This is a genomic window from Paenibacillus sp. SORGH_AS_0306 (genome assembly GCF_030819345.1).
Lineage (GTDB): Bacteria > Bacillota > Bacilli > Paenibacillales > Paenibacillaceae > Saccharibacillus > Saccharibacillus kyungheensis.
This window is the reverse complement of record NZ_JAUTBP010000001.1, coordinates 2,306,859-2,364,529: the sequence shown is the minus strand read 5'-3', so window position 1 is coordinate 2,364,529 and position 57,671 is coordinate 2,306,859. Positions and strand designations below refer to the sequence as shown.

Here is a 57,671-nt window from a genome sequence, read left to right as displayed (position 1 = left end):
AAACCACCTGTTGCCGGAACAAATGGACATTTTGAAATCAAAGTCGATACCAAAACTCGTAAAGTACAACCTAAAATGCGTGAAAATGGAACAATCGATTATCGTGAAATCAAAGAATTCCCTTGTGTAGATGATGGTGATTTGATAGGGATTGTTCATCCCCCTATTTTAGGAATTAACGGATTAAATATTTTTGGAGAATCTATACCTGCTCCGCCTGTCACCGGTGTTATTTTGTTAACAGGGCAGGGTGTTCAAGTATCTCAAGATGGATTAGAAGTGACTGCTACACGTACAGGTATGCCAGAAGTGATTACACAAGGTCGTCATATTAAGCTTGCTATTATTCCTAAGTTGGACCATCGCGGAGATGTTACTTTACAAACAGGCAATATTCATTTTCAAGGCGATGTCGATATTAATGGAACTGTACAAGATACGATGAAAGTCGAAGCAGATGGAAATATTCAGATTAAAGGCAATGTGAATATGGCGGAGATCATAGCGACTCAATCGTTACAAGTAACTGCTAATGTTATCGGAAGCGAAATCGCAGTAGGGCAGTTATTTCTTTTTTACGGTCAAGCTGAACCGATTTTGCAAATGATTTTAGAACAGACTGAATTTTTGACGACAGCGATAGAACAGTTAAACCGCGCAGCAGCTTTTAAAATAACAGATATTGATCAACATGGGCTTGCTCCTCTGCTTGATGTGTTATTTCGTGGACGGTTTAAAGAGTTGCATCAACAATTACAATTATTTATTCGTACCACTGAAGAACACAAATCGTTAATCAATGAAGAATGGCAAAAATATATTAAAGAAATTAAAAATGGTTTTTTGAATGTGGCGATGAGTCATTTTAGAACAGCAAATGATTTGGAACGATTTGTAAAACGAACAGCTTATCTGTTAGATCGAGTCGTTTTGCCTCAATTGGATCATATTTTTGCACAATTTCATTATATTCAGAATAGTCAGATTCTTGCAGGTGGACCGGTACAAGTGAAAAAAGGATGTTATAACACACAATTACGTTGCTCGGGTGTGCTAGAAGTAACCGGATTTCTACGCGGTGGCGATTACTATGCTGCCAAAGGAATGCATATTCAAGAAGCAGGAACGATAGGTAGCAATTCCACCAAATTAACAGTCAAAGAAGATGCAGTTATTCATGTAGATAAGTTACTAGGTGGAACCATTCTACAGATCGGATCTAAAATGCATCATTTTAAAGAAGATACCTTGAATGTCAAAGCACGATTGAATCATGATCGCCAATTCGTATGGTAGGAGAGTGAATAGCATGTTTGCATATAAAATAATCACAGATGAAGTACAGGCCACAATACATTTTGAAGGTGATATTGATATAGATGCTGGAGATGTATTGGAAGATGAGATTGAGCCGGCTGTATCGCCGTATACGAATATTGTATTAAATTTAGAAAAAGTGTTTTTTGTAGACTCTTCAGGGATCGGTCTTATTATTCGTTTGGTACAAGTGTTACAAGAGTTAGGACGTAATGTGTATATTGAACAGACTCAACCGGAGGTTATGGAAGTTTTTGAATTGCTTCAACTGGATGAGATTCTGGGCAAGGAAATTTTTAGATAATGAAAGAAAAGAACGGCTATACCATATTACTCAGCCTGGTAGGATTGGCTAGTATGGTATATATGGTCCGCGAATGGCATTCAATTGTATTATTTACGATTGCGCCTATTTTGTTTCTTATCGTTTTACTCGATCTGTTTCCGGTCAGATTACTAAGCGGTGAGGAATATAGCGGAAGTCTGGTTGGATTTCTTATTCTTGCACTTGCTTTTGGATATAGCCCGGCTATTTTAGGGATCGTAATTAGCACGATTGTATCGTATGCACGTAAAAAGAATTTTGATATTCGGCAAATGAACCTATTTCGAATATGCTCTGCTTTGGGCAAAAGTGTAATTAGTTTGTATTTGTCATATCAGGTCATGGAGTTTTTTGATCCATTTTCAACATATCTACGAGCAGGATTAGGTTCACTGGTATTTAGTCTGGTCTATATGTTGCTAGTGGCAGGAGCTTCAACTACGATTATTGGTACTCCTTTTCTCAACGATATGGTGCTCAAATTAAAAGAATTAATTGTACCTGTTTTATTATGTACGATTATTGTTCCGCACTTTTTGAGACATATTTCATTAGGAAATATAATGTATGAGACGGTCTATATTTTATTGTTTTTATTACTGATTATCTTTTTATCTCATGGCTTTATCCGTCAATTGCAGATTCGTATGAAGTCTTCTGAAGAATTTATTCGCTTGAGTGAATTAAGAATCTCACAGCGAAATGAAGGGCATGGTAAAAACACAGGTATTCTTTGTCAATACATGTTAGAACTACTTGCCTACCCGAAAAAAAGAAGAACAGATCTGATTAATTACACTACATTGCACGATATCGGCAAATCGTTATTGCCCATGGAAATTTTAACAAAACGTGGTGCGCTCTCTTTAACAGAAGAAAAAGAATACCAATCCCATACGACAGAAAGTTTTAATATTATTCTATCGATTAGTGGAGATAAAAAAGCAGCAGAATGGGTACTTCATCATCATGAACGTTATGATGGAAAAGGATTTCCGGCAGGGTTAAAAGGAAACGATATCCCTTATGAATCCCGAATTATCGCATTATGTAATCATCTAGAACATTTGCTTAATCGTTATGCTGAAGATGGGGAAGTGTTACGTCAATTACAACAACTTTCTGGTAAAGTATTAGATCCCAAATTAATTCAAGCAATCACGTTAGAAATGATTACTACAGTACGACAACTGATTATTACCAAACCATTATTGCAAGAAACCGATTTGATTCATGTGGAACTCCAATCGATTGAAGAACATAAAGAAATGAGCGGATTTACAGGTGGTACGGTATTGCTTAAATACAGAGACAACGATAGTTTGCATGATATGGAAGATGCTAATCTCAAAGAACAATTAGCGATATTGGCTGAACATGCACTTCGTGTGTCCGAGAATTTTTATGAAGTCATTCAAAGTAAAAACAAAACATTTGAAGCTCATTTTTATCCTGAAAATAGCTGGGTAGCCATCGTATTAACCGATATTACGCCTGCGCTAGAATACCGTGAACAATTACATCAAAGTACTATGCGGTCGTATAAAGATGTGATCGAAACACTTTCAAAAAGTAAAATTGATATTTGTTTAGAACAACAAGAAATAGAACAGCATTTGGGAATACCTTTAGCTCAAATGGATATTATAACTAAAAGTGACGTATCGTCAGGTCGCTCTTTAGTGATGGAATATATCCCTGAAGAGTTAAAAATAAATCAACCGAAAAAATTGATGCATATTAAGCTGGCTGTATCGGAAGGTGTAACCAATCTGATCAAACACGCAGCCAATGGCAAATTGTCGGTTTATAGCAAGTGTAACGTACTGCAAATTTATATTACCGATCAAGGCTCTGGTATTCCGATTCATGAATTGCCTAAAATGATATTAATTTCTGGTTATAGTAGTAAGCGTTCATTAGGTAAAGGATTTGCTTTGATGTATACGTCAGCCGATCGAATTATGGTGCATACCAGTTCGAAAGGAACTTCAATTTTGTTAGAATTTGATATGCTTTTAGAAGAAGCAAGTTAATGATAGTAGAAAGTAACTATCATTAACTTGCTTCTTATCGATTACGATAGTCTATATTGCATAGACACAATAGAAGATACAGAAATAAGAGTATCTACAATGCAGGGATAAAGAAATGAAAAGGGAATATTATAAAATGATAACGTGTGCATTTGAAAAGGAGGAATACTTATGAATAGATGGCAAGGAGATCAATTACTACAACAATGGTATACAGAACTGATATCTAATCATCCAGACCGTTCTTCTTATTTGAATATCATCGAGCAACAGACTCAATTACGCAACATATTACCACAATTAATCGGTACATTTGCTACTCAGGATGATCATTCGATCACACTTCTGGAAACAGTAGATTGCGGGACTTATATTCGCAGACGGATAGAATGTTCTGCTTCACCTTATAGTTATTTTGCAGCATATGTGTTAATTCCCAAACAGATTACAGCTCCTGCTCCAGCAGTGATTGCTGTGCATGGTCATGGCTATGGAAGTCGTGAAATTGTAGGATTGTTACCTGATGGCGAGCCAGATCTGGATACACCGGGTATTCATCAGCATTATGCTATTCAGTTAGTGAATCGGGGATTAATTACTATTGCTCCTGATGTAATCGGATTTGGCGAAAGACGATTGGCAGAAGATATGGCTAATAATGCGGATATCGCTAATTCGTGTGATTCGCTTTCCAGTCGAATGTTGTTAATGGGTAAAACATTAGCTGGATTTAGAGTACACGAAATGCTCAAAGTGATTGATATTGTTAGCGATATGCCAGAAGTAAATTCAGAGCGGATCGGGATTATGGGATTTTCAGGCGGAGCGTTGATCGCTTATCTTACAGCGGCATTAGATCAGCGTATACGTGCCACTGTTTTAACCGGATTTCCCAATACATATCAGAATAGTATTCTTCATATTCATCATTGTATCTGTAACTATATTCCGGGCCAGGCATTATATGCAGACTTACCACAATGGATCGGTCTGATTGCGCCACGACCTTTATTTGTAGAAGCAGGGAGACATGATCGTATTTTCCCGATACAAGGTGTTCAGAAAGCTATAGCACAACTACAACAGATCTATCAACAACATGATGCTGAACAACAATTTGCAAGTGATATCTTTGAAGGTACTCATGAGATCAGTGGAAGATATGCTTATGATTGGATACAAAAAAAGCTTGCGATTATAGACTGAACAAATAGTCTGTCTCGCAAGCTTTACAAAATAGAACTTATACGATGAATAGTGTAGGCATTAGTTATCGTGAATGATCGCTTGAATTTCTTCTTCGTCATCATTGATAACTAATTCTACTTGTTCTTTAAATACTCGTGCATTATACTCACTGAACATATAACGTAAAATCGCTTCGTTCAGATTACTTTCGACTAAATATTGGCTTCGTCCTTCTGTCCATACTTCTGCGGTATAACCAGTATCTTCTTCCCAGGAAAGTTGAACCGTTACATCAGTAGGTTTCAGTCCTTTGCGTTCAGCGATATTCAAGCATACTGCATTGGTGATTTCATCCATACTGAGTCGCATAGGCATTAACGTCTATTGTACGGGTCAGCAGATTTTTTACGTTGACGAATCATACGGTAAATTCCACGAGCCGCTATAAATAGAATATAAATGGCGAATAAGTTAATGACTAATCCTAACAAGTCTCCGAACATTCCCATATTACCGAACATTCCGCCGAATAACATACCGGCAAGACCACCAATCATTAATCCTTTGAAAAAGCTACCACCGCTAAAAAATCCACGATTTGCTGTTGAACCTGCTGTAGTATTTTTTGTACGGTTTGTGCTGTTCATCGTACTGCTATTACTATCTGTTGATTTTTTAGGTGTTGTTGTGTATGACTTCGGTGAAGATTTGAATCCGCCACCACGTCTTGCATCGGCATCATTAGCAAAGCCGCTAAATAAAGTGAAGAATAATGTGAATGCTACAAAAACCATCAGCATTTTTTTCATTGTGTTCATGATCCTCCTAGTAGTTGTCTTCAATGACAGTATAGTTAATATACGCATGACATCTGCTTCGGTTTCAAAATGTTTTAATATTGATTCTCTTGATTTTGAACCATTAGCCTCGTATCAACTGTTCATTGGTGTTGAGGTTGTGAGGAACTTTCAGTTGTAGAATTTTTGAGCATGTCGATAACCCATGTCGTCCATTCCAAATTTGCTTTAGCTGTTGATAAAGCTTTTTGACGCAAAATGTACAATCCAAAATCACGTGTACCAAATTGACGAACTTCTTCAGGCATTTTGTGAAGCGCTTGCTCAAAGTAATGAATACGTTCTTGGTAATAAATTGATCTTGTACCAAACAATGAGATAGCGTTTTCGCGATCAGTTGTCCATAAGCAAAAAGCTTTGAGAACTAATTCATCACGACTGACTGGTTCGCCTGCAGGAAGTTGCATCCATTCTTTCAGACGTTGTTCTCCTAGTGGAGTAATTGCGTAAATCTTTTTATCCGGTTTATCAGTTTGTTGAATCCATTCTGCGGATAACAAATGTTGCTCTTCCATACGTGACAACAGTGGATAAATTTGACTATGTTTTGCTTGCCAAAACGGTTGAATCTTGAGCATCAGGTCGTAACCTGACGAATTATTGCGTGCAAGCAAAGCGAGTAAACCATAAGATAGCGTGTTCATAGGGCATTCTCTCCTATCTTTTAAAACAGCCATTTGGCCGATTTAAGATAAAGTGTACACTACAACTGTATGCTTTCGCAAGGAAGCCAGAAGCGATTTGATATAAAGTTATTGAAATATAAAAAAGATAGACAAAGAATGTTCAAATTTAATAAAAGAGCGATATTTACATCATTTCACAAAAAATAAACAGCAAAAAGACGTGGAGCAATCGCATCCACGTCCACACTTATCTACAGTTGATTATGTCATTCTTTCAAGCTAATATGGTGTACTGATTATGAGTTAGAAGGAACCTCAACTTGATCATAACCATTCACAAGTAACTCCAATTGTCCTGTTGCTGGATCAATAATCATACCGTGTACAGGTACGCTAGCAGGAAGTAGAGGGTGGTTTTTGATAATATCTACACTGCGCATAACGCCTTCTTTTTCATTATCAAAACCTTGAAGCCATCTTTTAAGTTTAATCCCTGAATTTTCAAGCGTAGTTAGCACTTCTGGTGCAATTCCACGTTCATGAATTTTTTCGATCATATGATCCGAATTCAGTGATGCCATACCACATCCATGATGACCAACTACGATCACTTCTTCTGCTTTTAATTCATAAATAGCGACAAGAATACTACGCATTACACTACCAAAAGGCTGTGAAATAATAGCACCTGCGTTTTTTAGAATTTTGGCATCACCGTTACGAATATTCATTGCTTTAGGCAATAATTCGGTTAAACGGGTATCCATACAAGTCAAAATAACCAACTTTTTCTCAGGGAAAGGACTGGAAAGATAAGCTTCGTATTCTTTGCTAGTCACAAATTCCTGATTGTGTTGCATAATCGTTGTGATCGAGTTCATTGAGTATCCTCCTGGTCATCTTACAGATTAATAATATAAAATTAGGCTAGTGCTTTGCGTCCGTCAAGAACGCGTATGCTTCGACTATAATACTGAGAAGCACTACTAAGTCTGAGCGAAGAACCCAAATCATCTGTCGATAAAGTAAGTTCATCATCATCAAAATAAGATTCGCCACTTTGATGCATAGTTAAAGACAATGCGTTACTTTCAACAACAGTATCTCTTTTACCTGGCTCGTCAATTAAACGAAGTGCCGGAATACCGCCTGTACATCCGCAATCTTCATTATCTACGAAAATACGAATGACCGCTTTTTTATCACCAATTTTTCGTGATAAATATTGTTCTGCTTGAGGGGTTACATTTACTTTTACCATCGATATTCACTCCTTAGAAGTTATCTATATTATGACATGAGCAAAAATGGTTAAATGTATTCTTATAGACAATCGGTCAGTGCATATAGCACAATACAATCAAATATGTCTATAATATTTAATTGTGTACCATTGATTATACGACTAGAAGAACGTATCATCAAGAGGTGTATTTTTACAAAAATAACAATATTGCATGCCATAACCAAGTGTTGTGTATGTAAGCAGAGAGGTGAACCTTATTATGGAACAATATGTACAAGAGACATTAACACAATTTCGGCAATTGGTTCGCAAAATTAGCAGTTATGGTGAAGCGCTTGCACTAATGGGATGGGACTTGCGCACAGGAGCTCCACGTAAAGGAGCAGAGCTACGTGCCGATACGATTGGGGTACTAGCGACAGAACACTTCAAACTGTCTGTATCGAAAGAAATGGGCGGTTATATCGAAATGCTGTCACGTCCAGATGTTTTTGAACAGTTAGAAGACAATGACAAGCGTATTGTACAAGATGTACGCAAAGAGTATGAATTGAATGAAAAAATTCCACCTGAAAAAATTCAAAAATACTCCAGCTTAACGACTCATGCACAAACGGTATGGGAAGAAGCCAAACATAATGATGATTTTGAAGGCTTTGAGCCATTACTTAGTGAAATTGTAGCAATGAAACGTGATTTTATCGATTATTGGGGTGTTAAAGACACACGTTATGATACATTGCTCGATATGTATGAGCCTGATTTAACAGTAGCCAAATTAGATGTTGTATTTGATCGTTTAAAATCACGTCTTGTACCTTTACTTGAAAAAATCAAACAATCAGAGCATCAACCAGATAATGATTTCTTGAAGCAACAATATGATATCGGTCAACAAGAAAAGATCGGTCATTTATTGCTAAAAGAAATGGGCTTTGATTTTGATGCAGGACGTTTGGACGAAAGTGTACATCCTTTCGCTACAGGTCTAAACCCAGGGGATGTGCGTATCACCACGCATTATATGCCTGAAGATGTGATGAGTGCGATTTTCAGTTCTCTTCATGAAGGTGGACACGCATTATACGAACAAAACATTTCACATGCTTTAGCAGGAACTCCACTTGCTACAGGAACATCGATGGGGATTCATGAATCTCAATCTCGTTTTTGGGAAAATGTAGTAGGACGTAGCCGTTCATTCTGGGATCGTTATTATAGTGATCTACAAGCTCTATTCCCTGAACAGCTCAAGGAGGTATCGTTAGATATGTTCTATCGTGCTGCCAATCGCGTAGAAAATACATTGATCCGTATTGAAGCAGATGAGTTAACGTATAATTTACACATCATTATTCGTTATGAAATTGAAAAAATGTTATTTAACGAAGATCTAGATGTCAAAGATCTGCCTAAAGTATGGAATAGCAAATATCAAGAATATCTTGGGATTACGCCTCCAAACGATTCATTAGGAGTATTGCAAGATGTGCACTGGTCTGGTGGAGACTTCGGATACTTTGCTTCATACTCTTTAGGAAATATGTATGCTGCGCAAATGACACATACGATGCGTAAAGAATTACCTGATTTTGAACAATGGATAGCTGAAGGAAATCTGTTACCGATCAAAGAATGGTTAACAGATAAGATTTATAAATATGGTAAAAGCCGTACTCCTTCCGAGTTGATTCAGAATATTACCGGTGAAGAGTTGAACCCGGACTATCTTGCTGATTATTTGGAAGAAAAGTATAACGAGATTTACCGTCTACAATCTACGAATTCATAACACAAAAAGCTTTCATCTGTGGTCACTACGAAACAGGTGAAAGCTTTTATTTTGTTAAACAATTGTACGATATAGCACCAAATCGATATTGTCGAATACTTATAAATCAAGTAGGATAAAACCTATACTCCAAAAGAGTAATAAATATTATAAAATACAGATAGAGAAAAAGAAGTGGAGTAAGGAGAGACAGACGCATGGGTTTTCGCGTGATCAAAACAGCTATTGCAGCATTACTAGCAGTGGTTGTAGCTAGTACGCTAGGCGTTCCAAGTGCGATGTCAGCAGCTTTGTTAGCTATACTGGGAGTCGATGTTACACGTAAACGAAGTCTTAAAACAATTGCAGCTCGATTTTTTGCTTCGTTGATTGGAATGATTTGTGCTTTTGTATTGTTTTCGTTATTTGGTTTTCATCACTGGGTATTTGCACTTTATATTTTGGTAGCTTTCCCATTGATTACACGAGCAGGTTTTAGTGCAGGAATCGTGACCAGTTCTGTAGTGGTTGTGCATATTTTTAACGGAGCAACTTTGACAGCTCATACGATGTTAGTAGAGATTGAATTGCTACTGATTGGTCTGGGTGCAGCAGCTATTGTCAATCTGGTCTATATGCCTAATCCTCATCAACGTCTTGATGCGATTCGCAGTGAAGTCAATGAACTGTTATCTCAAATGTGTGAGCAGATTGCCAAAACGCTACGGAGTCCTTCTTTTGCCTGGGATGGTAAAGAAGTGATCGAAGCCTATGCCAAAGTAGAGCAGGGACTAATAGAATCAAAGCGTGAACTGGAAAATCAGATGTTGTATACAGATGAATCATGGACAGTATATTTTTATATGCGAAAACAACATTTAGATTCGATTCAGAATATGATGCAGCTAGTCGCGCAAGTGTATCGTAAAATGCCTCAAGCGGATGCAGCAGCAGAAATGTTTGAACAATTATCTAGAGATGTGAAGACGCCATATTATACAGGCAAGACGGAAAGCCTATTATTAGCACTGGAAGAAGATTTTAAAAATATGGATTTACCAGTAACTCGTGAAGAATTTGAAATGCGTTCCGCTATATTGCAATTATGCAGAGAATTGGGTCAATACCTAAAAATATCCAAACGTGATAAATTGCGTAACCCCTTGCTAGGTATGGATAATAAGGTAAAATAGAATATAAGTTTAATCATAGAAGCTATCTATATCGTCACACGTTATGATAGCTTTTATGCTAAATTCTTTTCACCATTTTGGAAAAAAGTTAAATTTTATTGACCTTTGGAAGATTATAAATATAAAATGATAACAATTAACAAGAAATGTTTACATTGCGTTAAAGTTTGAAGCGAGGAGGCAACCCAAATTTTGAACACAGAATCGGTATTGGAAATCAGAGACCTGACAGTAGCTTTTCGTATCAAAGATGAGTATTATCCTGCTGTCGATCAACTGAACTTAACGATCAACAAAAACGAAGTTTTGGCTATTGTAGGTGAATCGGGTTGTGGTAAAAGTGCCTTGGCACTTTCTCTGACACGACTTCATGATAGCAAAAATACGCACATCGAAGGTGAACTGCTTTTTAAAGGGCAGGATTTGAACAAATTGTCACCTGGACAAATGAACAAAATTCGTGGTTCCGAAATCGGTATGATTTTTCAGGACCCATTAACAGCATTGAATCCTTTGATGACCATCGGCAAACAAATCGAAGAAAATCTCGATTATCATACGTCGTTATCTCGAAAAGAAAAAACAAAGCGTGTTATCGAATTATTGGAAAATGTAAACATTGTTGATCCAACGAGGGTATATGCCCAATATCCACATGAGTTATCTGGTGGGATGAGACAGCGGATTATGATAGCGATCGCGATTGCATGTCGCCCTTCATTGATTATCGCTGACGAACCAACAACAGCTCTAGATGTAACGATTCAATCTCAAATTTTGGATTTATTGAAGCAACTGCAAGCCGAAAACGACGCTGGTATTGTTCTGATCACTCATGATCTTGGCGTTGTTGCTGAAATGGCAGATCGTGTTGTCGTCATGTATGCTGGCGAAATTGTAGAAATTGCTGATGTAAATGAGTTATTCAACAATCCCAAACATCCGTACACTCGCTCATTACTGGCTTCGATGGCCGGGAGCAAATGTAGGGCAGGAGAGCTTACATGTAATTGATGGTCGTGTACCTTCATTACAGAATATTCCTCGTGGTTCCTGTCGCTTCTCAGAACGTATTCCATGGATTCCACAGACTGCTCATGCAGAACACCCTGAGCTGAATGAAGTGACTCCAAAGCATTGGGTACGTTGTACATGCTACCAGAATTTTCATTTTGAAGATGAAGTAGAAGATGGAAAGGAGATTGTGTTGAATGGCATTGCTGGAACTCAATAACTTAAAAGTACATTATCCGATTCGTGGTGGCTTTTTCCAGCGTGTTGTCAGTCATGTCAAAGCAGTAGATGGTCTATCGATTCAGATCGAAGCAGGTAAAACTTACGGGCTTGTCGGTGAATCCGGATGTGGCAAAACAACAACAGGACGCGCAATTATCGGACTTAATAAAATAACAGATGGAAATGTCACATTTGAAGGGCAAGATTTAACCAAAATTGCTCACAAAAATCAACATTCATTACGTCGTGATATTCAAATGATTTTCCAAGATCCGTATTCTTCGCTTAATGGTAGAAAACGCGTATTGGATATTATTGCAGAACCATTGCGTAATTTTGAGAATTTGACCAAAGAAGAAGAGCGTAGACGGGTGCAGGATTTACTTGAAAAAGTAGGACTAAATCCAGAAGCGGCATTTAAATATCCGCATGAATTTTCAGGTGGACAGCGTCAACGGATAGGGATTGCGAGAGCATTAACACTGAATCCGAAGCTGATTATTGCAGATGAACCTGTATCTGCGCTTGATGTATCGGTGCAAGCACAAGTGCTTAACTTTATGAAAGAAATTCAAAAAGAGTTTAACCTCACCTATTTATTTATCAGTCATGACTTAGGGATTGTGCGTCATATGTGTGATGAGATTGGCATTATGTATCGTGGTCGCTTAGTCGAGCAAGGGAATACAGAAGATATTTATGAGAATCCACAGCACATTTATACCAAGCGATTAATATCGGCTATTCCGAATATCGATCCTGCTCAGCGTCAAGCAAGCACACAAGCACGTCAACAGATTCTATCTTCATATCAACAAGATCTGAATAATCTATTAGACCCAGAGGGCAAGCCATTGGCATTGAAGTCGATCAGCTCGTCACATCAAGTCGCATTACCATAGGGGGGAAATTAAATTATGTGGAAATTTACGCTTCGCCGCATTCTGATCATGATTCCCCAATTGTTCGTACTGAGCGTGCTGATCTTCCTCTTAGCGAAAGCAATGCCGGGCGACGCTTTAACGGGTGCTATGCAAGCGAATCCGAATGTCAGTCCACAAGTATTAGCAGAACAACGGGAGAAATTAGGTCTAAATGATCCAGCATGGCAACAATATGGACGTTGGATAGGAAATTTAGTACAAGGGGATCTGGGAAAGTCATATGTACATAAAATAGGCGTTGCTGATTTAATTGGCAGTCGCTTGGCGAATACCTTTTACCTCGGTGTAGCAATTCTAGTATTAACGTATCTGATTTCGATCCCGTTGGGGATTTTGAGTGGACGTTATCAGAATAGTTTGTTAGACAAAACGATTACAGGGTACACGTATCTCAGTTTTGCGACACCGTTATTTATTTTTGCATTGTTAATTCTATTCGTTTTTGGATTCCAATTAGGATGGTTTCCAACAAGTGGTAGTGTAGATGTAGGGATAGAGCCAGGATCTGGTTCCTATTATGCGAATAAGTTTTATCACTTGATTTTACCTGCTATTGCAGGGGCACTAGTGAGTACTACAGCAACGATTCAATACCTTCGTAATGAAGTTATCGATACTAGACTTAAAGATTTTGTCAAAACAGCTCGTTCTAAAGGTGTTCCAGAATCCAAAGTGTATTCAAAACACATTTTGCGTAACTCTTTACTTCCTATTGCCGCATTTCTTGGTTATGACTTAACAGGAGTATTGGCTGGAAACTTATTTATTGAATCTATTTTTGGTTATCCAGGATTAGGGCAGCTATTTTTGCAATCCATTACACAGCGTGATTATTCTGTAGTCACCATATTGGTTATGCTTTCCGGCTTACTTGCTCTTATCGGTACATTGTTGTCGGATATCATTTTGAGTTGGGTTGATCCACGTATTCGGATTGGCTAAGCTAATGCAAAACAATACATCTGGCATGTACTATCAGAATAAGAACGGAGGAAGCCTGTAATGGGAATGAGAGCTCAAACATTTGCGCCTGAAGAAACGATTCAAAAATCGCCTTCAAGTTGGTCAATTTTAGGTAAAGAATTAATCAAAGATAAAATGGCTATGCTTTCATTAATCTTTTTAGCTTTATTTTTGATCGTTATTTATGGTTCTGTATTTTTTATCGACCAAGAAGCTGTAACTAAAGTGGATCTAACTTCTATTAAAGCTCCACCTAGTGCAGATCACTGGTTAGGTACAGACCGCGCTGGTAGTGATATTTTTGGACAGGTCGTTATAGGAGCACGTAATTCAATTACGATTGCTTTTGCAATTACGATTTTTGCTGCTGTTATTGGTCTGAGTATTGGCTTAATTGCAGGTTTCTTTGGCGGAATCGTAGATAATATTATTATGCGTTTTATCGACTTTATTCTTGTACTTCCTTTTTTAATGTTAGTTATCGTATTTGTAACGATTGTACCTAAATATAATATATGGTCATTTATTTTCATTATGACCGCCTTTCTCTGGGTAGGTAAAGCTCGTCTAATTCGAGCCAAAGTCCTTGCTGAACGAGAATTGGATTATGTACAAGCTTCCAAAACATTAGGTACACCCAACTGGAAGATTATCGCTTTTGGTATACTTCCTAACCTGAGTTCAATCGTTATTGTAAATATGACATTGAATCTTGCTGGTAATATCGGGATTGAGACAGGTTTATCTTTTCTAGGATTTGGATTGCCACAGAGTACACCGAGTCTGGGTACGATTGTAAGTAATGCAACAGATCCTGATATTTTGCAGAACTATTGGTGGATGTGGTTACCAGCATCGCTGCTGATTTTGGTACTTATTCTAGCGATTAACTTTGTCGGTCAAGCGCTCAAACGTGCGACAGATGCTAGACAGCGATTAGGATAATAAATTTACAGTACGATCATCAAAAAGGAGGAAGATTTATGTTGGGAAATACAAAGAAGAAAATCGTATCTATTCTGTTCATTGCATTTGTGTTGGTGCTATCTGCTTGTACAAGTGGAAAGTCAACACCAACGGCTCAAGAAACACCAGCAACAAGCGAAAGTGTAAAGGAATCAGGTAAGTTTCCAAAAGCAACAACGAACACTGCTGCTGCTATTGCAGGCGGAACAATGAATTACGGTTTGATTTCGGATACTCCATTTGAAGGTATTTTGAATCCTATTTTCTACAGTGGTAACCCGGATTTTGAAGTTATTCAATTCTTCTATCCTTCTTTATTTGCTACAGATGAGAACTTTGATGTGAAAGACGGTGGAGCTGCTAATATTAGCTTTTCCAACGATAACAAAACTGTAAATGTAAAAATTGACGACAAATTAAACTGGACTGATGGTAACCCTGTTACAGCAGAAGATTATGTTTTTGCTTTTGAAGTCATTGGTAACAAAGATTATGACGGCGTACGTTATGATACAAGCTTTATGAATATTGTAGGTATGGAAGATTACCATGCTGGCAAAGCGAAAACAATCTCAGGTATCAAAGTCATAAACGATAAAGAAGTACAAATCGACTTTAAAGAAGCAGATCCTTCTGTAAAATCGGGTCTTTGGTCTTATCCTTTAGAGAAAAAAGTATTTGGAGATATTCCAGTAGCAGACATGTCTTCTTCTGATCCAGTACGTAAAAATCCTATCGGTTATGGTCCTTACAAAATCAAAGCGATGGTTACAGGTGAATCTGTACAATTTGAAGCGAACAAAGACTATTTCCACGGCGCACCTAAATTAGCTGGTGTAAATCTTAAAGTAGTTAACCCTAATGTAGTCATTGAATCTTTGAAAAAAGGTGATATTGATTTAGCTGCATTCCCTAACAGTCTATATGATGGTAAAAATGTACCAACTAACGTAGAGTTCTTGGGTAGACAAGAAATGTCTTATGATTATATTGGCTTCAAACTAGGTAAATTCGATAAAGCTAAAGGTGAAAGTGTAATGAACCCGGATGCTAAAATGGCGAACAAAGAGTTACGTCAAGCAATGGGTTATGCATTGAATAATGAACAAGTAGGTACACAGTTGTATCACGGTCTGCGTACACCTGCAACTTCATTAATTATTCCTGCATTTGCACAATATCACGATGATAGCATCAAAGGATATAACTATGATCCTGAAAAAGCGAAACAATTGCTGGATCAAGCTGGTTATGTAGATAAAGATGGAGACGGATTGCGTGAAGATCCTAAAGGAAACAAATTAACGATTAACTATGCTGCAATGAGTGGAGATACCATCTCAGAAGCTCGTGCTCAATTCTATCTTCAAAACTGGAAAGATATTGGTCTAAACGTTCAATTACTAGATGGTCGTCTACAAGAGTTCAACTCTTTCTATGATCGTATTGAAAAAGATGATCCAGACATCGATGTATATGGCGCAGCATGGGGAACAGGTACAGATATTAACCCTGCTGGATTGTACGGTAGCAAAGCATCATTCAACTATTCTCGCTTTGTAAGTGAAGAAAATGATAAATTGCTTGCAGAAGGTGTATCTCCTAAAGCATTTGATATGACATATCGTAAAGATATTTACAATCAATGGCAGCAGTTGATGATCGATCAAGCACCAGTTATTCCTACTTTGTATCGTTACGAAGTACAAGCTGTAAACAAACGTGTTAAAAATTATGACATTACGTATGGTGGAAGCTACGATTCACTAGCTGAAATCGAGTTGACTTCAGACAAACCAGAAGTACAACAATAAAATATTCACTACAAGGACAACCAAAGAAGTGCAAACCGGTAACATTAGGTTTGCACTTCTTTTTTGATCCGTAGCACTTTTCAAGCTCTTTCGTTATAATAAAGAGACGAACAGGTATTTGCATTTCGAAAAAAGATTGCATATCGCAATAAGTATGAGTACGATAATATTTCGATAAAAACAAGCATGTTATATCTATGCTTAACGATATTCTGGAATGCTTTTTTGGAGGGGAAACATGACTACGTATACACCGATGATGATGCAATATCTCAAAATAAAAGAACAAGCACAAGATGCATTTTTATTTTTTCGATTGGGGGATTTTTACGAATTATTTTTTGACGATGCGATTCTAGCATCTAAAGAATTAGAGATCACGTTGACAGGCAAAGCTGCTGGTGTGCCCGAGCGGATTCCGATGTGCGGCGTACCTTATCATTCAGCAGAGAACTATATTCATCGCTTGATTGAAAAAGGATACAAAGTCGCTATCTGTGAACAGGTAGAGGATGCAGGCGCAAGCAAAGGAATTGTCAAACGTGAAATTATCCGCGTCGTTACACCGGGTACGATGATGGAAAGCAAAGGGTTAACCGACAAAGCGAACAACTACATGATCTGTTTGACAGAACGTGAAGGGAAAATGGCTTTAGCGGCTTGTGATTTGTCTACAGGTGAACTGCATGTGACATCTGCTTTATCTTCACAACAATGGTTACGTGATGAACTAGGACTGTATGAACCGTCTGAAATCATTGGACAAGTTGATCTGATTGATGAATCTTATCGTCAAGCGCTACAACTAGGACGCAAAGTACTCTATACACCATGGGACAAAGCACGTGAGGAATTAGCACGTCGTCAATTTGGTGAAGCAGCGTGGGCAAGACTGGATGAAGAACGTCAGTTGTGTATTTCTATACTCATTGGCTATTTAAGTGAAACGCAAAAGCGTTCGCTTGGACAATTAACACATATCAGTGCTTATGAGCCTGAACATTATATGATTCTCGATCCATTTACACGTCGTAATCTAGAATTGATAGAGACGGTACGTGAGCGTTCTCGTAAAGGTTCTTTGCTATGGTTGCTTGATCGTACAGAGACTCCGATGGGTGGACGATTGCTTCGTCGCTGGATCGATAAGCCGTTGTTATCTTGTAAATTAGTAGAAGAGCGTTTAGAAGCGGTAGAGAAGCTTCATCAAGGATTGATTTTGCGGGAAGATTTGCGATCTCAATTGAAAGGGATCTATGATCTAGAACGCTTGGTGGGACGGATTGCTTTTGGAACAGCAAATGGACGGGATATGTTAGCTTTACGTGACTCGCTTGCTCAAATTCCAGAATTGCGTCGTCAATGTACAGATTCTTCTTCATCTACATTGCAACAAATTGCGCAGTTAATGGATGAATGTACAGACTTAACGGATGCAATCAGTACAGCGATTGTAGATGATCCGCCGGTATCGGTAAAAGATGGAGGATTGATTCGCGAAGGCTATCATTCTCATCTGGATGAACTACGTGAAGCTAGCGTCAACGGTAAGCGTTGGATTGCTGAACTTGAAGCAGCAGAGCGCTTAGCAACAGGTATCAAGTCGCTCAAAATCGGTTATAACAAAATTTTCGGCTATTATATAGAAGTAACTCGTTCTAACTTAAATGCTTTACCAGAAGGCAGATATGAGCGTAAGCAGACGTTAGCAAATGCAGAGCGTTATGTTACACCTGAACTGAAAGCCAAAGAAGCACTTATTTTGGAAGCTCAAGAAAAAATGGTCGATATTGAATATGAGTTGTTTGCTGATCTGCGAACTCAAGTCGCTAACGAAATTCCACGACTCAAACAGTTAGCAGAAAAAGTAGCAGAGATCGACGTTTATCAGTCTTTTGCCGCGATTAGTGCAGAGCGTGCTTTTGTCAAACCTGTATTGACAGATCGTTATGATCTGATCGTCAAAGAAGGTCGTCATCCTGTAGTAGAGGCAGTAATGAATAATACATCGTTTATATCGAACAGTACAGAAATCACAGAAGATAAAGCTAATATTTTACTGATTACAGGTCCAAATATGGCTGGTAAAAGTACGTATATGCGTCAAGTGGCTTTGGTATCTATTATGGCGCAAATTGGATGTTTTGTACCTGCAAGTCAAGCAGAAATTCCAATGATCGATCGCATTTTTACCCGTATTGGAGCCGCAGATGATCTGATCGGTGGACAAAGTACCTTTATGGTAGAAATGGCAGATATTCAAGTAATGACCGAGCGTGCAACACCTCGAAGTCTTATCATTATTGATGAATTAGGCCGAGGGACATCAACCAGTGAAGGAATGTCTATAGCTCAAGCAGTGATTGAATATGTGCATCATGAGATCGGCTGTAAAGCATTGGTGTCTACCCATTTTCATGAATTAGCACATCTGGAAGAAACGTTAGAACATCTACAAAACTTTTCAATGGCTGTAAAAGAAAGCGGAGATAAAGTTCATTTTCTACGCAAATTAGTTCCGGGTGCAGCTAGTACCAGTTATGGTATTTATTGCGCGCAACTGGCAGGCTTACCAGAAAGTATTATTGATCGCGCGAATGGTATACTTAGCCGGATGGAGCAGGCGAGTAGCACTGTTGTAGCAGATCAATCGGCTGTAGCGGTATCTGCTAAATCAGAAGAGCAACAACATAATGATACACAATCTCAACTGTTATCCAATGAACAAACACAAACATCGTTTTCTGCTGAAAATAACAATCATTCTTCTGTCCAGATTGCTGAAAAAGGTTCTATACTTTCTGTTGATCATAAGCAAGAGTCAGCCAATCAACCATCTGATATAGAAATAAATACGCTGAATAAACAGTCTGTCTCACCAAGCAGACATTCTGCTAATTCAGCTACATCCAAAGCTCAAGATGTTGTACAGTTGTCTATTTTCGGAGATGAAGAAGAAGTTACTCAGACGATAATCAAAGAAGATCCGATAGCCAAACAAATCGTAGAATTGATTCAAAATACAGATATTATGAATATGACTCCTTTACAGGCTATGCAGTTGTTGAACGATCTCAAAGTGAAAGCAACGTATTCATAATAACGGTTGATGGTATAGATCGATACCCTATTTATTTTGCTAAATATTACGAAATGAAATGATGGAAGGAGGAATTATAGATGGGTCAAATTCGTGTGTTAGATGAACATATTGCTAATCAGATTGCTGCAGGGGAAGTTGTAGAACGCCCAGCTTCTGTTGTAAAAGAATTGGTTGAGAACGCCATAGATGCTAAGTCTAGTCGTATTGATGTTCATATTGGCGAAGGTGGACTTGAATATATTCGTGTGCAAGATAATGGGCAAGGGATCGCCGCAGATGATTGTGAGACTGCCTTTTATCGTCATGCCACAAGTAAATTAACCGATGACCGTGATCTATATCAAATTACAAGTCTAGGCTTTCGTGGTGAAGCTTTACCGAGTATTGCCGCTGTATCCAAAGTAGAATTGCTATCCAGTGCTACAGATGATGGTGCAGGAAGACGGTTAGTGATTGAAGGTGGCACACTCAAAGTCAATGAAGATGAAGCGGCGCCGCGTGGTACAGATTTTCGTGTAAATTCATTATTTTATAACACACCGGCACGATTGAAATATATGAAAACAGTGCAAACCGAACTTGGACATATCTCTGATGTTATGTACCGGATGTCGCTGGCTCATCCTGAAATTGCTTTTACGTTTCGGCACAATGGTAATCTGTTGCTTCAGACGCCGGGCACAGGCGATATGCTACAAGTAATTGCGGCAGTCTATGGTACTTCTGCTGCCAAAATGGTATTGCCATTAGAAGGTGAAAATCTGGATTATCAGATTGGTGGTTATATAGGACGACCTGAAATTGCCAAATCTAGTCGCAATGCGATGTCTATTGTAGTGAATGGTCGGTATATTCGCAATTATGCAGTCAATCAAGCGATTTTGCGTGCATATCATACATTATTGCCTATTAATCGGTATCCATTAGCTGTATTACAATTAACGATGCATCCTTCATTAGTAGATGTGAATGTACATCCATCCAAAATGGAAGTGCGTTTTAGTAAAGAAGCCGAATTAATGTTGTTTGTAGAAGAAGCGATTCGTCAGACATTGCGTAAAGAGATTTTGATTCCACATGCAACCAAGCAGACGATTAAGCGTGGCAATAGTGAATCGATTATACAAGAGCAATTTAATTTTACCAAAGCACCTGTGGAATACTTGGAGCCGCAAAAAAATACTCATAATCCAAGCCATAGTTCAAGCGAATTGGGTGATCTGGATGCACCGTATATTCCGCCATTTACAGATGCAGATCTACCACCAGAATCTAAAATTCAGTCTCCTTCTGTTTCAAATGAAGAAGATATAACGTATAAGAAAAAGGAACAACCTATTGCACCACATGTGCAGGAAGACAGAAAAGAGTTACCACCTGTTCAAGCTACATCATCTAATAAAGCCAGTTCGTCTGTTTTAGATCAGCCGTCTTATGCGCCGCCTGCTTATACGGCTCCGATCCAGAAACAGCCTGCTGAGCAAATTCAAGAACACAGTCACACAGGGCAATATCAGAAACAGAATGCAACAGCTTCCAAAAGTACGGCTAGTTCATCTGCAAGACAAGCACCACAACGACCCAATTATAACAATAATAACAATCGTAATTTTAGTGCGGAATTGTTATATGGCACTGCTGAAGAACCAGAAATTCCGCAATTTCCAGATATGACTTTGATCGGTCAGCATCATGGTACGTATCTGGTTGCTCAAAATAACGAAGGATTATTTCTGATTGATCAGCATGCTGCCCATGAACGAATTAATTACGAATTTTATTATGAAAAATTCGGTCGCCCTGAAGAAGTATCGCAAGAATTGTTGTTGCCAATTACGCTTGAATTTACTTTAGCAGAAGCCAATAAGCTGAAAGACCGATTGCATTGGTTTGAGCGGGTAGGGGTGTATTTAGAGCATTTTGGTGGTCAGACATTTCGAGTAACCGCTTATCCATACTGGCTTCCTAAAGGCGAAGAACAACAAGTTATAGAAGAGATGGCAGAATGGGTGCTTAGTGAACGAGCGATTGATCTAGCGAAGTTACGGGAGCAAGCTTCTACATTGTGTTCTTGCAAAGCTTCGATCAAAGCCAATCAAAAGCTAACCGAGGCTGAAGCACAATCGTTACTAGATCGTCTGGCGACTTGTCGTCAGCCATATACATGTCCTCATGGACGTCCAATAGTGGTTTCTTTTTCTTCGTATGATCTGGAAAAAATGTTCAAACGTGTGATGTAATGCAGAGTTATGGTATTATGGCATACAATAACTAGAATGATTTGTATGATGCATATACTCATACTGAACAATCTGGAAGTGCATTCGAAAGTGAATGCAGATTTGTATTTTTAAATGCTGGAATGGAGAAAAACAGAATGATGATTACAACTGGCGATGATGCCGCAACTTATACAATCCAGCGTGCACAAAAGCTGGCGGCTGAATTTGCTGTTCCTTATATTAAGCGTGCAGGGCGCTCTATCCCCAAGCTAGCCTCTACCTATAATGAGACTGATTTTATTGTACTGGTCGAGCAAGAAGTGCGAATTATGCGTCCAGGGGAGCCTATTATGCAGTTTCACCCTAGCATGGCGTACGTCAGAGCCAAGCGCTTGCTCAAAGGGGAAGCAGACCCGATGATCACTCACTCGCTGATAGAGCCTGGAGATCATGTGATCGATTGTACAGCAGGACTAGGATCAGATTCTCTTGTATTTTCACTTTATACAGGTGAGCAGGGAAAAGTAGTAGCGTTAGAAAGTTCGATGCCGCTTGCAGCTTTGCTGACTGAAGGACTTCGAAGTCATGTAACGGCTCTCGAAGCTGTTAATGAAGCGATGCGTAGAATCAAAGTGATTCAGCAAGATCATGTGACGTATTTAAGCAACCAACCCGATAAAAGTGTAGATGTGATTTATTTCGATCCGATGTTTCGTGAAGCGGTACATCAGTCGGCTGCCATCGCACCTTTACGAGGATTTTCCAATCATAATGCGTTAACAGAAGAAGCGGTTAAGCAAGCGATTCGAGTCGCTCGTAAGTCTGTTCTGCTCAAAGAAAAATGGGATAGTCCAGAATATGAACGACTTGGATTTAAGCGAATACAGCGCAAAACATCAAAAATTGAATACGGAGTGATTTATCCATGACCCAAACGGTTAAAAAACCAAGGCTACTGGTCCTAATGGGTCCAACAGCTGTTGGTAAAACTGGAATCAGTATAGAAATTGCCAAAACATTTGGCTGCGAAATTATTTCAGGTGATTCCATGCAGGTCTACCGTGGTATGGATATTGGGACAGCCAAAATCAAACCGGAAGAAATGCAAGGAATTCCTCATCACTTGATCAATATTCATGATCCTCAAGAATCCTTTTCAGTTGCTGAATTTCAACAGCGTTGTCGCAAATTGATTCCAGAGATAACAGCTAGAGGGAATCTTCCTTTTATTGTAGGAGGAACCGGGTTGTATATCGAATCAGTATGTTTCGAATTTGAATTTAGCGAAAATGGAGCTGATGAAGCATTTCGTCAGGAACAGGCGGCGTATGCGGAGGAGCATGGCGCTCAAGCGCTCCATGACCGCCTAGCAGAGATTGATCCACCTTCTGCCAAACGATTGCATCCTAATGACCAAAGACGCGTAATTCGCGCTCTGGAAGTGTATCATATGACAGGAGTCAAACTTTCCGATCAATTATCGGGGCAAAATAAGCAATCTCCTTATGAGTTATGTTTTGTAGGTTTGACAATGGATAGGGAAATGCTATATAAACGTATTGAAGCCCGTATAGACCAGATGCTAGAAGAAGGGCTGGTTGAAGAGGTAAGAAACCTTTTGAATCAAGGGTATACCCCCGGAATGGTCGCAATGCAGGGGCTAGGATACAAAGAGATTGCTGCTCATCTTGCAGGTCATGTATCGCTTCAAGAAGCAGTAGTGCTGCTGAAAAGAGATACACGTCGTTTTGCAAAAAGACAGCTTTCCTGGTTCCGTCATATGAATAATATTCATTGGGTTGATGTTAGCGATGTGGACAGAAGCGACGAACATACCCGTGAAGTTCATAATATCATAGCAGGAACATTCCCTGCGGATATGGAATATACATCAACAACCTAAAAACATTGATTACACTGAGATTACATTCTTACATGAATTGAGCATTTTCAATGCTGAATTAATAATCACTTGGGGGTACGGCTAATGAATAAGTCTATTAATATTCAAGATACGTTTCTAAATCAATTGCGTAAGGAAAATATTCCAGTGACTGTTTATCTGGTCAACGGTTTTCAAATTCGTGGTACGATCAAAGCTTTTGATAACTTTACCATTATGGTGGATAGCGATGGACGTCAGCAAATGATCTACAAACATGCTGTATCTACATTTACACCATCACGTAACGTATCCCTAATGCAGGATAATCAAAGCGACAACTAATATTAAAATGAAACTTTTTATGCTTCAACATCGTCTAACTATAGGACAAAGAATCGGACAACCTGTTCTATAGGTTGTTCTTTTCTTTCTAGCGTTAGGCATCACAGAACGATATCTATGCTTCAAAATCATTTGCTGTATAAATGATGTAAATTGTTTTACTGAAAGGGAGTCAGAACGAAAAATGCCAAGACAGCAGCTATCCCGCAGTGACAAAAGTAAGCCGGAAACAAGAACAAGACCGGGACAGTCCAAGCCAACACCAAAAAAGAAAAAGAAAAAAATAACAGGTAAACGTGTATTTTGGACATTGTTTATTGTCGCTGCTTTGGGCGTATTTTGTGCACTAGCCGGTTACATGTTTATTATGGTAAGTGGAGAAAAAATCTATCAACAAAACATTAATAAATTAGCGATTAACGGCCCTACACAAATCTTTGATCGCAACGGCACATTGATTCAAGAACGCTCTGTAAGGACAGGTGACCCTGTACAATACGATGAAATTCCGAAGTTGCTTGTCGATGCTTTTGTAGCAACAGAAGATCGTCGCTTTTTTGAACATCAGGGTGTAGATATTTGGTCAATCGGTCGTGCAGCTGTTCGTGACGTTGTAGCACGTTCTGCTGTAGAAGGCGGAAGTACGATTACACAGCAGTTAGCGAAAAACGTATTTTTGAATGATGACAAAACGTTTTTCCGTAAAGCAACAGAATTATCGATTGCTTTAGCGATAGAACGCAAAATGACCAAAGAAGAAATTATTACAACGTATTTAAACCGTATTTTCTTCGGTAAAGGTGCTTACGGAATCAAAGAAGCATCAGAAACGTACTTTGGTGTAACAGACTTGAACAAATTAAAAGTATGGCAAATTGCTACACTTGCAGGTCTACCTAAAGCTCCATCACGTTACAATCCACAATCGAATCCTGATCTATCGAAAGAACGTCGTGGTGTTGTACTGCAATTGATGGCAGATCAAGGGTATATTACACAAGCAGAAGCTAAAGAAGCAGCCGCAGTGGATTATAAATACAATTCTTCTGCGAATGATAAAGATAAAAACTATGAAGCATTTATAGAATATGCTATGCAAGAAGCAGAAGATGTAACAGGTTTAACATCGGATGATTTGAACCGTGGTGGATATAAAATTTACACGACCATGGATGCCAAAGCTCAACAGAACTTGGAGACTTCGTTTAAAAATAACGATCTCTTTGAAAAAAGTTCAGATGATGTACCTGTTCAAGGATCAATGGTTATCGTCAATAATGATACCGCAGGTATTGTAGCTTTACTTGGTGGACGTAACTACAACACAGGTAATTTCAGCCGTGTGACCAGCCGTAGACAGCCAGGTTCAGCATTCAAACCTATTATTTCTTATGCACCTGCATTGGAATCAGGTAAATTCAATCCTAATTCATTATTAAGTAATGAAAAACAATGTTTTGGCAATTACTGTCCAACGAACTTGCATGGATATTCATCTACAGTAACGATGGATGAAGCAATTCAAGATTCAATTAATATTCCAGCAGTATGGACACTGAATCAGATTGGTATTGATTCAGGGCTTGCTTTTGCTAAATCGGTAGGATTCTCGTTAACAGATCAAGATCGCAATTTAGCGCTTGCGCTAGGTGGATTAAGCACAGGAACCAATACGTTAGAGATGGCACAAGCGTATCGTACATTTGCAGATGGAGGAACGTATACTCCTGCTTATGCTGTGAAAAGTATTGTCGATAGCGGTGGCGATGAAATTTACAAAAATAAAGCAGATACTTCGCAAGTCATGAGCAAACAAACAGCGAATGAAATGACTCAAATGTTGCAAGATGTTGTTAATGATGGTACAGGTAAACGTGCTCAAATTAACCGTCCTGTAGCAGGTAAAACAGGTACAACTCAGCATGGTATCGAAGGATTCAGAAGTAGTGCGAACCGTGATGCTTGGTTTGTCGGTTATACGAAAGAGTGGACAGCCGCTGTATGGATGGGATATGACAAGCCAGACCGTACCCATTTATTGAATGAAAGTAGTGGAATGGCAGCAGCGATGTTTGCAGCGGTTATGGGACCTTCACTTGAAGGATATCCAGTACAGCAATTTGAAGCTCCTACACCAAGTGCTCCTGTCGAGCAACCGGTGGAAGAAGAACCGGAACCGGAAGTATCTGCTGTAAGCGGTATGGCTGCTTCTTATGATAAAGACAATCAAGTGGTTGCTTTATCTTGGAAAGCTTTAGAAAATGCCAGCTCGTATACTGTTTATCGTAAAGGTAGCGGAGATGGTCAATTTACCGCGATATCTAGCGGATTAAGTGATACTTCTGCTCAAGATAGCAGTGCGGCACCTGGACAAACGTATGAGTATTATGTAACAGCTACGATGAAAGATGGATCACAATCGGATGCGTCAGATACAGTTCAGATTACAGTCGATGAAGCAACAGAGACCCCTGCTGAACCAGAAGAAAATCCAGAAGGTGGTGTAGTGCCGCCAGAAGGTGAACCAACGACTCCACCAACAGGTGAAGAAGTACCGGGTACAGACAATGGTACAGGAACGGATCAAGGCACAGGCACAACACCAACAGATCCGAATACTGATCAAGGTACAGTTCCACCGGATGGAGGAACGACAACACCTGACGGTAGTACAGATAGTGGTCAAAATGGAACAACAACACCAGCCACTCCTGACACCACAACACCGGGCACAACTACAGATCCAGCAGCAGGAACAACCGAGGGTACAACATCACCACCGACGACTGCACCACCGTCTACCCCTTAAATCGGTTATCAGAAAAGCCTCCAGTGATATAATTGGAGGCTTTTTTTGAGTGCGTGGCGCAAATATGCTATTCTGAAGTTACTTTGTTGGGAAAGGGATACTTCCATGAAACGTAAATTTGCGGATCGAGCGAACTGGCGGAGAGTGATTCAACGTAATTACTCTAGACGCTATGTAAACAATAGTTTATTTACAGGGTATGTCACGCTGTACCGTATGAATCGTTTACGTGAACCCTTATATAAAATATATGGAGGACGACGATTCTGTATTGCAGCAGCAGGTTATTCGTGGATGCAATATTATCCAGAACATGCGAACTATGTAGTCACTGCAATGTTTGATGATAAGCGTGAAATTATCGAATGGTATATTGATATTTGCAAAACACAAGGATTAACAGATCAAGGTGTACCCTGGTTTGACGATCTGTATTTAGATATTGTAGTAATGAAAGACGGTCAAGTGTTTTTGCTCGATGAAGATGAATTAGATGATGCGTTACGCAAGCAGATTATTACAGATCAAGATTACGAATTAGCTCAACAGACAGCTCAAAAGTTGCTAGTACAGATCGATGCTCATGCTTTTCCTTTGTTTACCCTATCGATCAAGCACCGGCAAAGTCTGTTTGGAAAAGATAGTAATTCATGATTTGATATCAAAAAATGTGATAAGTATGTTAACATGACCATTATAAAGCTTAATATACCAATAAGAAGTAGGTAAGATTACAAGGAGCGGGATATACAAATGAAAAACGAAACTCATGGTGTAGAAATAGAGATTCAACCTAGAGCTATTTTAGTTAGTCTGGTTACTCAGAATGACAAGCGCGCAGGTGTAAATGCAGATGGATCGATGCAAGAATTAGTAAGCCTTGCCAAAACAGCAGGGGTAGAAGTATTAGAACAGGTGATCCAGAATAAAGAAAAACCTGATTTTAGATGGTTTATCGGTAAAGGGAAAGTAGAAGAAATTCGCATTTTAATGGATTCTTTAGATGCCAATAGTGTTATTTTTGACCAAGAATTATCTGGAGCTCAAGTACGTAACTTAGAAGCTGCTTTAGATGCCAAAATTATTGATCGTACACAGTTGATTCTGGATATCTTTGCTCAACGTGCCAAAACGCGTGAAGGGATTATTCAGGTCGAACTTGCTCAACATAGCTATCTATTACCACGATTATCTGGACAAGGAAGTAACTTATCTCGTCTAGGTGGGGGTATTGGTACAAGAGGTCCCGGTGAAAGCAAGCTAGAGACGGATCGCCGTCATATTCGTACGCGGATTACTGACTTGAAGCGCCAGCTTGAAGAAGTGACACGTCACCGTACATTATACAGAGAGCGCCGTAAAAAATCTGGAGCTGTACAAGTTGCTTTGGTCGGTTATACCAATGCAGGGAAATCGACATTGCTAAAACAGTTAACCGATGCAGATGTGTATATTCAGGATCAGTTATTTGCTACGCTAGATCCAACATCGCGTAATTTGGATCTGCCTGGTGGTAAAACAGTCGTACTAACCGATACGGTAGGTTTTATTCAGAATCTACCTCATGATCTAATTGCAGCGTTCCGAGCAACACTTGAAGAAGTAAATGAAGCAGACTTGATTTTACATGTTGTCGATGCTTCTTCAGAGATGAGAGACGAGCATATGAAAGTAGTCGATGATCTTCTGCAAGAATTAGGTTCTGATACGAAGCAACATGTAGTTCTGTATAACAAAACGGATATGTGTACACCGGAACAGTTAGAAATGTTACCAGATGATGAGACACATATGCGGATCAGTGCTTACAAAGAAAGTGATCTGGAGCGCATTTTGAATGTTATTCAAGATCAATTAGCTGGAGGCATCAAAACGTATCGTATTCCAGCAGAACGTGGTGATCTTATTTCACAGCTCTATCAGTTTAGTAGTGTACTGGAACAAGAGTACGAAGAAAACGATGCATTAATCAAAGTCGAAATTAATGCTGTCGACTATGAAAAGTACGGTTATCGCTTACAAGAATATGAAATAAAGTGACAAAATTACGACAATTGTATAATAGACTTCCCTTCATCCTACCGTTACGTGTAAAATATGAAGCGCGAAAGTTTACATTTTAAATGTTTATATTATGGATTTCGGACCTTAACGGTAGTCAATGCTATCGCTAATGAACAATTGGATATAAATTTGTGGAAGCCTGCCAGAGATTATTACGGCGGGCTATCACTATGGGGAGAGACAAGGTATGGCAGTTTTTGATACACAGATTCAACAATGGTCAGAACAAGCACAACAACTTATCGGACAAGCAGTACAAGCAGTCGATCAGATTGTAGATGCCAACCAATGGAAAGTTATAGAAGCTTTTCAAAAATATCGGGTTAGTGATTATCACTTTGCAGGTTCGACTGGCTATGCGTACAATGATAGAGGTAGGGAAGTTTTAGAAAGTGTATATGCTGAAGTATTTGGTAGCGAAGCAGCTCTAGTGAGACCTCATTTTGCTTCTGGAACGCATACGATTGCGACAGCAATGTTCGGCATTTTGCGTCCGGGCGATGAATTACTTTACATTACAGGTAGACCTTATGATACGTTACATAAAGTCATTGGCAAGCCGGGAGATGGAACAGGATCTTTAGCTGATTTTGGTATTACGTATCAAGAAGCAGCTTTGAATGAAGCAGGGCAAGTCAATTGGGCGACCGTCAAATCGCTTGTTCATAGTAAAACCAAAATGATCGGAATCCAGCGTTCGCGTGGATACGATTGGCGTGCTTCTTTTACTATAGAAGATATAGCAGCAATGGTTGTTCAGATTCGTGAGATTTGTCCGCAAGCTGTTATTTTTGTAGATAACTGTTATGGCGAATTTACAGAAACTCGTGAACCTACCGATGTTGGAGTCGACTTGATGGCAGGTTCTTTGATTAAAAATCCGGGTGGAGGCTTAGCGGAAACAGGTGGTTATATCTGTGGTAAGCAAAAGTACGTTGATCTGGCAGCTTACCGTCTAACAGCACCGGGTATCGGTGGCGAAGTAGGAGCAATGTTAGGTACAACCCGCAGTATATATCAAGGGCTATATATGGCTCCTACGATTGTAGGGCAAGCGGTCAAAGGAAGTATTTATGCGGCGGCTATGTTTGAATTGGCTGGCTTCAATAGCAAACCAGCATGGCAGGAGAAACGTACCGATCTCATTCAAGCCGTTTCTTTCAAAGATGAACATCAACTGATTGCTTTTGTACAGGGTATTCAGCGTGCAGCTGCGGTAGACAGCCATGTAGTACCAGAACCGTGGGATATGCCAGGATATGATCATCCAGTCATTATGGCGGCAGGTACATTTATTCAAGGTGGTAGTCTGGAATTATCCGCAGATGCTCCGATTCGTGCACCTTACATTGGATACATGCAAGGTGGACTTACCTTTTCTCATGTGAAGCTGGGTGTACTAATGGCGTTACAGACGATGCATGAGCGCGGCTTGCTATAACGTATTTCAATATCAAGCAAATGTAAATGGTAAAGACTTCTTCAAGAAGTTTGTAAAATATCGCTTATTTAAAGTGCTATTATCATGAGTATGTTAGTGTTTTATAAAATTATTGTAAGTTAAGTTAACATGTTATTGACGCTTTATATCAGGATATGTACAATAGGTAACAGAATAGTGAATAGATTAGTGGAAGGTTGATGAATATATGGGTGATGAAATTCGGAGAAATATGGCGCTGTTCCCTATAGGGATTGTTATGAAATTGACGGATTTGTCTGCAAGACAGATTCGCTATTATGAACAGCATAATTTGATCGTACCTGCACGCACGTCAGGTAATCAGCGTTTATTTTCTTTTAATGATGTAGAACGTTTACTTGAAATTAAAGCTTTGATTGAAAAAGGTGTAAATATCGCTGGTATCAAGCAAGTGATGAATCCGGTATCGAAAGAATCGGAAGAAGCTACTGTGATCACAGCAGATACAGAAGAACGTCGTAGGGAATTGTCAGATTCCCAACTTCATCGTATGCTTAAGCAGCAGCTTGTCACAGGCAAACGCCCGGGACAAGTATCGCTTATCCAAGGGGAATTATCCCGATTCTTTAACAAAAAATAAATAGCGTAAAGAGGAGAGGGTAGCGTGAGTTACAAAAGTTATACAAGAGAAGACATTTCGCGCATAGCGAAAGAGGAAAATGTACGATTTATCCGTCTGCAATTCACCGATTTGATGGGCACAATCAAAAACGTGGAAATTCCAGTAAGTCAATTGGAAAAAGCATTGGATAACAAAATGATGTTTGATGGTTCTTCAATCGAAGGTTATGTACGTATTGAAGAATCAGATATGTATCTGTATCCTGATCTAGACACTTGGGTTATTTTCCCTTGGGTAACAGAGAATCGTGTAGCACGTCTGATTTGTGATGTTTACATGCCAGATGGTACACCATTCGCAGGAGATCCGCGCGGTATTTTGAAGCGCAATCTAAAGGAAGCAGAAGCACTAGGATTTACAGCAATGAATGTAGGACCAGAGCCTGAATTCTTCTTGTTCCGTACTGATGCAAATGGTAACCCTACAGACGAATTGAATGATCAGGGTGGATATTTTGACTTGGCTCCTATGGATCTAGGTGAAAACTGTCGTCGTGAGATCGTAATTACACTTGAAGAAATGGGCTTTGAAGTTGAAGCGTCTCATCATGAAGTGGCTCCAGGGCAACATGAGATCGATTTCAAATATACCAATGCGCTTCAAGCAGCAGATCAAATTCAAACGTTTAAATTAGTAGTTAAAACGATCGCTCGTCAACATGGACTCCATGCTACATTTATGCCTAAGCCTTTATTTGGTATGAATGGATCAGGTATGCACTGTCACCAATCGTTGTTCCAGGGCGATGTGAATGCTTTTTATGAAGAAAGTGATGAGTTGGGTCTAAGCCAAACAGCACGTTATTATATGGCAGGTATTCTGAAGCATGCTCGTTCAATGGCTGCTATCACGAATCCTACTGTGAACTCTTACAAACGTCTTGTACCGGGTTATGAAGCACCTTGCTATGTAGCTTGGTCTGCAAGTAACCGTAGTCCGATGATCCGTATCCCGGCTTCTCGTGGTCTGAGTACACGTATCGAAGTTCGTAATCCAGATCCAACTGCTAACCCGTACCTTGTATTAGCGGTAATGTTAAAAGCAGGCCTTGATGGTATCGAGCGTAAGTTGAACTTGCCAAAACCAGTAGATCGTAATATCTATGTGATGTCTGAAGACGAGCGTATTGACGAAGGTATTCCTAGTCTTCCAGGCGACTTGAAAGAAGCATTGCACGAATTATTGCGTGACGAGATCGTTGTCTCTGCACTTGGCGAACATGCTCTTGCTCATTTCTATGAATTGAAAGAAATTGAGTGGGATATGTATCGGACTCAAGTTCACCAATGGGAACGTGACCAATACTTGACCATGTATTAATACCTCTAAACCCTTGATGCTACTAGCATTGAGGGTTTTATTTTGTGGGAAGCTATATCATTTATGGCGCATATTTTAATCAATGCCCACAAAATATTTATTGATCTAAAGTCTAATAGACTTAATAAAGTAAAAGGACTCCCGCCCGTAATGGTCAGGAGTTCTTTTTATTGATGATAGTTTTTTCTCCAATCGATAAAAACTTGTTCATAATCAACTTGATCAGGAGCAGAAGTAGATAACTCTTTTTGTGTAACTATATCTTCAAATGTATCTCCATTAGTATCTATTCCTTGATCCCTAATAGAATATTCATGTAATTTTGCTCGCTCTTTCTCTAAAAATGTAGAATTATCAGTTAAATCATACATAGTATGATCTGGTTCTGGCATCTTCATATTGTTTAATTCTTTTTTTATATTCTCATTCGCCATGTTAAGTAAAACTTCTAAATCTTTATCATTTGGTTTATCAATCTTGGCTAATCTAAAATAATGAAGGGCAGCACGATAGTATTCATTTTTCATAGCTGATTTTCCAGAATTCATATTTTTGCTAAAATCATCTTCATTTTGTTGTCCTGTATTTGAGAGTGAAGAACAACCGCATAATGTAAATACAAATAACAAAATAACAACAAATTTCATATCAATTCTCCTACCTGTAATAGTATCCAATATATTACTTATAATAAACGATAACAATTAAAGTAGATAGGAGAATAAAACGGTAATTCTCTGAGTGATCATATAAGTAGATCTCTTAAATTGATCAAGCATGTGCAAAAGCCAAGTTTATAATATGAAAAAGTACAAATTATTTTCTGATATCCATTCCCCACATCACTTACATATCGCCACATCCTATCCAATAAGTCGGTAATTTACACTCTTCCTACGTTTTTTGGAGTTTACTCAGAAATGGAAAACCAATAACCTTATAGTGTAAGTTATAACTTGATCTAATCGATACCGACGGTGGCCACCGTATTTTGAAAGCGTTCTATTTTGCAGAATTAGTTTCAAAATATGATGAGAAAAGGTGATGAGAATTGAAAAAGTTAGCGGTTTTATTAAGTGGGGCACTTTTACTGACTGTTTTTCCTATTACACCTGCACCCGCTACAGCAGCAGTGCCAGCGACATTTACAGTAGATCTAGCTAACCAATATCGACCGGTTACTCATGTAGCTTCTGGTTCATTGTATGGATTAGCCGAAGAAGGTAGACCCGCAGACAATCTAATCGCTCCGACCAAGCCGAAAATGTTTACACAAATGGCTCCAAATGGTGGTCAATTGCCTAATGGTGAAACAACACCTATTGGCGATGCACTCAAAGTAGCACCGATCGCTGAACGGAATGGAGCGCAAGTGACGATACGGATGCCAGATATTTATCCGAATTTCCCGTATCAATGGGTAGGTTGGGACGATTGGTATCAAAAAGTAGATAGTATTGTAGATGCAAGATTGAAGTCAGGTGCTACAAATATATACGGCTATGAATTGTGGAATGAACCCGATGGTACATGGAATACCGGAGCAGCAGGTTCATTTAACGAAGGTTGGAAAAAAACATATTTGCGAGTCAAAGCTAAAGATAAAAACACCAAAATCATAGGACCAAGTATTACTCATTATAACGAAAGCTGGCTGAGAAACTTTTTGACGTATGCAAGAGATAATAATGTATTACCCGATATTATATCGTGGCACGAACTAGGAGCGCCGGAAGGTGAATATTTAGATGGCCCTGCACCGCAGTACATTTCGAATCATATGAAAGCTTATCGTGCTTTGGAAACGGAGCTAGGGATCAAGCATGTACCGATCAGTATTAACGAATATGGAGTCGTATCGGAACAAGCAGTTCCAGGCAATATGACGCGGTATATCGCTCAATTTGAACGTTCTGATGTGGATACAGCGAATATTGCATTTTGGTTCCGTCCAGGTCGTCTAAGCAACCTTGTGACAGACAAAGGAGCAGCTAATGGGGCATGGTGGTTATACAAATGGTATGGTGATATGTCCGGTCAGATGGCGATGACTACACCTGCTAATCCAACGGCTTTGGATCTAGATGGTATTGCTAGTGTAAATAATGCCAAACAACAAGCAGATGTGATCGTAGGCGGAGGAAATGGCAATCGAAATATAGTCGTTAAAGGATTCGCTTCATTACCGTATTTCTCAGGTAATGCTCATGTCAAAGTAGAAAGCACACCATGGTATGGAGTAGATACCGCAGTAAGTCAACCTACTAATGAATTTGAAGGTGATTTTACGATTGAAAATGGACAGATTTCTGTTCCGCTTAGTCAGTTAAAAGAATCTTCTGCTTATCGATTGGTGATTACTCCGGGCAAGCAATCATCGATCAGTCGTTATGAAGCAGAAAATGCAACTATTGTTTCAGCTAACATTTTTAACAACCCGAATGCTTCTAATCGGAAATATGTTGGTACGATAGACAATCAAGATAGTTCTGTTCAATTTACAGTAAATGCTCCTGTAGCTGGTAATTATAATCTGAAGATTGGATATGCGAATGGTACAAACGCTCAATCTACACAAGAATTAAGTGTCAATAATCAAGCATCTACAACTATTCAATATCCGACAACAGATGGTTGGTTATCTCAAGGAAATAGCAATACGCTTCAGACTTCAGTTTCTTTAAAAGCAGGTAGTAATACTTTGAAATTCAACAAAGGAAAAACAGGTTATGCAGAGCTTGATTATATCCAATTACAACCTGTAGGTGATTTCAAAGTAAGAGTAGAAGCCGAAGATGCTAAAATTAATGATGCGACAGTATCCAGAAGTTCATTTGCTTCTAATCGTCAATTTGTAGGCAAAATAGATAATCCAGATAGTTCTGTATCGTTCTCAGTCTATGCTCCAGCAAGTAAAACGTATAATATGGAGATCGGTTATGGTAATGGAACAACAGGAAACTCGACTCACAATCTATCGGTAAACAATCAAGCATCTACTGTTATTACGTATCCAAAAACAGGAGGTTGGATTGCGAATTTACCAAATGTAGGTACACGCCAAATCATGACGGTTCCTGTAACATTGAAGCAGGGAGAAAATACGATCGTATTTAAAAAAGGTACTAGCTATGCAGAACTTGATTATATTGAAGTGAAATAATTTTATTACAACATACAAAAACCTTGTTCACCCTATTCGATAACAGAATAGGAGAGCAAGGTTTTTGGTGTGAATTCTTATTGTTGTGATTGTTTATCTATTCAGTAAGAAGATGCTTAGGTATAGGAATATCAGGATCTACAGTCACTGTATTGATATACGTATTTGTATACGTATCACGGAACTGGGTAGGTGTCATCCCAACGTAATTTTTAAATAACTTCATCATATACTTCTCATCTCGAAAATGTAGTTCATAAGCAATTTCTTTGATCGAAGAATTCGTTGTGCATAATAATTCTTTGACCAGACTGAGCTTGAGTGTATTAATATAACGAATAGTGCTCATACCTAGATTTTTTTTGAATAAACGGGTTAAATGATCGGCATTAAAGCAGAACGTATCTGCTACTTTCTGTACGGTAAGATCATGATAAATATTCACCCGAATCCATTCTAAAATTTGCATAAACTTCTGATTGTATTCTTTGTGCAATAGTTCATTATGAATAAGAGGTTGTAGATACTTATCTGTTAATTCGATCATAAGTTCAGTCACCAGATAATCGACAGCATATGTGCTGTAATACGAAGTGTTAGATGTATCTAGAATCTGCTTCATCAAGATAATAGGCTTGTCGAGATAAGGTAATGAAAAGAAGTCAGGTAAGCATACATAAGGATTAATCTCATTTTTCTGTTCCGTAATCATAGTACCAAACAAATGATTGATAAATTCATCTCCTGATTCTGTTTTGGTAATATCTCGAGGAAAGAAATGTAACCAAAAAAAGCTAGCTCCTGCTGTGGAAGCTTGATAACCAAAATATTCGACATCTGGCTTAATCAATAACACGTCCCCATGCTTAATTTCATACTGTGTTTCTCCAACTTGAAGATAGACAATTTCTTTTAAGCCAATAATGATTTCGTAATCTTTTTCAAGCTTCATTTTTTTGTGTTGCCAGCCTTCATCACTTACAAATTGTCCACATTTAAAATAGGCAAGAGGACGCTCGATATTTATTTTTGAAATCGGTTTGAGCAGCATATGTAATCACTCCTTATCGAAAAGTCAGTTTTGGATAGGAAAAGTCGGATTTGTTAACCTTAGTCATATTCATTACGAATAACCTGCACTTTGAAGGTAGTATAGCACAATTTTATATGAAAATAATTAATTTTTTAAATATCTCAATGAGTCGGAAATAGAAACCTTTCCTACGAAATCCTAAGTTTATCTTCTTTTCGTAAGCGCTTACTATTAGATAAAGAAATCATCACTATTTGATTGAATCAGGAGGTTACATTATGGAGTCTACACCTCAATCTTCGCCAGAGCCTCAAACCACTCTTCTGAATGATAAAGTTCCTTTTCATCGCAGAATTAGTTATGCGCTCACAGATACAGGTGGCAATTTGTTGTACAGCATTATTGGTGCTTACTTGCTTTATTTTTATACCGATGTATTTGGCTTATCGGTTGGAGTAGCAGGTACTTTATTGTTGGTAACACGATTAGTGGATGCAGTAGATGCACCACTATGGGGGATTATTGTCGATCGTACCCGATCCAAGTATGGTCAAAGTCGTCCTTATTTTTTGTGGCTATGTTTTCCTTTTGCAGTATTTACAGTATTGACGTTTACCACTCCAAACTTGGATGGGACATGGAAAGTCGTTTATGCAGCGGTTACCTATATTTTAGCAGGGATAGCTTATACCGGAATTTCAACACCGATCACTTCGATTTTGCCAAATTTGAGTAGAAATACCGATGAGCGAGTAGTGTTGAACTCATTTCGGATGGTAGGTGGAAATGTTGGTAATTTTGCAGCAGTCACATTTACTTTGCCATTAGTCGCTTTTTTTGGAGCAGGTAATGATCAGAAAGGATTTTTTTGGACACTTTGTGTATTCGGGATAGTATCTATCATTATGTTTTTGATTGCTTTTGCTGATCTCAAAGAAATCAATACCGAAAAGATCAAAACTATTCCATTCAAATCAAGCTTTAAAGCGATGAAAGGTAACTGGCCCTGGATTATTTTAGTAATCGCTAATTTACTATTCTGGATCGCTTTAACGATTCGTACCTCTACATTAGTTTATTACTTTGAATACAATATCGGTCATAAAGAGTTAGTGCCATTGATCAACGGAATTTCAGTCATTCAAGTGATTGGTATGGTATTGATTCCGTTTATCGTAAAATTTTCTAACAAATATTCAACGATGATTTTTGGCTTTGTATTAGCTGTTTTGGGACAAATCGTACTCTTTTTTGCAGGAGATCATATCAGCTTTTTGATTGTCGGATGGATTATTGCTTGTATTGGATCAGGTATTGCTTGCTCTATGCCTTTTGCAATGTTATCGGACACTGTCGATTATGGCGAATGGAAGTCAGGTCTACGTGGAAGTGGTATTTTAACAGCAATCGGTAGTGCTTTTTGTATCAAAGCAGGTTCAGGATTAGGTGGATTTATTCCTACACAATTTATGTCATCTTTCGGTTATGTGCCTAATGTTGCGCAAAGTACACAATCATTATCAGGTATTCAATTTGTGTTTATCTGGTTACCTGCTATCGTATTTGCACTAGGAATTATTCCGATGTTATTTTATCGACGTTTTGAAAAAAATGAAGGCTATATTCGTAGACAGTTGTTAATTAAAGAACACCATGCTGAACCGCAAGTGAAATAAATATTCGGTTTATAGACGATCATAGAGTATCTACCATAGGAGGAGAGACATACGATGTCATTACATTTACAATCACTTACAATTACAGATCAATTCTGGTCTCATTATCGGGAGCTTGTCCGTACAGAAATGATTCCTTATCAATGGAATGTATTGAATGATAATGCTGATATTACGATCGAAAAAGAAAGAAATGATAACAGTATTCCGTCTGAAAAAAGTCATGCTATCGAAAACTTCAAGATTGCTGCTGGATTGAAGCAAGGTAATCACTATGGTTGGGTATTTCAGGACAGTGATGTATACAAATGGCTGGAAGCGGTGGCTTACTCATTATCTATTCATGCGGATACTGAATTACAAGAATTGGCTGACGGAGTGATTGATCTTATTGCTCTAGCGCAAGAAGAAGATGGTTATCTCAATACGTACTTCTCTATTGAAGAACCAGAGCGCAGATTCAAGAAGTTGGCTGAAAGTCACGAATTGTATTGTGCAGGTCATTTTATCGAAGCAGCAGTTGCTTATTATGAATCGACTCGTAATGAAAAAGCGCTCCAGATTGCTTGCCGATTAGCGGATTGTATAGATGCTTCTTTTGGCAAAGGAGAACATCAGATTCAAGGATACGACGGTCATGAAGAAATAGAGCTGGCGTTGACCAAATTATATTCACTGACAAAAGAACAACGTTATCTGAATCTGAGTCGCTATTTTCTGTATGAGCGAGGAACCGATACTACCTTTTTCGCCAGACAACAGACAGAAGACGCAGGAACCAAGCCAGTTATAGCAGGCATGAGTCATCGTCCACTAGAGTATTATCAAGCCCATCAACCGATTTTGGAACAACAGACCGCAGAAGGGCATGCTGTTAGACTTGTCTATATGTGTGCAGCTATGGCAGATGTTGCTTTATTAGCAGGCGATACCGCGATGTTAGAAGCTTGCCGACGCCTTTGGAAAAATATGATTACCAAACGTATGTATATTACTGGCGGTATAGGATCAACAGTAGACGGAGAAGCATTTACACTGGATTACGATTTGCCTAATGATACGATGTACTGTGAGACATGTGCTTCGATCGGATTGATTTTCTTTGCTTTTAATATGCTCAAAAATGAAGCACGTTCTGAATATGCCGATGTGTTAGAGCGAGCATTATATAATACAGCTATTGGCGGTATGGCACTGGATGGCAAACATTTTTTCTATGTGAATCCGTTAGAAGTACGTCCAGAGAACAGCCGTAAAGATCCAGGAAAAAGTCATGTGAAATTTACACGCCCCGAATGGTTCGGTTGTGCTTGCTGTCCACCGAATCTAGCAAGATTATTAACTTCACTTCATAAATATATGTATACGGTTCAATCAGAGCAAAAAGCGATATATACCAATCTATTTATTACAAGCACAGCAACATTAGAGATAGATCATCGCAAAGTACAGCTTGAACAAACAACGAATCTACCGTGGGAAGGTCATGTTTCGATTGTGACACAGACAGACCAACCAACTGCTTTTACATTGGCGCTCCGATTGCCTTACTGGGCAGATGATTATTCATTGATAGTCAATGGGGAGCATATAGAAGCGGAAAACATTAACGGATTTCTACACATTGATCGTGTATGGCAGTCTAATGACAAGATCGAGTTTATTTTACCGATGGAGATCAAACAATATACAGCACATCCGCTAGTCAGAGCAGATATTGGCAAAGTAGCTATAGGACGTGGCCCGTTTATTTATTGCGCTGAAGAAGTAGATAATGGAGAGCATTTGCATTTAATTCAGTTAAATAAAGATCAGACCTATCAATATACATTTGATCCACAGTTGCTAGGAGGGATAGGTACGATCCATGTAGAGGCACGTAAAAGAATCATTACTTCGCAGTGGGAAGATGTATTATATGCTTCTCAAGCAGCTACCACGTATGCTACTACAACATTACGACTTATTCCTTATTATTGCTGGGCTAACCGACAATCCGGTGAAATGCGTGTATGGCATAACCAAGCATAATCAACACTGACAAGGAGAGTGCCTGATGAAATCAAAAATGAGAATAGATCCTGAGAAATTTGCCTATACTGTCATTTCAAGTTATTCATCAGATAAAGATAATGCCGAAGCAGTGGCTAAAGACCATCTAGGTGTATTTTTAAATGCTTATTTTCTAGCTGAAAAGTTCAATACACTTGAAGCCCAATTGGCTGAAAAAGCAGAAAGTAAAGATTTCAAAGCATTACTTGCCAAACTAATGGATACAAAGCTATTTGGATAAATGTAGCTTACTATTAAAAAATATAAGATATTTAGTAATTATTTGGCATTAAAAGGTATCAATTTCCTATTATTAGGTTATGATGAAGAAATCATATAATGAATAAGAGGAGTGACGTTAGAAATCAAATAAAAAATTAAGAGTATATCAACAAAAAGTACCGTATTCAGCTTGTATAAAAGGCATCCAATAAGTAGTAGAGGGTTAGGTAAAGACGTTGCAATTTGGGTACTCAATATGTTCAGTCATTACAGTTAAAGGAGGTAGCAATTATGAGTTGGATTGAATCTGCGGTAATACGTGCACAGGAAGAGAAAGCAGAGAACGCAAAAGCTTTTTCATATTCTTTAAAAATTCATGAGCATTTTTTAGAATATTGTGAAAATTTATGGATGAAATTTTCTACCATTTTAGAAGAGATCAAAAAACATTTTAAAGAAGATTGCAGTATTCAGAAAGATGAAAATCAACTGATTATTACAATTGCTCTCGTTGTCATTACTATAACTGTAGTTAAAAAAAATGTAAGTGAACATTATTATGGAGAGGCTGATCTCAAATACAAATGCTCTCATGATTCTGGAAAACCTAAACTTGCGGTAGAATTATTGTACTTGAATCCAACAGAGCATCCTGTATGGATGTACAAAGTTTTACAAGGCAAAGAAGAGATTGAAGTTGCTTTTAGTGAAGTAGAAGCCGAACATGTAATTAAAACTGCATTGTGGAGATATGTACAATAATTACATTGTGCTGAATCTAAATAAATTAAATTATTCTCATATAAATAAGAAAAAGACCGCTACTAGAAAGTAGCGGTCTTTTTCTATCTTCTATGAACTGCAACGTACAGTAGTGATTTAGTGCAAGTTACGGAACAATCCTACAACTTTACCCAAAATCGTAACATGTGTCAGACGAAGTGGCTGATACATTGGATTTTCAGGTTGTAGACGAATATGATCTTTTTCTTTGTAGAACGTTTTGACAGTTGCTTCATCGTCTTCTGTCATGGCTACAACAATATCGCCATTATCAGCGGTCTGTTGTTGACGTACAATTACGTAGTCACCATTATAGATTCCTGCTTCAATCATACTGTCTCCAACTACAGAAAGCATAAATACTTGTCCTTCACCTGTAAAATTCTGTGGTAGAGGGAAGTAGTCTTCAATATGTTCTGTAGCTGTAATCGGAACACCGGCGGTTACTTTTCCAATAATAGGAACACGAGATACCGTTTGAGCGAAAAGAATATTACTTTCAGACTCTTCTTGACCCAACAACTCGATGGCACGAGGTTTGGTCGGGTCGCGTCGAATCAGTCCTTTTTTCTCCAAACGATCCAGATGACCATGTACAGTAGAACTAGAAGCAAGACCTACAGCTTCACCAATTTCACGTACAGATGGCGGGTAACCTTTAAGTTTGACTTCATTTCGGATAAATTCCAAAATGGCCTGTTGGCGACTTGAAACTTTTGACATACCTTATCAACCCCAATGCTAGTAACGTTTGGCAAAATTATAACATAGAACTACCGTTCGTACAAACATAAGTTCTAAAATTTGTATATTTATTTTGTTATTCATTACTTTTTGTAGTCTATTCATCGTATAAGAGGCATAATCTATAGTCTAAAAGGTGCAATAAAAAACACGAACGAAGGTTCGTAAAAAACTATTGAGTAAAACATATGTTCGTGTTATAGTGAATTTAAGAAAACAAGAACAAATGTTTGGAGCGTGATGACAATGTTAAAATATACTACATATCGTAGCATCCACAATCAATCTGAAGATGGTGAACAACAGATTGATACATCTGGATCAGATATACATCATACATCAACAAGTTATTCGGAGAAACAATCCCAGCAAGCAGCTATTCATGCCACACGAGCGGACAAAGATGTAGTGGTGGATGAGTGGACATATTTGCCGAATGTGCAAAAGATACGTAAGCCAGCTCAACCTAAAGGCAAAAAAACATTACGTCAAAAAACGCTACATCTTATTCAAAGCACAGCTCAAAAAGTGAAGTGGAAGTCTGGCGGACGTTTAATGGTATGTTTTGTGTTTGCAGGTGTATTATTATACGGCGGAGTGATTCATAACTTTGTAGTAGCAGACAAAGTAGAAGGCCCTGCACAAAAAGTTGTTGTTCATTCAGGGGATAGTCTTTGGAGTATCGCTAGTGAATACAAATCAGCCCAGACAGATACACGTGACTATATCGCTGAGATTCGTAGTGAGAATCAATTGACTACAAGTGAGATTCAAGCAGGCGATGTTCTGGTAATTCCTTACGATTGATTTACATGTTCTCTAAATATATTTATTGTATAAATGATATCACTAGATAAGCACATATATTCATTAAGTGGGATGAAAGTTTGTTAAGATATGTTGATCTTGACAAGCTTTTTTTTACATGTCAAAGTTAGTGATGGTCACAAGATGATTACTTACATGGAGGTTAGTTATGGATATCGATACACTCATTGCACGTATTAATGAATTAGCTCGTAAGAAAAAAAGTTCAGGTCTTACAGCCGAAGAAACTGTAGAGCGTGACGAGTTACGTGCTATTTATTTAAATAATATTCGCAGTAATTTCCGTCAACAACTAGATACGATTGAAATTGTAGATGATGTAGAACAATCGAATAACATCAAAAAATAGTCATCACTAGAATCATATAATAGCTTTAATAAATGCAAAGAAGTGAACTAACTGAAGGGTGCTCTAGCTGTTATTACAGAGAGCATCCTATTTTGCTATGGAAATTTAGGGCTTGTTCTGGCATGATAAGATAGAACGAAGTCTTCTGCTTTTGTTGTAAGGCTTACATTATCTATTAGGGGGAAACAAAGTATGTCCCGTTCCTGGGAAAGGCAAGTTCGACGCAATTCAAAGCAAGTTAATGCTGCACGTAGAAAGCAAGGTCAATCTTCTATCGGTGGCAAAACCAGTATTTCCGAATATACAGCGTATAAAGGAAGAAACATTGTTTTTCCAGCTGCTCTAATTATATTGGGAATTATTTATGCAGTGATGGGTATTATGTATCCAACAGCTGATGGTTTTAGCGTAATCTTTATCGTTACCGTAGCTTTGTACATTTTACTTGGCGTAATGCTTTATTTCCGCAAACCGTACTTGAAAATTGGCAGAGATTCATTGATCACTACCAAATTTAATCGTGATCGTCTGATCTCTTCTTCTCAAGTAAAAAGTATTCGCCTTCAAAAAGGATATGTAGTGATTGAACATAGCTCTAAAGGTGGAAGCTGGGTATTCTCACGCACATTAAACCGTTATGATACAGATGCAATGAGCGAGCATTTACGCACATTTGCTGCACAACACAAAATTTCGATTCAAGAAAAAGCTTAAGCTTTTTGGAGATCGATCGTTATATATGCTATCTAATCTAAATATCTATTATCATAATTAAAGTCATGATGATCGTTGAGGAGGTACAGGCAGTGAGTATTGAAGCGGTTTTGTTTGATCTAGATGATACGTTATTATGGGATGAACGCAGTATAGAAGAAGCTTTTGCAGAGACATGTCTTGTGGCTGAGCAAGCGACAGGTGTTGATCCTATAGCTTTGGAAGAAGCAGTACGCCGAGAAGCGAGAGCACTGTATGAATCCTATGAGACTTTTCCTTTTACACAATGGATTGGAATTAATCCGTTTGAAGGTTTGTGGGCTCAATTTTCCGCAGGCGAACAACCTGAATTCCGTCAATTGCAAAAGATTGCACCGACATATCGCAAAGAATCGTGGCGTAAAGGTCTAAGTGCAATGGGGATCGAAGATGAAGCTTTAGCACTCCAACTGTCTGATCGATTCGTACAAGAACGACGTAATCGTCCGCATATCTATGAAGAGACATTTCAGATTTTGGATGAATTACAAGGTAAGGTCAAGCTATTGTTGCTTACCAATGGTTGTCCGGCGTTACAACAAGAGAAGTTAGACGGTGTACCCAAGTTAGCTCCTTATTTTGATCAGATCGTTGTATCCGGTGCATTTGGTAAAGGTAAGCCTAATGCAGAGATTTTTGCACATGCACTTGAATTATTGGATGTGAAGCCAGAGCAAGCGTTGATGATCGGAGACAAACTGACTACAGATATCAAAGGTGCATTAGCAGCAGGAATCAAGTCGGTATGGGTGAACCGTAATGGTAAAGTCAACGATAGTGAGATTAAGCCAGACTACGAAATTACACGTTTAACCGATATTCATCAGATTACGGCTCAGTTGGTATCATAAACTATATTTTCACCAAATGAGTTCTTAGCCATATAGCTAAAAACATAACAAAAAATCCCTTGCCCGAGTAGATCGGTAAGGGATTTTGTTATTTCTATCATTAAGCTTTTTGGAAAGAGTTGTCTTCGAAAGGAACAGCGATCCAACCGTCTGTTTCTACAAACAAACGAACAGCTACAATTTTACGATTTTCAACCAGTGTAAAGAAGTGAGGTGTATTCTCAGGTACAGAGATAACATCACCTGGTTCTAATTCAACATCAAAGTATCCATGCTCAGGGCTTTTGATAATAAAAATACCATTACCTGATACAATCGCACGAATCTCATCTTCGGTATGGGTATGAATTTCTTCAAATTTAGCTAATTTAGCTTCCAGATCAGGTGTAGATTCAGATAAAGTGATCACGTCCCATGTACGGTAACCACGACGTGCTGAAAGGTCTTTGATTTCTGCTTCGTACGTATCTAAAACCGCTTGTTTTTGCTCATCTGTCAGTGTGAAGTTATCTTGCAATTCAGGAGCCAATTTGGAAGCATCCCATTTTTCATATACAACCTCATGTTTGTTCAAAAACTCCAGAACCTTGTCATCTCCAGCAATTCGTTCATTGGTATTTCTAATTCTGATTTCAGCCATCGGATTACCCTTCTTTCAATGTTTTTATGTTGTATTATAAAAGAAAAAGCGTTTTTTGTCGATACTTTCATTCAAACTTCATCTTATAGTTTAAATAAAAAATCTTCACTTTTATAATTACAAGTATAATACACTTATACATCACAAATAAGATTCTTTTCTAGTTAAAAGGTTTCTGTTAAACTAAAGCCTAACGTTTTGCGGGGAGGATCGAATAGATGAATAAGCCTGACCTACAAGAAAGACTTGAACAGCGTATTCTGATTTTGGATGGCGCTATGGGGACGATGATTCAACAAAGAGATTTAACGGCAGACGATTTTGGCAGTGATGATCTAGACGGTTGTAATGAAATACTGGTTCTAACACGTCCAGATGTTATTCAAGAAATTCATGAGCAATATTTAGCTGCTGGTGCAGATTTGATAGAAACGAATACATTTGGTGCCACCTCAGTAGTACTGGCTGAATACGATATTCAAGATCAAGCACGTGAATTAAATCTAGCAGCCGTTAAGCTTGCCCGAGCAGCTGTTGATAAATATAGTACAGCTGAACGTCCACGTTATGTTGTAGGCGCTATGGGACCTACAACCAAGACATTGTCTGTTACAGGCGGAGTCACTTTCGATGAACTGGTAGAGAGTTATCAGGAACAGGCAGTAGCTTTGATAGAAGGCGGCTCTGATGTACTTCTATTAGAAACCTCGCAAGATACACTGAACGTGAAAGCAGGTAGTATCGGTATCCGTAATGCGTTTAAGCAGACAGGAATAGAGCTACCTTTGATGATATCCGGTACGATCGAGCCGATGGGTACAACGCTTGCCGGACAAAATATAGAGTCTTTTTATATTTCATTAGAACATTTGAACCCGATTTCAGTAGGCTTGAATTGCGCGACCGGACCAGAATTTATGCGTGATCATATTCGTTCATTGTCTGAAATGGCAGGAGCGGCGGTTAGCTGTTATCCCAATGCAGGCTTACCTGATGAAAATGGGAATTATCATGAATCTCCAGAATCGTTAGGACGCAAAATGGCGGCTTTTGCTGAGCAAGGTTGGCTGAATATAGCAGGAGGCTGTTGCGGAACAACACCGGATCATATTCGTGTTATGGATGAATTATTATCTCAATATCCACCTCGTGCGATGATAGGTACACATCCACCTGCTTTGTCAGGGATAGAACCTGTTTATATTGAGCAAGACAATCGTCCTTATATGGTAGGAGAACGTACCAATGTTCTCGGTTCACGTAAATTTAAGCGATTGATTGTAGAAGGCAAATATGAAGAAGCATCTGAGATCGCTCGTGCTCAAGTAAAAAATGGTGCACAAGTCATCGATGTATGTGTACAAGATCCCGATCGTGATGAAACGTATGATATGGAGAAATTTTTAGATTTAGTCGTCAAAAAAGTTAAAGCTCCATTAATGATCGATACGACAGATGTAGCTGTTATTGATATCGCTCTTCGTTATTCGCAAGGGAAAGCAATTATTAACTCAATTAACCTTGAAGATGGGGAAGAAAAGTTTGAAGATGTGACCCCGCTTATCCATAAATACGGTGCAGCTGTAGTTGTAGGGACGATTGATGAACGAGGACAGGCGATAACAGCGCAAGATAAGTTAGAAGTCGCTAAGCGTTCGCAACAATTGTTAGTGAACAAATACGGACTTCAAACAGAAGATTTAATTTTCGATCCACTTGTATTTCCTGTCGGTACAGGAGATGAGCAGTATATTGGTTCTGCCAAAGAAACGATAGAAGGTATTCGCTTAATTAAGGAACAAGTTCCAGGTTGTCATACAATTTTGGGGATCAGTAATATATCGTTTGGTTTACCTGAAGCAGGACGTGAAGTGTTGAACTCTGTATTTTTGTACGAATGCACCAAAGCAGGTCTGGATTACGCGATCGTCAATACCGAGAAATTAGAACGGTATGCGTCTATTCCTGAACATGAGCGTCATTTAGCAGAAGAATTACTTTATAATACCAATGATGCTACATTAGCTGAATTTGTAGCTGCTTTTCGTAATAAAAAAGTAGAAAAGAAAGTGCAAGATTCTAATCTTACATTAGAAGAACGGCTTGCTTCTTATGTGGTAGAAGGAACCAAAGAAGGTTTACTGCCTGATTTGGAAAAAGCATTGCAAAAATACTCGTCCCTCGAAGTCATCAATGGTCCGCTGATGGCAGGGATGGAAGAAGTAGGACGACTATTCAATAATAATGAGCTAATCGTAGCTGAAGTATTGCAAAGTGCCGAGGTTATGAAAGCATCTGTTGCTTATCTGGAACAATTTATGGAGAAAAATGAATCGTCTGTGAAAGGTAAGATTTTACTGGCAACTGTCAAAGGCGATGTACATGATATCGGTAAAAATCTCGTCGAAATCATTTTATCCAATAATGGTTATAAAATTATCAATCTAGGGATCAAAGTCCCACCTGAACGTATTATCGAAGCGTATCGCAATGAAAAAGCAGATGCGATAGGTCTATCCGGTCTTTTGGTTAAATCTGCTCAGCAAATGATTACAACCGCGCAAGATTTACGTAGTGCAGGAATCGCTATTCCTATTATGGTAGGCGGAGCAGCGTTAACACGCAAATTCACCAAAAACCGGATACGACCGGAATATGAAGGTTTGGTATTATACGCCAAAGACGCTATGGATGGTCTCGATATTGCCAACCGTCTTATGAATCCTGAAAAGCGAGCGATTATTGAAGCAGAAGTGGCGGCTGAAAATGAGATCGATACAGCGGTAGCGGTAGAAGTAGCACCATTACCTGTGCTCACTCGCGCGGTTAAATCGGATATTGATCCGAATATGCCGATCTATCTTCCGCCTGATCTGGATCGCCATGTATTGCGTAATTATCCGCTTAGTCATATTTTACCGTATGTGAATATGCAGATGCTTCTTGGACATCATCTAGGACTTAAAGGATCGGTAGAGCAATTGTTAGCGAAGCAAGATCCGAAAGCAGTACAGCTCAAATCAGTTGTAGATGAAATATTGCAAAAAGCATTAACAGAGCATATTATTCAAGCGCATGGGATGTATCGCTTTTTCCCGGCTCAATCGAATGGGAACGATGTGATTGTATATGATCCAACAGATCATAGCCGAATTTTGCATACATTTACATTCCCGCGCCAACAAGTCGAGCCTTATCTCTGTCTAGCTGACTTTTTGAAGTCTGTAGAAAGTGGTATGATGGATTATGTAGGCTTTATGGTAGTTACTGCTGGTCAGGGAATTAGTGCACTGGCTTCAGAGTGGAAAGACAAAGGTGATTATCTGCGCTCCCATGTTCTTCAAGCAGTCGCATTAGAGACCGCAGAAGGGCTTGCAGAACGTGTTCATCATATGATGCGTGATAGTTGGGGATTCTCTGATCCGGCGACGATGACGATGAAACAGCGCTTAGGAGCACGTTATCAAGGGATTCGAGTATCATTTGGTTATCCAGCTTGCCCTGATTTAGAAGATCAAGGCCCTTTGTTTGCTTTGTTAAAGCCTGAAGATATCGGTGTCGAATTAACCGAAGGATTTATGATGGAACCGGAAGCTTCAGTATCAGCTATGGTATTTAGTCATCCGCAAGCTCGTTATTTTAATGTAGATAAAGCATAACTATAGATTGTATTGCATTATGTATCATCATTGCAGAATCCTCCGATAAATCGGGGGATTTTTGTTACGGAACCTGGCGAATACAGAAAGAAGGTAGAGAGAGATGGAATTGTACTTTTTGGGAACCAATGCAGGCGTTCCTACACTTCAGCGTAATGTGACCTCTATTGGATTACGAATGTATGAAGAACGCCGCGCATTATGGTTATTTGATTGTGGAGAAGGTACACAGCATCAAGTGTTACGTTCTTTGCTCAAATTAAGTAAATTAGAAAAGATTTTTATTACTCATTTGCATGGAGATCATTTATTTGGTCTACCCGGGCTATTATCGAGTCGTGCTTATCAAGGAGGAGTCACACCGCTTACGGTATATGGCCCTGTCGGATTAGAACGGTATATTCGAACTTCTCTAGAACTCAGTCAATCACGTATTGAATATGAACTGAATATCGTTGAACACGAAGGTGGCGTCGTTTTTGAAGACGATATGTTTCGTGTAGAATCAGCGTTATTAGAACACCGTATCGATAGTTACGGATATCGTATTATTGAAAAAGATCGTCCCGGACAATTGAATTTTGAAGTACTGAAACATCATGGCATTAAGCCAGGCCCTCTATATGGAAAATTAAAAAATGGAGGCAGTATCAAATTAGAAGATGGGCAAACATTACATTCTCATCAGGTCGTAGGCAAGCCGAAAAAAGGAAAAATCATTACAATTTTGGGAGATACAAGACCTTGTCCAAATGTAGGTGTATTAGCGCAAGATGCTGATGTGCTGGTGCATGAAGCTACGTTTTTGCAAGATATGGAAGAGACCGCTCACAATTATTATCACAGTACGACTTTACAAGCAGCTCATGCGGCTAAAGACGCGAATGTACAAGAATTGATCTTGACTCATTTTAGTTCCCGTTATAAAGATCGTGAACAGCTTGAACCATTGTTGCTTGAAGCCAAAAGTATATTTGAAAATACGTTATTGGCAGAAGAACATGTTTTATTTCCGATCACTTCGAAGTCGGTTTAAAGCATTTTGGTTGCGGCGATATAAGGATACCGTTTGCCTTATGCCGCAACTTTTTTTACAATGAAGATTGTGAGTGATAGAAAGGGTGTCTATATGACAACAAATCGTAAAGGATTACTGATTGATCTGGACGGTACATTGTATCATGGCGATACCGTTATTGAAGGAGCCAGTGTTTGGATTCAAGATTTACAGTCCAAGCAGATTCCTTATTTATTTGTTACAAATAACTCTTCTCGTACACCGCAAGGAGTGGCAGATCATCTGACTCATTTAGGTATTCCTGCTACTGCTGAACAAGTATGCACTTCTGCAATGGCAGCCGCTTATTATATTGCACAGCAATCGCCTGCGTCGAGTGTATATGTCATCGGAGAAGAAGGATTGAAGCAAGCGGTAACAGAACACAGGTGGTTACAATTAACAGAGGAACAGCCCGATTATGTCCTGCAAGGGATCGATCGTCAATTTACATATGAAAAGCTGACAAAGGCATTGCGCCTGATTGCAGGTGGGGCTACATTTGTTCTAACCAATCCCGACCTTCAGCTTCCTTCACATGATGGTTTGTTGCCAGGAGCAGGTACGATTGGTGCTTCTATTGTTGCTGCAACAGGGATAGAACCTGTTGTGATTGGCAAACCATCAGCCATTTTGATGGAATATGCATTAGAACGCTTAGGGTTACCTGCAAAGGATGCTATTGTAGTAGGCGATAATCTATTGACTGATATTGCTGCTGGGGCTTCTGCCGGTTGTGTGACAGTGCTGGTATTAAGCGGTATTACAACAACAGATAATATGTCTACACATGAAGCCAAAGCAGGGGTCAAAGCAGATATCATATGTCAAGATCTTGCCGAAGTAAGCTCGGCTCTTGGATTGTATTCATCATCCCATTAATTGATATAGAGAGAGGAAGAATTCTTATGCCAGAATTGCCAGAATTAGAAAATTATAAAGTGCAATTAAGCAATTACATTTTAAATGTGCCAATTACTCAAATTGAGGTAAAACGTGCCAAAGCAGTTAACTTGGAATCCGAGCAAGTAAATCGTCAAATCGTAGGCGAACGCATTGCTTTTATTGAGCGTCGCGGTAAATATTTAAATATGCATACGAACAATGGACAACGTTTGCTGTTAAGCATTGCAGCAGGTGGTTCTTTATTTTATGGCAAAACCAAAGAGAATGCTGATCGTGTAGCAGATGTTGAAATTCAATTTGAAGATCATAACTCGCTTTACTTTACAGGTGCTCGTCAAGGAATGTTCTACGTCTATACTGCCAAAGAAGCAGGAGCGAAGTTGAACGAACTGGGATTAGAAGCTACAGATCGCAAATTAACAGAAGAGCTATTTATCAAATTATACAAAGGTCGTCGTAGTTCGCTCAAAACAGCGCTAACGAACCAGAATCTAGTCGCAGGTATTGGAAGTTACTATGCAGATGAGATAGCTTTTACAGCAGGTCTATTGCCTTCTGCTAAAGTACAAGAATTGGATGAAGAAGCATTATCTCGCTTGTACTTTGCTATGCAAAATGTATTGGAAGAAGCTATTCAGACGGGTGGACATTTGGTAGGGCAACCGCTAACAGTAACAGATTCCTTAACAGGTGGATTCCATGCGCTGCGTCGTGTATATGAGCGTGAAGGTGAACCTTCTGTACGTTCTGCGAAAGATTTGATTGTCAAAACCGAAGTGTCTGGCAAAAAAGCCTATTATTGTCCAGCTACACAATTTGAAAAGTAATATCAATTCATATGAACCGAGGAGGCAATCTTTATGATCAATCTTTATTTGGATGATTATCGTCCTTGCCCCAAAGGTTTTGCTCTAGCTAGAGATGGTGAAGAATGTCTGATGATGCTGAGAGAAAGTGAAGTCAATATTCTTTCGCTTGATCATGAGCTTGGTTTTGGGCAAATGGATGGCACCGATGTAGTCAAAGCAATGGTGCATGAAGGTCTATTTGCAAACGAGATTTATCTGCATACGTCAAGCTTGTCTGGTCGCAAACGGATGTATGAACTGTTATATCAAGCAAAACCTGAACATGTCATTTTGCATGATGGTGCTATGCCTGCTGAAGTTCTAAACGATATTGCTAACCAGTCTTCTAAAGGACAAGGGTGAGTGCAATGATTGAAGAACTAACAGAACAGCAAGCACTAGAGATGGCAACTACATCAGGACAAGCAATTGCGATATATGCGTACACACCACTTTGTGGTACTTGTAAAATGGGACGACGGATGCTGGAAATCACGTTGCCACTTTTACCAGAACATACGGTATATGCATTAAATGTTAATTTTGCACCTACGTTTGTACAAGCTTACGAAATTAGCAGCATACCGTGTCTGATCGTATTTGAAGCGTGGAGAGAAAAAACTCCACGTTTTTTATACCGCATGGAATCTGTTCCGCGTATACTTGAACATATCCGTAGTGCAATTGCATAAATTATTGGAGGCTGAACATTAACTCATGAATGACCAAGAAAACAATACACAAGAGCAACAAAGTGATTCTCGCTGGATCGGAACAGCGAATCATGGCTTTGCTCCTTATGCACAGGAAGAATTAAAAAGAGCATTTGGAGCTGTTAAAAGTTCTGTTCTTGTTCCTGCTGAAGTCCTTTTATTAACGTTACCTGTGGCTACAGAGCAAGTCGTACAACGCTTATTAGCAGAACCACCTATGTTCTTACGTCATATTCAACCGGTTCATTATGATCTGGTACTGGATCAAATTGGTTCTGAACAACATCCATTTGATGCATTAGCCCATTTATTATTGAAACGCGATGAATTGAAAGATATCAAACTAGCAGTGCATATTCGCAAAACAGCAGATGCTACACCAGAAGAAAATGCTTCTGAACTGCGTCATCTGCTGGAAGAACGTCTAATGGGCTTGCAGTCTGATTTTACAGTGCAGGATGCAGATAAAGTGGTATCTGTATTTTGGACAGCAGAGCGACTGTATGCAGGTATTTCAGTGCCAACTGATAACCTATCCGATTGGAATGGCGGAGCTGTACGTTTTCAACGAGAAGAAGGACAAATTTCACGTGCCAAATTCAAATTACTTGAAGCAGAACGTGTATTTGGAATCGACTTTACCGCTTTTCGTTCTGCCGTTGATGTAGGAGCAGCTCCTGGAGGTTGGACTTCGTTTTTACTGGATAAAGGGCTACAAGTTACAGCAGTAGACCCAGCCAAAATGGATCCTTCTCTGCAAAATATTCCTAATCTTAAAGTAGTGAAAAAAAATGCAGCCGATGTCAAATTCAAACCGAATGAATTTGATCTACTGGTATGCGATATGAGTTGGAGCCCTAAATTAACAGCCAAACTTGTGATCGGCATGCTTGATGCTGTTGTTCCAGGTGGAACCGTTATTGTAACCGTCAAATTAATGAACAAAAAGCCGCTGGCTTTAATTAAAGAAGTCATCAGTACATTTGAAGATGCTCGTATGCAAGTTCAACGTGCGAAGCAACTATTCCATAATCGCGATGAGATTACGCTTTATATGGTCAAATACTGATAATGTAATAGCTTAAAATAATTGGCTAGACCCCAAACAAAGATCAATGTGGAGAAGGATGTGTACTTATGCAAAACGCAATTTATCGTTATTTACCGGATATGGAGCATTTTGTAGAACAGATTCGCGCGATTCCTGAAGCAGAAATTGACTTTAAACCAGCACCAGAAGCATGGAGTATTCATGAAATTGTTGTTCATTTGTTTGACGTAGAAATTATGCTTCAATATCGATTGAAATCAGTCTTAGCTGAAGAAAATCCTGTCATCAGAGCATTTGATCAAGATTTATGGGCGCAAAATCTAAAATATAGTTCGCTTAATATGGAACATCATCTGCAAGCATTGATCGCGATGCGTAGGGCTTTTGCACCTGTTTTGGAACAGATTCGTGATGAAGATTGGGAACGTACAGGTGAGCATACAGAAGATGGAACACTGACTGCACGTACGATTGCAGAGAAAATCTGTGTGTCTCATTTAGAATTGCATGTGAAACAAGTGCAACGCAATCGTGATGCTTACGTTGCTCAAAAATGATCATATTGAACTATGTAGGAAAATAGTCTTATAAAAACTCTTTACAAATCCCGACTTTATCATTTATAATAAATTCAAATTGAAATGCAACGGACAGGGAAAGCATCCCGTCCACTGAAAAAATTAATCCTCAAGAGGGTTATTTTCAGTGTGGCGGAAGCTTTCCCTTTTTTGTTGCATTTTTTGGTATAGAGACCACAAAGCTCAATAAAAAACTGCGATCAAGGAGGTATATATATGATTCATTCATCCAAATTAACCTATGGAATGGTATTAGGAGATCGCTATCAGATTGAGCAAAAGTTAGGGAGTGGCGGTATGAGCCATGTCTATCTGGCTCATGATTTGAAATTACCCGGAAGATCATGGGCGATTAAAGAAAGCGTATCTGCTCCTTCACAATTTGTAAATGTTGCAGATGAAGCTCAGATGTTAATTACACTTAGTCATCCTTCTTTACCAAGAATCGTAGATTTTTTTGAGCCTGATAATGAAGGATTTACATACTTAGTTATGGATTACATTGAAGGTATTACATTAGATCAGCAATTTAAAAAGTATCCGGAAATGATTACAGCATCGTTTATTATGCGCTGTGCAGATCAATTGTGCGAAGTATTAGAATATTTGCATGATCGAGAGCCACCTATCGTTTTTCGAGATATGAAGCCTTCCAATGTAATGGTTACACCTATGCAAGATATGAGATTAATTGATTTTGGAATTGCACGTAATTTTAAGCCACAAGAAACAGAAGATACGGTCAAATTGGGCACAGTCGGCTTTGCAGCTCCAGAACAGTATGGCGGTGGGCAGACAGATAATCGTTCAGATCTATACGGGTTAGGAGCATTACTTCTTTATTTGTCTACAGGAGGTCATTATAGCGAATGGATGCCTGGTATGGAGAAATTTATCCGAAGTGATCTTCCGCGTGGCATGATTCCTGTATTACGCAAAATGTTACAACATCGTCCGGTAGATCGGTTTCAAAATGCTACTGAAGCTCGTGAAGCATTACGTAGAGCTGTTCAAGAAAATACATCACCTATAATATATCCCAATTCACTTTCCAGTTCTGTTCATGTACAGCAAGCCACAATAGTAGTAGCAGTGATTGGTACAGCATCAGGAACAGGCACGACACATACGGCTATAGCGATTGCACATTATCTGGCAAGGCAAGGTGGTGGCGTAGCTTTAGCTGAAATGAATGGTATACCTGGAACATTTGCACGAATTCAATCGGTTGCAGGAGGAAGCTCACACCATCTTGAACGTAAATTTCAAATCCAGCATGTAGATTACTGGCGAGAGTCAGCACGGGCTGAAGTGGTGAATCTGCTAGGTGGAAGTTATCGCTTTCTTGTACTTGATTTGGGATGTTACAAAGACAATGAACGCTTAGAAGAGTTTTTGAGAGCAGATATTCCGATCGTTGTAGGTTCAGGAGCAGAATGGCGGTATCAAGATATTTTGAAATTTGCTGAACAATTGCAACGTCACCCTCAAAGTAAATGGCAGTATTGTTTGCCTTTAGCTACATCAGAAGTGACGCAGCGGATAAGCAAAGAATTAGAGACTCAGCAAGTATATGCGTTACCGTGGCAACCTGATCCTTTTGATCAACATCCACAGATGGATACAGCGCTTCAAAGTGTTTTTAATAGTATTATTCCAGCACCTATCAAAAGAAAAAAGTTTCGTTTTAGTCTACGTTAAAAAACGAAAATGAAGGAGATTATAACATTGTCTAAAATCAGACAACGCACCAAGCATTTAATTTATGCGGGTTTATGTGGAGCAGGAGTGATCGGTCTTTGCTTTGCAGGATATGTCATCTACTCTAGTACTCAATTCAAGCATAATCAGAATGAACTGAGAGCGCGATATGAACAACAGATACGCACATTAGAAGAAGGTACAGAGCGTGTCACCGTATTTGTACCGGCACAAGAAGTAACCGCAGGCAAAGAGATCACTAAAAAAGACCTGGTCGGTATCTATTTACCAAAGCAATCTTTACCTGATCATTTATTACCAACTGTTAATGAGCTGGTAGGTAAAACAACCAAAATTAATTTGACTCGTAATATGCCGATTACCACTTCGATGATCTATGAAGAACAACCGACAACAGATGATATGCGTAACCGTGAGCTCAATACTATCTTAATGCCTACAGATATCAAAAAAGGAGATACTGTTGATATCAGAATTCAATTTCCAACCGGACAAGATTATATTGTATTAACCAAAAAGAAATTAAACAATCTGGATTATCCAACCATCTGGACTACGTTAAAAGAAGATGAAATGTTAGCATTGTCCAGTGCAACCGTTGATGCTTTACTACACAAAGCTTCACTGTATGCAGTTAGTTATGTAGAACCACAATTACAAAAAGAAGCTATACCGACATATCCTTCAAATGCAGAAGTACTTAATTTAATGAAAGCAGATCCTAATATTGTAGGAACAGCAGAGCGTTATCTGTTAGATAATGTACGCAAGCAATTAGAATTAGATCTCAAAGCGTTATCTGATGAACAACGACTCAATATTGCTCAGTCTGCTCAATCCGCAGCCGAATCAGCTATATCTACACGACAATCATATAATCAATCAAGTGGTGTAAGTTCGAATACTAGCAATCCTAATAATGATAATAATACTTCTAACAACGAACAGTCATCAACAGATACAAGTAATTCTACTAATAGCGAAAGTACTATTTACAAAAACAACGCATCAGAAGCATTTACTTCTCAATAGAAAGAATCATATAAAATAAACCTTTTACACCAAGAAGGGATTGAGTTTTTTGAAAACCTGGATATTTACAGGATTATGCGATAAACGAGATTTGATGTTATCGCTTTGTGCTTTGATGACATCAGCCGGGCAAAAAGTATTGTTGATCGATGCCACATTAGAACATCGTTATCGCTATTACAGTGGCAATTCAGAATATATACAGACAATCACTGAATTTGCCGGATTTGATTTGGCAACAGGTTTTGAATCTTTGGAACAGATTAATCAGCAATTATCCCATACAGGTGAAGATTGTACTCATTACGATTATATTCTTTGTGATTTGGAACAGTTGTCTTTTTATAATCGAGAACAATGGACAGATGCGCAAGAGCATGTCTGGGTGAGCGATTATGACCGCTTAACGATCGACAAAAGTATTGCTTGGTTTGAGCAATGGTATCAGCAGATGCAAGCTCAAGACAAAGCTAATTTTGTACCCTCATTTCAATTAACATTTATTCATACGATAGATTGCTCGCTTGAATCAGAGTATATTCGTAGCCATTTAGAGCATTTGCATATTGCATGGAATACAGAGGTGATTACGATTCCATGGACAGAATCAGATATGGCTTTAAAACTAGAAAATGAATATGCAGAAAAGTTACGTATTCGTCCATTGTCTCGTTTGTTC

50 protein-coding genes and 1 pseudogene (2 of these 51 cut by a window edge) are annotated in these 57,671 nt (G+C 38.8%); 42 read left to right on the top strand and 9 right to left on the bottom strand.

Features of this window, described 5'->3' with window-relative positions; translation table 11 throughout:
* From QE450_RS10170 to QE450_RS10155, 4 genes are all read left to right on the top strand, one after another.
* Nucleotides 1-1,296 carry the 3' portion of a FapA family protein gene (locus QE450_RS10170; protein WP_307299048.1) on the top strand. Its footprint begins 765 nt before the window's first position, so 1,296 of the gene's 2,061 nt are visible here — the last part of the coding sequence; its start codon lies off the left edge, out of view; the stop codon is at nucleotides 1,294-1,296.
* Between the two features lie 13 nt (nucleotides 1,297-1,309).
* Complete coding sequence (locus QE450_RS10165; protein ID WP_273612690.1) at nucleotides 1,310-1,621, top strand: STAS domain-containing protein; 312 nt, start codon at nucleotides 1,310-1,312, stop codon at nucleotides 1,619-1,621.
* A 53-nt stretch (nucleotides 1,622-1,674) separates the two neighbouring features.
* Nucleotides 1,675-3,678, top strand: coding sequence for an HD domain-containing phosphohydrolase (locus QE450_RS10160; protein ID WP_273612689.1), 2,004 nt, complete (start codon nucleotides 1,675-1,677; stop codon nucleotides 3,676-3,678).
* Nucleotides 3,679-3,849: 171 nt separating this feature from the next.
* On the top strand, nucleotides 3,850-4,884 hold the full coding sequence (locus tag QE450_RS10155) for a dienelactone hydrolase family protein (RefSeq protein WP_307299043.1): 1,035 nt from the start codon (nucleotides 3,850-3,852) through the stop codon (nucleotides 4,882-4,884).
* A gap of 60 nt (nucleotides 4,885-4,944) precedes the next feature.
* Here QE450_RS10155 and QE450_RS10150 read toward each other — a convergent pair whose 3' ends face one another.
* The 5 genes from QE450_RS10150 to QE450_RS10130 all read right to left on the bottom strand — a co-directional run bounded on the left by QE450_RS10150 (nucleotide 4,945) and on the right by QE450_RS10130 (nucleotide 7,610).
* On the bottom strand, nucleotides 4,945-5,235 hold the full coding sequence (locus QE450_RS10150) for a YxcD family protein (protein ID WP_274172547.1): 291 nt from the start codon (nucleotides 5,233-5,235) through the stop codon (nucleotides 4,945-4,947).
* 5 nt (nucleotides 5,236-5,240) lie between these two features.
* Nucleotides 5,241-5,675 (bottom strand): hypothetical protein, encoded by a 435-nt coding sequence (locus QE450_RS10145; protein WP_273612686.1) that lies wholly within the window; start codon nucleotides 5,673-5,675, stop codon nucleotides 5,241-5,243.
* A 131-nt stretch (nucleotides 5,676-5,806) separates the two neighbouring features.
* Nucleotides 5,807-6,367, bottom strand: coding sequence for a PadR family transcriptional regulator (locus QE450_RS10140; protein ID WP_273612685.1), 561 nt, complete (start codon nucleotides 6,365-6,367; stop codon nucleotides 5,807-5,809).
* Nucleotides 6,368-6,645: 278 nt separating this feature from the next.
* Complete coding sequence (locus tag QE450_RS10135) at nucleotides 6,646-7,230, bottom strand: beta-class carbonic anhydrase (RefSeq protein ID WP_069326019.1); 585 nt, start codon at nucleotides 7,228-7,230, stop codon at nucleotides 6,646-6,648.
* 41 nt (nucleotides 7,231-7,271) lie between these two features.
* Nucleotides 7,272-7,610 (bottom strand): iron-sulfur cluster biosynthesis family protein, encoded by a 339-nt coding sequence (locus tag QE450_RS10130; protein ID WP_273612684.1) that lies wholly within the window; start codon nucleotides 7,608-7,610, stop codon nucleotides 7,272-7,274.
* Nucleotides 7,611-7,854: 244 nt separating this feature from the next.
* On the opposite strand from QE450_RS10130, the gene QE450_RS10125 reads away from it, so the two are divergent.
* The 18 genes and pseudogenes from QE450_RS10125 to glnA all read left to right on the top strand — a co-directional run bounded on the left by QE450_RS10125 (nucleotide 7,855) and on the right by glnA (nucleotide 32,332).
* Nucleotides 7,855-9,387, top strand: a complete 1,533-nt coding sequence (locus QE450_RS10125) for a carboxypeptidase M32 (RefSeq protein WP_307299035.1) — start codon at nucleotides 7,855-7,857, stop codon at nucleotides 9,385-9,387.
* Nucleotides 9,388-9,584: 197 nt separating this feature from the next.
* The gene (locus QE450_RS10120; protein ID WP_274172549.1) at nucleotides 9,585-10,559 is read left to right on the top strand and encodes an aromatic acid exporter family protein; all 975 of its coding nucleotides are present in this window, start codon (nucleotides 9,585-9,587) and stop codon (nucleotides 10,557-10,559) included.
* A 192-nt stretch (nucleotides 10,560-10,751) separates the two neighbouring features.
* Nucleotides 10,752-11,793, top strand: a pseudogene (locus tag QE450_RS10115) (ABC transporter ATP-binding protein).
* Nucleotides 11,771-12,697 (top strand): ABC transporter ATP-binding protein, encoded by a 927-nt coding sequence (locus QE450_RS10110; RefSeq protein WP_274172551.1) that lies wholly within the window; start codon nucleotides 11,771-11,773, stop codon nucleotides 12,695-12,697. Before QE450_RS10115 ends, QE450_RS10110 begins: the two are co-directional and overlap by 23 nt.
* Nucleotides 12,698-12,712: 15 nt before the next feature.
* On the top strand, nucleotides 12,713-13,681 hold the full coding sequence (gene opp4B, locus QE450_RS10105; RefSeq protein ID WP_273612679.1) for an oligopeptide ABC transporter permease: 969 nt from the start codon (nucleotides 12,713-12,715) through the stop codon (nucleotides 13,679-13,681).
* 60 nt (nucleotides 13,682-13,741) lie between these two features.
* Entirely contained in the window at nucleotides 13,742-14,647 is a 906-nt protein-coding gene (locus QE450_RS10100) for an ABC transporter permease (protein ID WP_273612678.1), read from the top strand.
* Between the two features lie 38 nt (nucleotides 14,648-14,685).
* Nucleotides 14,686-16,482, top strand: a complete 1,797-nt coding sequence (opp4A, locus tag QE450_RS10095; protein ID WP_273612677.1) for an oligopeptide ABC transporter substrate-binding protein — start codon at nucleotides 14,686-14,688, stop codon at nucleotides 16,480-16,482.
* A 238-nt stretch (nucleotides 16,483-16,720) separates the two neighbouring features.
* Nucleotides 16,721-19,582, top strand: coding sequence for a DNA mismatch repair protein MutS (gene mutS / locus QE450_RS10090; RefSeq protein ID WP_307299029.1), 2,862 nt, complete (start codon nucleotides 16,721-16,723; stop codon nucleotides 19,580-19,582).
* A gap of 80 nt (nucleotides 19,583-19,662) precedes the next feature.
* The gene (gene mutL / locus QE450_RS10085) at nucleotides 19,663-21,825 is read left to right on the top strand and encodes a DNA mismatch repair endonuclease MutL (protein WP_307299026.1); all 2,163 of its coding nucleotides are present in this window, start codon (nucleotides 19,663-19,665) and stop codon (nucleotides 21,823-21,825) included.
* Between the two features lie 137 nt (nucleotides 21,826-21,962).
* On the top strand, nucleotides 21,963-22,736 hold the full coding sequence (locus tag QE450_RS10080; protein WP_307299023.1) for a class I SAM-dependent methyltransferase: 774 nt from the start codon (nucleotides 21,963-21,965) through the stop codon (nucleotides 22,734-22,736).
* Entirely contained in the window at nucleotides 22,733-23,710 is a 978-nt protein-coding gene (gene miaA, locus QE450_RS10075) for a tRNA (adenosine(37)-N6)-dimethylallyltransferase MiaA (RefSeq protein WP_273612673.1), read from the top strand. The genes QE450_RS10080 and miaA overlap by 4 nt, the downstream gene beginning before the upstream one ends.
* A gap of 84 nt (nucleotides 23,711-23,794) precedes the next feature.
* Nucleotides 23,795-24,034, top strand: a complete 240-nt coding sequence (gene hfq, locus QE450_RS10070) for an RNA chaperone Hfq (protein ID WP_204823750.1) — start codon at nucleotides 23,795-23,797, stop codon at nucleotides 24,032-24,034.
* A gap of 184 nt (nucleotides 24,035-24,218) precedes the next feature.
* Nucleotides 24,219-26,843, top strand: a complete 2,625-nt coding sequence (locus QE450_RS10065; RefSeq protein ID WP_307299019.1) for a PBP1A family penicillin-binding protein — start codon at nucleotides 24,219-24,221, stop codon at nucleotides 26,841-26,843.
* Nucleotides 26,844-26,948: 105 nt separating this feature from the next.
* Nucleotides 26,949-27,497 (top strand): ribonuclease FAU-1 family protein, encoded by a 549-nt coding sequence (locus tag QE450_RS10060; RefSeq protein WP_204823752.1) that lies wholly within the window; start codon nucleotides 26,949-26,951, stop codon nucleotides 27,495-27,497.
* Nucleotides 27,498-27,596: 99 nt separating this feature from the next.
* Complete coding sequence (hflX, locus tag QE450_RS10055) at nucleotides 27,597-28,883, top strand: GTPase HflX (RefSeq protein ID WP_307299014.1); 1,287 nt, start codon at nucleotides 27,597-27,599, stop codon at nucleotides 28,881-28,883.
* Between the two features lie 211 nt (nucleotides 28,884-29,094).
* Nucleotides 29,095-30,348: a methionine gamma-lyase family protein gene (locus QE450_RS10050; RefSeq protein WP_307299012.1), complete on the top strand. Its 1,254-nt coding sequence runs from the start codon at nucleotides 29,095-29,097 to the stop codon at nucleotides 30,346-30,348.
* Between the two features lie 208 nt (nucleotides 30,349-30,556).
* The gene (locus QE450_RS10045) at nucleotides 30,557-30,970 is read left to right on the top strand and encodes a MerR family transcriptional regulator (protein ID WP_017812459.1); all 414 of its coding nucleotides are present in this window, start codon (nucleotides 30,557-30,559) and stop codon (nucleotides 30,968-30,970) included.
* A gap of 24 nt (nucleotides 30,971-30,994) precedes the next feature.
* Nucleotides 30,995-32,332, top strand: a complete 1,338-nt coding sequence (gene glnA, locus QE450_RS10040) for a type I glutamate--ammonia ligase (protein WP_273612669.1) — start codon at nucleotides 30,995-30,997, stop codon at nucleotides 32,330-32,332.
* Between the two features lie 167 nt (nucleotides 32,333-32,499).
* On the opposite strand, the gene QE450_RS10035 is transcribed toward glnA, so the two are convergent.
* Nucleotides 32,500-32,979, bottom strand: coding sequence for a hypothetical protein (locus tag QE450_RS10035; protein WP_307299006.1), 480 nt, complete (start codon nucleotides 32,977-32,979; stop codon nucleotides 32,500-32,502).
* Nucleotides 32,980-33,383: 404 nt separating this feature from the next.
* Between QE450_RS10035 and QE450_RS10030 the strand changes: the two genes are divergently transcribed.
* Entirely contained in the window at nucleotides 33,384-35,495 is a 2,112-nt protein-coding gene (locus QE450_RS10030) for a CBM35 domain-containing protein (protein ID WP_307299003.1), read from the top strand.
* 97 nt (nucleotides 35,496-35,592) lie between these two features.
* Here the strand turns inward: QE450_RS10030 and QE450_RS10025 are convergent, their stop codons facing one another.
* Nucleotides 35,593-36,546, bottom strand: a complete 954-nt coding sequence (locus QE450_RS10025; RefSeq protein WP_273612666.1) for an AraC family transcriptional regulator — start codon at nucleotides 36,544-36,546, stop codon at nucleotides 35,593-35,595.
* Nucleotides 36,547-36,806: 260 nt separating this feature from the next.
* Between QE450_RS10025 and QE450_RS10020 the strand changes: the two genes are divergently transcribed.
* The 4 genes from QE450_RS10020 to QE450_RS10005 all read left to right on the top strand — a co-directional run bounded on the left by QE450_RS10020 (nucleotide 36,807) and on the right by QE450_RS10005 (nucleotide 41,240).
* On the top strand, nucleotides 36,807-38,204 hold the full coding sequence (locus QE450_RS10020; protein WP_273612665.1) for a glycoside-pentoside-hexuronide (GPH):cation symporter: 1,398 nt from the start codon (nucleotides 36,807-36,809) through the stop codon (nucleotides 38,202-38,204).
* Nucleotides 38,205-38,258: 54 nt separating this feature from the next.
* Nucleotides 38,259-40,235 (top strand): glycoside hydrolase family 127 protein, encoded by a 1,977-nt coding sequence (locus QE450_RS10015; protein WP_307299000.1) that lies wholly within the window; start codon nucleotides 38,259-38,261, stop codon nucleotides 40,233-40,235.
* Between the two features lie 25 nt (nucleotides 40,236-40,260).
* Complete coding sequence (locus tag QE450_RS10010; protein ID WP_273612663.1) at nucleotides 40,261-40,497, top strand: hypothetical protein; 237 nt, start codon at nucleotides 40,261-40,263, stop codon at nucleotides 40,495-40,497.
* 272 nt (nucleotides 40,498-40,769) lie between these two features.
* The gene (locus QE450_RS10005) at nucleotides 40,770-41,240 is read left to right on the top strand and encodes a hypothetical protein (RefSeq protein ID WP_307298996.1); all 471 of its coding nucleotides are present in this window, start codon (nucleotides 40,770-40,772) and stop codon (nucleotides 41,238-41,240) included.
* Nucleotides 41,241-41,357: 117 nt separating this feature from the next.
* On the opposite strand, the gene lexA is transcribed toward QE450_RS10005, so the two are convergent.
* Complete coding sequence (lexA, locus tag QE450_RS10000; RefSeq protein WP_069325997.1) at nucleotides 41,358-41,984, bottom strand: transcriptional repressor LexA; 627 nt, start codon at nucleotides 41,982-41,984, stop codon at nucleotides 41,358-41,360.
* Nucleotides 41,985-42,251: 267 nt separating this feature from the next.
* On the opposite strand from lexA, the gene yneA reads away from it, so the two are divergent.
* The 4 genes from yneA to QE450_RS09980 all read left to right on the top strand — a co-directional run bounded on the left by yneA (nucleotide 42,252) and on the right by QE450_RS09980 (nucleotide 44,786).
* A complete protein-coding gene (gene yneA / locus QE450_RS09995) occupies nucleotides 42,252-42,812 on the top strand; it encodes a cell division suppressor protein YneA (protein WP_273612661.1) in 561 nt (186 codons plus the stop codon).
* 169 nt (nucleotides 42,813-42,981) lie between these two features.
* Nucleotides 42,982-43,182: a DUF896 domain-containing protein gene (locus tag QE450_RS09990; protein WP_307298991.1), complete on the top strand. Its 201-nt coding sequence runs from the start codon at nucleotides 42,982-42,984 to the stop codon at nucleotides 43,180-43,182.
* Between the two features lie 192 nt (nucleotides 43,183-43,374).
* Entirely contained in the window at nucleotides 43,375-43,896 is a 522-nt protein-coding gene (locus QE450_RS09985) for a methyltransferase (RefSeq protein ID WP_273612659.1), read from the top strand.
* Nucleotides 43,897-43,988: 92 nt separating this feature from the next.
* Entirely contained in the window at nucleotides 43,989-44,786 is a 798-nt protein-coding gene (locus QE450_RS09980; RefSeq protein WP_307298987.1) for an HAD family hydrolase, read from the top strand.
* A gap of 100 nt (nucleotides 44,787-44,886) precedes the next feature.
* Here QE450_RS09980 and QE450_RS09975 read toward each other — a convergent pair whose 3' ends face one another.
* The gene (locus QE450_RS09975) at nucleotides 44,887-45,426 is read right to left on the bottom strand and encodes a cupin domain-containing protein (protein ID WP_273612657.1); all 540 of its coding nucleotides are present in this window, start codon (nucleotides 45,424-45,426) and stop codon (nucleotides 44,887-44,889) included.
* Between the two features lie 218 nt (nucleotides 45,427-45,644).
* Between QE450_RS09975 and metH the strand changes: the two genes are divergently transcribed.
* From metH to QE450_RS09920, 11 genes are all read left to right on the top strand, one after another.
* Entirely contained in the window at nucleotides 45,645-49,085 is a 3,441-nt protein-coding gene (gene metH, locus QE450_RS09970; RefSeq protein ID WP_301262058.1) for a methionine synthase, read from the top strand.
* Between the two features lie 103 nt (nucleotides 49,086-49,188).
* On the top strand, nucleotides 49,189-50,121 hold the full coding sequence (gene rnz, locus QE450_RS09965) for a ribonuclease Z (protein WP_307298984.1): 933 nt from the start codon (nucleotides 49,189-49,191) through the stop codon (nucleotides 50,119-50,121).
* Nucleotides 50,122-50,214: 93 nt separating this feature from the next.
* Nucleotides 50,215-51,024 (top strand): TIGR01457 family HAD-type hydrolase, encoded by an 810-nt coding sequence (locus QE450_RS09960; RefSeq protein WP_307298982.1) that lies wholly within the window; start codon nucleotides 50,215-50,217, stop codon nucleotides 51,022-51,024.
* A 26-nt stretch (nucleotides 51,025-51,050) separates the two neighbouring features.
* Nucleotides 51,051-51,875, top strand: a complete 825-nt coding sequence (locus QE450_RS09955; RefSeq protein WP_307298979.1) for an Fpg/Nei family DNA glycosylase — start codon at nucleotides 51,051-51,053, stop codon at nucleotides 51,873-51,875.
* A gap of 33 nt (nucleotides 51,876-51,908) precedes the next feature.
* Nucleotides 51,909-52,259: a cyclic-phosphate processing receiver domain-containing protein gene (locus tag QE450_RS09950; protein WP_307298977.1), complete on the top strand. Its 351-nt coding sequence runs from the start codon at nucleotides 51,909-51,911 to the stop codon at nucleotides 52,257-52,259.
* A 5-nt stretch (nucleotides 52,260-52,264) separates the two neighbouring features.
* The gene (locus QE450_RS09945; RefSeq protein ID WP_273612651.1) at nucleotides 52,265-52,588 is read left to right on the top strand and encodes a thioredoxin family protein; all 324 of its coding nucleotides are present in this window, start codon (nucleotides 52,265-52,267) and stop codon (nucleotides 52,586-52,588) included.
* A 25-nt stretch (nucleotides 52,589-52,613) separates the two neighbouring features.
* Complete coding sequence (locus tag QE450_RS09940; protein WP_307298973.1) at nucleotides 52,614-53,678, top strand: SAM-dependent methyltransferase; 1,065 nt, start codon at nucleotides 52,614-52,616, stop codon at nucleotides 53,676-53,678.
* A gap of 68 nt (nucleotides 53,679-53,746) precedes the next feature.
* Nucleotides 53,747-54,217 carry a DinB family protein gene (locus QE450_RS09935; protein WP_307298970.1) on the top strand — a complete coding sequence of 157 codons (471 nt, stop codon included), beginning with the start codon at nucleotides 53,747-53,749 and terminating at the stop codon, nucleotides 54,215-54,217.
* A 237-nt stretch (nucleotides 54,218-54,454) separates the two neighbouring features.
* Nucleotides 54,455-55,939 carry a serine/threonine protein kinase gene (locus tag QE450_RS09930; RefSeq protein ID WP_307298968.1) on the top strand — a complete coding sequence of 495 codons (1,485 nt, stop codon included), beginning with the start codon at nucleotides 54,455-54,457 and terminating at the stop codon, nucleotides 55,937-55,939.
* Nucleotides 55,940-55,966: 27 nt separating this feature from the next.
* A complete protein-coding gene (locus QE450_RS09925; RefSeq protein WP_307298966.1) occupies nucleotides 55,967-56,992 on the top strand; it encodes an SAF domain-containing protein in 1,026 nt (341 codons plus the stop codon).
* 49 nt (nucleotides 56,993-57,041) lie between these two features.
* A protein-coding gene (locus QE450_RS09920; RefSeq protein WP_273612646.1) for a hypothetical protein crosses the window boundary here: on the top strand, nucleotides 57,042-57,671 show its 5' portion. It continues 96 nt past the right edge of the window; only the first 630 of its 726 coding nucleotides appear in the window; it begins with the start codon at nucleotides 57,042-57,044; its stop codon lies off the right edge, out of view.

Excerpts from the sequence above, each read along its gene's own strand:
- QE450_RS10155 (WP_307299043.1), top strand. The coding sequence starts at position 3,850 with ATGAATAGATGGCAAGGAGATCAATTACTACAACAATGGTATACAGAA.
- hflX (WP_307299014.1), top strand. The coding sequence starts at position 27,597 with ATGAAAAACGAAACTCATGGTGTAGAAATAGAGATTCAACCTAGAGCT.
- QE450_RS10005 (WP_307298996.1), top strand. The coding sequence starts at position 40,770 with ATGAGTTGGATTGAATCTGCGGTAATACGTGCACAGGAAGAGAAAGCA.
- metH (WP_301262058.1), top strand. The coding sequence starts at position 45,645 with ATGAATAAGCCTGACCTACAAGAAAGACTTGAACAGCGTATTCTGATT.
- QE450_RS10135 (WP_069326019.1), bottom strand. The coding sequence starts at position 7,230 with ATGAACTCGATCACAACGATTATGCAACACAATCAGGAATTTGTGACT.
- hfq (WP_204823750.1), top strand. The coding sequence starts at position 23,795 with ATGAATAAGTCTATTAATATTCAAGATACGTTTCTAAATCAATTGCGT.
- QE450_RS10025 (WP_273612666.1), bottom strand. The coding sequence starts at position 36,546 with ATGCTGCTCAAACCGATTTCAAAAATAAATATCGAGCGTCCTCTTGCC.
- QE450_RS10165 (WP_273612690.1), top strand. The coding sequence starts at position 1,310 with ATGTTTGCATATAAAATAATCACAGATGAAGTACAGGCCACAATACAT.
- QE450_RS10035 (WP_307299006.1), bottom strand. The coding sequence starts at position 32,979 with ATGAAATTTGTTGTTATTTTGTTATTTGTATTTACATTATGCGGTTGT.
- mutL (WP_307299026.1), top strand. The coding sequence starts at position 19,663 with ATGGGTCAAATTCGTGTGTTAGATGAACATATTGCTAATCAGATTGCT.
- QE450_RS10020 (WP_273612665.1), top strand. The coding sequence starts at position 36,807 with ATGGAGTCTACACCTCAATCTTCGCCAGAGCCTCAAACCACTCTTCTG.
- rnz (WP_307298984.1), top strand. The coding sequence starts at position 49,189 with ATGGAATTGTACTTTTTGGGAACCAATGCAGGCGTTCCTACACTTCAG.
- QE450_RS10045 (WP_017812459.1), top strand. The coding sequence starts at position 30,557 with ATGGGTGATGAAATTCGGAGAAATATGGCGCTGTTCCCTATAGGGATT.
- QE450_RS10050 (WP_307299012.1), top strand. The coding sequence starts at position 29,095 with ATGGCAGTTTTTGATACACAGATTCAACAATGGTCAGAACAAGCACAA.
- QE450_RS10100 (WP_273612678.1), top strand. The coding sequence starts at position 13,742 with ATGGGAATGAGAGCTCAAACATTTGCGCCTGAAGAAACGATTCAAAAA.
- QE450_RS10010 (WP_273612663.1), top strand. The coding sequence starts at position 40,261 with ATGAAATCAAAAATGAGAATAGATCCTGAGAAATTTGCCTATACTGTC.
- lexA (WP_069325997.1), bottom strand. The coding sequence starts at position 41,984 with ATGTCAAAAGTTTCAAGTCGCCAACAGGCCATTTTGGAATTTATCCGA.
- QE450_RS09960 (WP_307298982.1), top strand. The coding sequence starts at position 50,215 with ATGACAACAAATCGTAAAGGATTACTGATTGATCTGGACGGTACATTG.
- QE450_RS10150 (WP_274172547.1), bottom strand. The coding sequence starts at position 5,235 with ATGCGACTCAGTATGGATGAAATCACCAATGCAGTATGCTTGAATATC.
- QE450_RS09975 (WP_273612657.1), bottom strand. The coding sequence starts at position 45,426 with ATGGCTGAAATCAGAATTAGAAATACCAATGAACGAATTGCTGGAGAT.
- QE450_RS10080 (WP_307299023.1), top strand. The coding sequence starts at position 21,963 with ATGATGATTACAACTGGCGATGATGCCGCAACTTATACAATCCAGCGT.
- opp4A (WP_273612677.1), top strand. The coding sequence starts at position 14,686 with ATGTTGGGAAATACAAAGAAGAAAATCGTATCTATTCTGTTCATTGCA.
- QE450_RS09950 (WP_307298977.1), top strand. The coding sequence starts at position 51,909 with ATGATCAATCTTTATTTGGATGATTATCGTCCTTGCCCCAAAGGTTTT.
- QE450_RS10015 (WP_307299000.1), top strand. The coding sequence starts at position 38,259 with ATGTCATTACATTTACAATCACTTACAATTACAGATCAATTCTGGTCT.
- QE450_RS09930 (WP_307298968.1), top strand. The coding sequence starts at position 54,455 with ATGATTCATTCATCCAAATTAACCTATGGAATGGTATTAGGAGATCGC.
- QE450_RS10110 (WP_274172551.1), top strand. The coding sequence starts at position 11,771 with ATGGCATTGCTGGAACTCAATAACTTAAAAGTACATTATCCGATTCGT.
- QE450_RS09940 (WP_307298973.1), top strand. The coding sequence starts at position 52,614 with ATGAATGACCAAGAAAACAATACACAAGAGCAACAAAGTGATTCTCGC.
- QE450_RS10125 (WP_307299035.1), top strand. The coding sequence starts at position 7,855 with ATGGAACAATATGTACAAGAGACATTAACACAATTTCGGCAATTGGTT.
- QE450_RS10065 (WP_307299019.1), top strand. The coding sequence starts at position 24,219 with ATGCCAAGACAGCAGCTATCCCGCAGTGACAAAAGTAAGCCGGAAACA.
- miaA (WP_273612673.1), top strand. The coding sequence starts at position 22,733 with ATGACCCAAACGGTTAAAAAACCAAGGCTACTGGTCCTAATGGGTCCA.
- QE450_RS10160 (WP_273612689.1), top strand. The coding sequence starts at position 1,675 with ATGGTATATATGGTCCGCGAATGGCATTCAATTGTATTATTTACGATT.
- QE450_RS10140 (WP_273612685.1), bottom strand. The coding sequence starts at position 6,367 with ATGAACACGCTATCTTATGGTTTACTCGCTTTGCTTGCACGCAATAAT.
- QE450_RS09945 (WP_273612651.1), top strand. The coding sequence starts at position 52,265 with ATGATTGAAGAACTAACAGAACAGCAAGCACTAGAGATGGCAACTACA.
- mutS (WP_307299029.1), top strand. The coding sequence starts at position 16,721 with ATGACTACGTATACACCGATGATGATGCAATATCTCAAAATAAAAGAA.
- yneA (WP_273612661.1), top strand. The coding sequence starts at position 42,252 with ATGTTAAAATATACTACATATCGTAGCATCCACAATCAATCTGAAGAT.
- QE450_RS09935 (WP_307298970.1), top strand. The coding sequence starts at position 53,747 with ATGCAAAACGCAATTTATCGTTATTTACCGGATATGGAGCATTTTGTA.
- opp4B (WP_273612679.1), top strand. The coding sequence starts at position 12,713 with ATGTGGAAATTTACGCTTCGCCGCATTCTGATCATGATTCCCCAATTG.
- QE450_RS09985 (WP_273612659.1), top strand. The coding sequence starts at position 43,375 with ATGTCCCGTTCCTGGGAAAGGCAAGTTCGACGCAATTCAAAGCAAGTT.
- QE450_RS09990 (WP_307298991.1), top strand. The coding sequence starts at position 42,982 with ATGGATATCGATACACTCATTGCACGTATTAATGAATTAGCTCGTAAG.
- QE450_RS09955 (WP_307298979.1), top strand. The coding sequence starts at position 51,051 with ATGCCAGAATTGCCAGAATTAGAAAATTATAAAGTGCAATTAAGCAAT.
- QE450_RS10130 (WP_273612684.1), bottom strand. The coding sequence starts at position 7,610 with ATGGTAAAAGTAAATGTAACCCCTCAAGCAGAACAATATTTATCACGA.
- QE450_RS10120 (WP_274172549.1), top strand. The coding sequence starts at position 9,585 with ATGGGTTTTCGCGTGATCAAAACAGCTATTGCAGCATTACTAGCAGTG.
- QE450_RS10060 (WP_204823752.1), top strand. The coding sequence starts at position 26,949 with ATGAAACGTAAATTTGCGGATCGAGCGAACTGGCGGAGAGTGATTCAA.
- QE450_RS10145 (WP_273612686.1), bottom strand. The coding sequence starts at position 5,675 with ATGAAAAAAATGCTGATGGTTTTTGTAGCATTCACATTATTCTTCACT.